Below are 56,134 nucleotides of genomic sequence, written 5' to 3'. Positions count from 1 at the left end.
ACACCGCCTTGGCCGCCGTCAGCACGCGTTCAACGATCTCATCGACGTCGATCGCTTCCGCATCGGAGACCCACGTGGTCACCGGCGCCTCCACCGACCACTCATCGCGAAGGACTCTCTCCAGCGTCGGCAGATCCCACTGCTCCTCCACACTGCCTTCGGGAACATACTGGTGCACGAGATCGGTAAAGCAACCGTCGCGCAGCGCATCGATCTGCGCACGCAAGGAAGAGGCATCCAGAATGTCGTTGCGCTGCTGATAGATGACCTTGCGCTGGTCGTTGGAGACATCGTCGTACTCCAGCAGTTGCTTGCGAATGTCGAAGTTGCGCGCCTCCACCTTGCGCTGCGCGCTTTCGATGCTGCGCGTGACGATGCCCGCCTCAATGGCCTCGCCCTCGGGCATCTTCAGGCGGTCCATGATGGCGCGCACGCGGTCACCAGCGAAGATGCGCATGAGCGCGTCATCCAGGCTCAGATAGAAGCGAGAAGAACCGGGGTCACCCTGCCGGCCGGACCGACCCCGCAACTGGTTGTCGATGCGGCGCGATTCGTGGCGCTCAGTCGCGATGATGCGCAGGCCCCCAAGTGCCTTGACCTTTTCGTGATCCTGCTGCCACTGTTGGCGGATGGCCTCGATACGGGCTGACCTGGCAGTGTCATCGAGCGACTCGTCGTTCTGCACCGCGTCGATCATCTTCTCCAGGTTGCCCCCGAGCACAATGTCGGTACCGCGACCGGCCATGTTGGTGGCTATGGTGATGGCACCCGGGCGACCTGCCTGGATGATGATGTCGGCCTCGCGCGCGTGCTGCTTGGCATTGAGCACCTCGTGCGGCAGCTTCTCGGCCTCAAGCAGGCCCGCGATGATTTCGGAGTTCTCGATCGACGAGGTGCCTACCAGCACCGGCTGGCCGCGCTCGTGGCATTCGCGAATGTCCTCGATGGCCGCAACGTACTTTTCCTTGGTGGTCTTGTACACGCGGTCGAGCTGATCGTCGCGCTTGCTGGGCCTGTTGGGCGGGATCACCACAGTCTCGAGACCATAAATTTCCTGGAACTCGTAGGCCTCGGTGTCTGCGGTCCCGGTCATGCCGGACAACTTGCCGTAAAGGCGGAAGTAGTTCTGGAAGGTGATGGAGGCCAGCGTCTGGTTTTCCGGCTGGATGGCAACGCCCTCTTTCGCTTCCACCGCCTGGTGCAGGCCATCGCTCCAGCGGCGGCCCGACATCAGGCGGCCCGTGAACTCGTCGACGATCACGATCTCGCCACCCTGATTCACGTAGTGCTGGTCGCGGTGGTAGAGGTGATGAGCCTTGAGCGACGTCACCAGGTGGTGCAGCAGGGCGATGTTGGCCGGGTCATACAGCGAAGCTCCCTCTGGAAGCAGTCCGGCTTGGCTCAACAGCCCTTCGGCCTTCTCGTGGCCCTGCTCGGTCATGTGCACCGAATGCGCCTTTTCATCCAGGGTGAAGTCGCCCGGCGTGATCACGCCCTCGCCGGTGCGCACGTCGGCTTCGCCTTCCTGGCGCGTGAGGTGCGGCACCAGCTGCTTGATGGCCAGATAGATCTGAGTCTGGTCCTCGGACTGACCGCTGATGATGAGCGGCGTGCGCGCCTCGTCGATCAGGATCGAGTCCACTTCGTCGACGATGGCGTAGTTCAGGCCACGCTGCACGCGGTCCGCGGCTTCGTACACCATGTTGTCGCGCAGGTAGTCGAAGCCGTACTCGTTGTTGGTGCCGTAGGTGATGTCAGCGAGGTAGGCTGCCTGCTTTTCCTCGCGGGGTGCCTGTGGCAGGTTGATGCCCACGGTCAAGCCCAGGAAATTGTAGAGGCGCCCCATCCACTGCGCGTCGCGGCTGGCCAGGTAGTCGTTGACCGTGACCACATGGACACCTTTTCCGGTGAGTGCATTCAGATACACCGGCAAAGTCGCCGTCAGCGTCTTGCCCTCACCCGTGCGCATCTCGGCCACCTTGCCATGGTGCAGCGCGAGACCGCCAACAAGCTGCACGTCGAAATGGCGCATCTTCATCACGCGCTTGCTCGCTTCACGCACAACGGCAAACGCCTCCGGCAACAGCGCTTCCAGCGTCTCACCTTGCGAGATGCGCTGCTTGAATGCCTCCGTCTGGGCCCTCAGGTCGTCGTCGCTGAGTTGCTCGAACTTCGCCTCCAGGCCATTGATGCGCTCCACCGTCTTGCGATACGTCTTGAGAAGGCGGTCGTTGCGGCTACCAAAGATTTTGGTGAGGAAGTTTGTGGCCATACGTGCGGGCCTGCACCGAGACCCAGAGGACGCCGGACAGGCAGGTAAGAATTGGAGGGCTCCTGTGAACCCGGGGGGTGCAAAAGACGGGACGCTACCCGTGAAGTGCAGGCGAGCGCAGGGCTTTCAAGAGCAAAGTGCGCATTTTACCCGGCGCACCGCGCCCGGTTCAGGGCCGCCGCGGCCCGGGCGCTGCCGGCTTGGCCGCCGCCAGATTTTCGCCCGCCGCCAGAAAACGGCTCGGGTCCTGTGGCACACCAGAGACCCATACCTCGAAATGCAGATGCGGTCCGGTGGAGCGGCCTGTAGAGCCAACCTCCGCGATCTTCTGACCACGTTTCACGATGTCGCCTTTCTTCACGAAGACCTTGGAGGCATGCGCGTACCGGGTGATCAATTCATTGCCATGGTCGATTTCGACCATGTTGCCATAGGCAACGTGGTACTCCTGCACCACCACCAGGCCACCAGCAGCCGAGAGAATCGGTGTGCCCGGATTCGCTGGGAAATCCAGCCCCGTGTGCAGCGCCGAGCGGCCCGTGATGGGATCGATGCGAAATCCAAAGGGGGAGCCCACATGGCCACCCACCACCGGCTTCTCCGTCGGCACCATGGTGCGCCGGATTTTCTGGTCAAACAGACGGGACTCCACCACGGTGAGCCAGTCCACACGCGAACCGCTGGTTTCGTCGATACGGTCCAGGGCCCCCATGAGCTCTTCCATGCTCAGATCCCGCCCCCCCACGAGCGCGCCACCGGATCCTTGTGGAGCCTTGAATTCGGCGGGATTCAACCCCGCCAGACCGGCCACACGCTCACCAAGAGAGTCGATCTGCACCATGCGCGCCTGCATCTCTCCGAGCTTGCGGGCCATGGCATCCAGGTTCGCCCGCAGATACGCATTCTGGGTGCCGGTGTCGTCTGGATGCACGAGACGCCCCACCGACGCGAAGCCCGGCCAGCTCTGGCGTACACCTTCCAGAAACACCCAATGGTAGGTGGCGATCGAGCCCAGCATCAACAGAACCGACGCCAGCGCGCCAACGGCCACCAGCTTGAGGCCATTGAGGTGCAGGGCACGGCTCTTGGCCAGCCAGGCATCCGTGATAATGATGTGCACTGTTTCACCTTTCCTGGCCTGGGCCGTCAGATCCGGACTGAACCGGATCATCCCCACCACATGTCAACCAACCAGCGACCTCAAACCATGCTCAGCCTGGAGCAGGCCGTCGGGTCAGCCCCCTCGCTGGCCGCGCTTCAGGAGCGCATCCGCGAATCCCGTTGGTGCCTAGATCAAGTCCGCCATCTGATTCCGGTCAGCCTGCTTCCACACGTGCTGCCGGGACCTCTGCAGGACAGGGAGTGGTGCCTGCTCGTAGCCAGTGCTGCTGCCTCGACCAAGGTGCGTCAGCTGCTGCCGTCACTGCAGCAGACATTGACCCAAAGGGGTGCGCAGGTTAACGCAATCCGCATCAAAGTCCAAACGCCTGGACGATGAGCGCCACATGACGGGGTGCAGACGGTTTCTGGTGCCGCTTGTCTGACTCGAACAGACGACCTATCGCTTACAAGGCGATTGCTCTACCAACTGAGCTAAAGCGGCAGGACCCAAGATTTTACTTGACCCGCTTCAGCTGAGGCTTGCCGCCCGGACGTCCCGGGCCAGCTGGCGGCGGCTCAGGGGGGGCGCCATCATCCGAAGTTGGGGAGTCACTTGGAACTGCACGCAACGCACCACGCGCTGGAGCGTCCGTGCTGCCCTCGCCGTGCGCATTCTCGACTGGCGCCGCGAGCCCTGTCGCTGGCGCGGCAGAGGTTGCAGCGGTCGTTGGCGCAGGGAAGGCCATTCCTTGCCCGTTTTCACGCGCGTAGATGGCAATCACATGGCTGACTGGCACCACGATTTCACGCGCGACCCCTCCGAAACGCGCCTTGAACTCAATGAAGTCATTGCCCAGTCTGAGCGCGCTGGTGGCTTCCATGCTCACGTTGAGCACGATCTCCCCATTCTTCACGAACTCCATGGGCACCCGCACCGACCCATCGACCTGCACCGCGATGTACGGGGAGAATCCATTGTCAGCACACCACTCGTGCAAGGCCCGAATCAGGTATGGCCGGGTGGACGGGGTGTCCTGTTCGAAAACGCTCATGAAGACTCGAGTGTGCGGATCACCAGGACTGGACTACTTGCGCATGACCTTTTCGGAGGGGGTGAGCGCCTCGATGTAGGCCGGGCGGGAGAAGATGCGTTCCGCGTACTTGAGCAGGGGTGCCGCATTCTTGCTCAACTCGATGCCGTAGAAGTCCAGCCGCCACAGCAGCGGCGCGATCGCTACGTCGAGCATTGAAAAGTTGTCGCCCAGCATGAACTTGTTCTTCAGGAACACCGGCGCGAGCTGGGTCAGGCGGTCACGGATATGCGAACGGGCCTTTTCCAGCGCCTTCTCGTTGCCCTTGGAACTGCGCGACTCCAGCATGGACACGTGCGTGAACAGCTCCTTTTCGAAGTTCAACAGGAACAGGCGCACACGGGCGCGGTCCACCGGATCTCCCGGCATCAGCTGCGGGTGCGGAAAGCGCTCGTCGATGTACTCGTTGATGATGTTCGACTCGTAGAGGATCAGATCGCGCTCGACCAGAATGGGCACCTGGCCATACGGGTTCATGACGCCGATGTCCTCGGGCTTGTTGTACAGGTCAACGTCCCGGATCTCGAAATCCATGCCCTTCTCGAACAGCACGAAACGGCAGCGGTGGGAGTAAGGGCAGGTGGTACCCGAATACAAGACCATCATGTGGGAGTCTCCTTAAAGCGAAAAACAGTGGCTTGCGAACATGCCGGGGCGGCACTGCAAACCACTGTGGAACGGTCGGGAAGGCTTTTCAAGCCCCCCAGCCGTGTCGGATTATTTGACGTCTTTCCAGAACGACGCATTCAGGCGCCAGGCGACCACAGTGAAGGCCGCGAGGAACAGCAGCACCCAGACGCCGATGCGCACGCGCGAGTTCTGGGCCGGCTCGGCCATCCACTGCAGATACGCCACCAGATCGCCCACGTTGTCGTCGTAGGCAGCTTCGCTCAAGGTACCGGCCTTGACGCTAATCCAGCCTTTGACGCGCTCCACCTCGTGGCCATGGCTCTGGACCTTCTCATACACAGGTTGGCGCTCACCCTGCAGCTCCCACAGCGGGTTGGGCATGCCAATGTTGGGGAAGGCCAGGTTGTTCCAACCCGAGGGCTTGGTCTCGTCCCGATAGTAGCTGCGCAACAGCGTGTAGACATAGTCGGCGCCGGTGCCTGCATGGCTGGAACGCGAACGGGCGATCAGGGTGAGGTCGGGCGGATTGGCGCCGAACCAGGCCTTGGCTTGACGCGGATCGATCGCCGCCTTCATCGTGTCGCCGATCTTGTCGGTGGCAAAGGTGAGGTTTTCGGCAATCTGCTTGTCGTTCAGACCGATGTCGCGCAGGCGGTTGTAGCGCATGAATGCAGCCGAATGGCAGTTCAGGCAGTAGTTGACGAACAGCTTGGCGCCATTTTGCAGCGCGGCCATGTCGTTGGTGCGCTGGGGTGCCTTGTCCAGCGGAATGCCACCGCCGGCAGCCAGCGCCACACCCGACAAGCCCAGGGCCAGCATGAAGCCCACGAGGATTTTTTTCATTTGCTTGACTCTCCGCATTGCTCTGTGGGTTCAGTGAGGCTGGAAGGTGACACGATCCGGCACCGGCTTGAATTCGCCGATGCGGCTCCACCACGGCATCAGAAGGAAGAAACCGAAGTAGAACAGCGTACCCACCTGCGACACGCGCTCGCCGATCGGCGAGGGCGGCTGCACCCCGAGATAGCCCAGGATCAGGAAGTTGATCACAAAGACGGTATAGAGCCAGAAGTTCCAGCGCGGACGGTAGCGGATCGATTTGACCGGGCTGTTGTCGAGCCAGGGCAGGAAGAACAGGATGATGACCGCGCCGCCCATGGCCACCACGCCCCAGAACTTGGCGTCGATCGACAGCATGAGCGCGACAAGCACCAGGGCGGCAATCACGATGCCTGCCTTGAGCGCGCCAGATACCTTGGCCTTGATGGCGCCCAGCACCGCCGCAACGACGACGATCAGGACCAGTGCATACATCATTTCGGTGGTGATGGCTCGCAGCATCGAATAGTACGGCGTGAAGTACCAGACCGGCGCGATATGCAGCGGGGTCACCAGCGGGTCGGCCGGGATGAAGTTGTTGTATTCGAGGAAGTACCCCCCGAACTCGGGAGCGAAGAAGATGATGGCCGAGAACACCATCAGGAAGACCGAGACGCCCAGCAGGTCGTGCACCGTGTAGTACGGGTGGAAAGGAATGCCATCAAGCGGCTTGCCCGAGGCGTCCTTGGTGGCCTTGATCTCTACGCCATCGGGGTTGTTGGAGCCCACTTCGTGCAACGCGATGATGTGCGCCACCACGAGGCCGAGCAGCACCAGCGGAACGGCAATGACGTGGAAACTGAAGAAGCGGTTGAGCGTGGCGTCGCCGACCACGAAGTCACCACGGATCAGCAGCGCGAGGTCCGGCCCCACGAATGGGATGGCGGAGAACAGGTTGACGATCACCTGGGCACCCCAGTAGGACATCTGGCCCCAGGGCAACAGGTAACCCATGAAAGCCTCGGCCATCAGGCACAGGAAGATCGCACAACCAAACACCCAGACCAGCTCGCGCGGCTTGCGGTAGCTTCCGTAGATCAGACCGCGGAACATGTGCAGGTAGACCACCACGAAGAACGCAGAGGCACCGGTGGAATGCATGTAGCGGATCAACCAGCCCCAGGGCACGTCGCGCATGATGTACTCGACCGACGCGAACGCCAGGTTCGCATCGGGCTTGTAATGCATCACGAGAAAGATGCCGGTGACGATCTGGATCACCAGAACCAGCAAGGCCAGCGAACCGAAGAAGTACCAGAAGTTGAAGTTCTTGGGAGCGTAGTACTCGGCGAGGTGCTCGTTGTAGAGCTTGGACAGGGGGAATCGGTTGTCGATCCAGTTCAGTGCCTTCTGACCGATCGGCGCGTCGGGGGATATTTCTTTGAATTCAGCCATGGAATGCCTCTGTAATCCGTTGCGTTGCCTGCCAGCGCCGGGGCTCAGGCTTGTTTCTCTTCACCCACCAGCAAAGTGGTGTCGGACAGGTAATAGTGCGGAGGCACTTCCAGGTTGTCGGGCGCGGGCTTGTTCTTGAATACGCGGCCTGCCACATCGAAGGTGGAACCATGGCAGGCGCAGAGGAAGCCCCCCTTCCAGTCGTCCGGCAGCGAAGGCTGTGGGCCGGGCGCGAGCTTGTCGCCCGGCGAGCAGCCCAGGTGGGTGCAGATGCCCACCACCACCAGGTACTCAGGCTTGATCGAGCGCTGCGTGTTCTTTGCGTAGTCCGGCGTCGGGTAGTTGGTGCGTTCCGAGTCCGGGTCGGCCAGTTGGCTGTCGAGGGATTCCAGGGCCGCCAGTTGTTCCGGCGTGCGGCGCAGGATCCACACCGGCTTGCCACGCCACTCGACCACGAGCTTCTCGCCGGGTTGAATGCCGGACACATCCACTTCGACAGGAGCACCCGCAGCCTTGGCCCGTTCGGACGGCTGGAAGGTACTCACGAAGGGAACGGCGACGGCGGCGGCACCCGCGCCGCCCATGGCGCAAGAGGTGATCAGCCAGGTTCTGCGGCCGCGATCAACAGTCGCACCGGCGGTAGCTTCACTCATGGGGATCTTTCAATGAAGGTCGGGACGGGACACTAGGGACAACCCGGCATTGTACTGGAGCGTCCGCGGGCTTCTGTCGCTTGCCGGGGCGCAGGACTGGGCTATTGCACCCCACCCATCTTGCGCGTCTGGTTGCGGGCCTCGTGCTCGGCCGCCTGTGTGAGAATGCCCGGCAGCCGGCCGCGTCCTGGCGTGTCCCTGCCGTCCCGCAACCCGACTTCTGGAGAACAAACATGGGCATGATGCAAGAGTTCAAGGAATTTGCCGTCAAAGGCAACGTGATCGACCTCGCGGTGGGTGTGATCATCGGCGGCGCCTTCGGCAAGATCGTCGCCTCGATGGTGGAAGACGTGATCATGCCTATCGTCGGCTCGGTTTTCGGCAAGCTGGACTTCACGAATCTCTACATTGCGCTGGGCAAGGTGCCCGAGGGTACCGCCCCCACGCTGGCTGCGCTGAAGGAAGCGGGCGTGCCGACATTGGCCTACGGCAACTTCATCACCGTGGCGATCAATTTCGCCATTCTGGCGTTCATCATCTTCATCATGATCAAGCAGATCAACCGTCTCAAGCGCGAAGCGCCGCCAGCCCCGGCGGAGCCGCCAGCCACGCCGGAAGACGTTGTCCTGCTGCGCGAGATCCGCGACAGCCTCAGGAAGCAGGGGTAGCCGCCAAGGCCGCGTCGATCGCGGCCAGCATGCTGGCGGCGCTGGCCTGACCGGAACCAGCGAGGTCGAAGGCTGTGCCGTGATCCGGACTGGTTCGCACGAATGGCAGGCCGAGTGTGGTGTTCACGCCGTGCTCCAGACCGAGCAGCTTGACCGGAATCAGACCCTGATCGTGGTACATCGCGACCACCACATCGAAGGCGCCTTGCCGCGTGCGCATGAACACCGTGTCAGGCGCGTGGGGCCCACTGGCCAGCAAGCCGTCCTGCCGCGCCTGCTCGATGGCCGGTCCGATGACCTCGATCTCCTCACGCCCGAACAGACCGCCCTCCCCCGCATGGGGGTTGAGTCCGGCAACAGCAATGCGCGGCGCGGCCAGGCCAGCCCGCCGAAAATGGGCATGCGTGATGCGGATGGTTTGCAGCACCTGCTCCTGCGTGACCGCGTGCAAGGCCTGCTGCAGGGACATGTGGATGCTCACGAGCACCGTGCTCAACCCCGGGCAGCTGAGCATCATGCGCACCGGCAGGGCGGACACCGGCACGCCCATGTGCGCCGCGGCCAGCGACTGCAGCAACTCGGTGTGCCCGGGATGGTCCACGCCCGCCGCGGCCAGCGCCTCCTTGTGGATGGGCGCGGTCACCACCGCACGGGCCTTGCCGGACAACGCAGCCTGTGCGGCCCAGCGGATGCAGTCGGCCGCCGCGCGCCCCGCGCGGGCGTCAATGCGCCCCAACGTGGCCGGCTCGGGCAGCGCGCACGCCTGTACCACCGCCATGCAACCGGGCGGCACGTCGCCAGCGGCGGACAGTTGTTCGATTTCGGCCAGCATCAGGCCCCCTGCGGCTGACCCTGCCTGGGGCGCCGTGATGCGCAAGGCCCGGTGCAGTGTGGCCACGTCACCGGCGACAACCAGCTGATGCCGCAGATCGGGCCGCTCGCGCAACGCCTTGGCCACGATCTCCGGGCCGATGCCGGCCGGATCGCCCATGCTGAGAACAAGAGGGAGAGGAGCGGCAACCGGCATGTCTTGCCTCAGGCGGGGTTGGGAACGTCGATGAAGACGTGCTCGAGTCCGAGCTGCGCCGCCACATGCGCACCCACCGCCTGAGCGCCGTAGCGTTCGGACGCATGGTGACCGCACGCGATATAGGCCACGCCGCATTCGCGCGCGTAGTGCGCTTGCGGTTCTGAAATTTCACCGGTGATGAATACATCGGCCCCGGCAGCGATGGCGGCTTCGAAATAGCCTTGCGCGCCCCCGGTGCACAGCGCGACCTGCCGCACCGGGCGGTCGGGTTCGGCCACCAGCGTAACCGCACGACCCAGCCGCTCGGCCACGTGATCGGCCAGGGCCGCCGCCGAATCGCTGCGGCGCTCACCCATGAAACCCAACGCCTGTTCACCGAAACGTCCGCGCGCGTCGGGATACACCACCACACCCAGATGCCGCGCCAGTTGCGCGTTGTTGCCCAGCTCGGGGTGCGCGTCCAGGGGCAGGTGATAGGCCAGCAGGCTGACATCGTGCGCCAGCAGCAGCGAGAGGCGCTGCTTCATCCAGCCGATCACTCGCCCGTCCTGTCCACGCCAGAACAGGCCGTGGTGCACCAGGATGGCATCGGCACGCTCGGCGATCGCTGCCTCGATCAGGGCCCGGCTGGCGGTCACGCCACTGACCAGCCGGCGAACCTCGGCACGGCCCTCGACCTGCAACCCGTTCGGCGCATAGTCCTTGAACGGTTCGGGCTTGAGCAGCAGGTTCAGGGTATCGACGAGGACGGTGCGCTGGGCAGGCATGTTGGGGGCTGGCGATGCTTGAGAAAGGGACTCTCCATTCTGACACCCGCGTGCCAGCCGAGTGGCCGCCTCGCGGGCTTGAAGCCGCCGCCAACCCGCCCATATGCGGGAGAATAAGGTCTGTGCCACGACCCACGCCGGGTCAACCGCTTTCAAACCCATACGCAACGACATGAAACGTCTCTGGCTTCTGTTCGCCCAAACGGTCACCGTGCTGGTGGCGGCCCTGTTCGTGGTGGGTACGCTGCAGCCCCAATGGCTGGGTCGCCAGGGCGCCGTGGTGCCGGTTTTCGAGGCACCAGCGCCGGGGGTTGCCGCACCCGTCGAAGGCACGGGAAGCTTCCGCGCCGCGGCGCGCGCCGCGTCGGCGGCGGTGGTGAGCATCAACACCAGCAAGGCACCAGCCAACAACCCGCAAAGCGCGGACCCCTGGTTCCGCTTCTTCTTCGGCGACCAGACGCCGTCGCAGCAGCAAAGTGGCCTCGGCTCGGGTGTGATCGTCAGCCCGGCCGGTTATGTGTTGACCAACAACCACGTGATCGAGGAAGCGGACGAGATCGAGGTCATCCTCAACGACGGACGCAAGGCCGTGGCGCAGGTCATCGGCACCGACCCCGAGACCGACCTGGCGATCCTGAAGATCGATCTGACCGACCTGCCCGTCATCACGCTGGGCAATTCGGACGCACTGGAGATCGGGGATCAGGTGCTGGCGATCGGCAATCCGTTCGGCGTGGGTCAGACCGTCACCAGCGGCATCGTGAGCGCGCTGGGCCGCACGCAACTGGGCATCAACACCTTCGAGAACTTCATCCAGACCGACGCCGCCATCAACCCGGGCAACTCGGGCGGCGCGCTGGTCGACGTGCAGGGCCAACTGATGGGCATCAACACAGCGATCTACTCACGCTCTGGCGGTTCGATGGGCATCGGGTTCGCCATACCCACCTCGACCGCGCGCAGCGTGATGGACGCCATCGTGAGGGACGGCAAGGTCACGCGCGGCTGGATCGGCGTGGAGCCACAGGACCTGAGCCCTGAACTCGCCGAGAGTTTCGGCATGCAACCAGGCACCGGCGTCATCATCAGCGGTGTGCTACAGAACGGGCCTGCGGCCCAGGCCGGCGTTCGACCTGGTGACGTGATCACCGCTGTGGCCGGCCGCCCGGTCACCAACGTCGCGCAGCTCCTGTCGGCCGTGGCCAGCCTGCAACCTGGCACGCCCACCACGCTCGACGTCGTGCGACGCGAAGGCAAAACGAAGATCGAGGTGACCCCTGGCCGGCGCAACCTGCCACGCCAGCAGTTGACCCCCCGCTGATCGCATCGGTCAGCGCGCGGCTTCTTCTTCCTCTTTCGCCTCTTCGTCGGTCCTGGCCGACGCCTTGACAAACCATCGCGCTCCCCAGATGCCCAGTTCGTACAACAGGCACATGGGCACCGCGAGGGCCAGCTGGGAGATCACGTCGGGAGGTGTGACCACTGCGGCGATGACGAATGCCACAACGATGAAATAGCCGCGGAAATCCTTGAGCTTCTGCACCGTCACCATGTTCATCCTGACCAGCAGCACCACGACAATGGGCACCTGAAAGGCCAGGCCGAAGGCCAGATACAGCGACAGAATCGCCTCGACGTAGGAAGCGATATCCGGCGTGGCCGCCACACTGGCCGGTGTGAACTGCTGGATGAAGCCGAACATCTTGTCGAGCACGAAGAACTGCACGAACGCGATGCCCACGTAGGCCAGCAGACTGCCCAGGACAATCAGCGGAACGGCGAAGCGCCGCTCGTGGCTGTAGAGCCCCGGCGCCACGAAGGCCCAGACCTGGTACATCCACCAGGGCAGTGACAGCAGCAACGCGGCCATCGCCAGCACCTTGATCGGCACGAAGAAAGGCGAAAACACACCTACGGCAATCAGCTTGGCATCGGGCGGCATGTGCGCCCGAATCGGCACCGCGATCAGGTCGATCAACCCGCTGGGACCTGGCCACACAGCCAGCAAGGCCATGCAGATCGCCAGACCAATGATGCCGTACAGGAGCCGGTCTCGCAGCTCCATCAAGTGCTGGACGAACGGCTGCTCGGTACCGGCGAGCTCGTCGGTGGAATCTTTGGGGTCGGACATCAACGGGGAGCAGAAGTTGAGCGGGGCCGGAAACGGGCCACGCGGGCCGCACCCGATTGCGTGCGTGTGCGCACACCGGTGCGGGCCTTGAACCACTGGGGCATGGCCTTCTGCTTGATGCGCCAGTTCTTTTTGGGGTGTTTGTAGATCGGCGGGGCTTCGAGCGAGCCCAGGGGGGCATTGGCATCGTACGACGAGGTCGCTCCGTCAAGGCCGGCCGTGGCATCCGACCAGGACTTCTCGAAATCGCTGGCACCGCTCTGCACCGAGTTCTCGACATCGCGCGCCGCCTCGGTCACCGTATCCTTCATCTTTTTGAGTTCTTCCAGCTCCATCGAACGGCTGACCTCGGCCTTCACGTCCGACACGTAGCGCTGCGCCTTGCCCAGCAGGGCACCGACGGTGCGGGCCACGCGCGGCAACTTTTCGGGGCCAATGACGATCAACGCCACCGCACCGATAAGGGCGAGCTTGGAGATGCCCAGATCAATCATGTATCGGCCGTTCCGCGGGCAAGGTAGATGGGGCGGTCAGCCCCGGGGGAGCGCAAGGGGACGCGAAGGTGCGCGTTCCCGTGCAACAAGGGCATCAGCTTTTCTGCTTGGCCTCGACGTCAATGGTGTTCTTGTCGGCGCGGGTGTCCTGGGTCACCTGCCCAGCCGGTGCGCCGGCATTGTCGGCCGGGGTTTGCCCGCCTTCCTTGATACCGTCCTTGAAACCCTTGACCGCACCGCCCAGATCGGACCCGATGTTCTTGAGCTTCTTGGTCCCGAACACCATCACCACGATCAGCAGCACGATCAGCCAGTGCCAGATTGAGAACGAACCCATGAGTTTCTCCAGATAGGGAAATGAAGCGACAGTCGCTATGAGTGGGATTCTAAGCCCGGGTAGGAGTTCAGCCCGTTCAACCCGCCCCAATACCAGCGCCTTGCGCAGAGGTGATCAGCCGCGCAGCCAGGGACGAGGCCCGCCCATCACGTGCACGTGGAGATGGTGCACCTCCTGCCCCCCTTCAGCGCCGTTGTTGCACACGATGCGAAATCCACCCTCGGGGTACGGATTGCAGCCCTGCTCCAGTGCCAGGCGAGGGGCCAGGGTCATGATGCGCCCCATCAGACGCTCGTGCTCGGGCGTGAGCTGCGCCATGGACGGAACATGTTCTTTGGGCACCATGAGAAAGTGCACCGGAGCCCACGGGTGTATGTCGTGAAAGACGTAGATGTCCTCGTCTTCGTACACCTTTTTTGACGGAATCTGGCCGGCGATGATCTTGCAGAAAATGCAGTTCGGGTCGTGAGGGCTCATGGGAAGGGGGTCGTTACTCGGGCATGGGCTGGCTGGCGTTCATGCGCACCACGCCCTTGACGATGCGGTAAAGGAACCAGAGGGAAATGAGGCACCAGGCGATCCAGCCCGGCGCAACGAGCAACAGCCACAGCGGCAATGTCACCAGGTAGAGCACGGCAGCCCAGATCACGGTGCGGATGCGCCAGGAAAAATGGCTCGCCTGCCACGTGCCCTCGGCGTCACCCTTTTTCACCAGGTCGATGATCAACGCCACGAGCAGCACCACCGGGCTGGCCTGGGCACCAGGCAGCACAGCCGCCACCGCCACCACAAGGTGCAGGACGTAGCTGATCCAGCCCACCGTCTTGAGTGACTGGGCCCTTTCACTGTCTGTCGCTTCGACGTCGATGATGTCGCTCATGAGCCAACTCCTTCAGACTGCGTCCGGGTCGATCTCGCGCTGGCGAACCTTGCGCATCGCCTTTTCCTCCAGGCCACTGAGGCCTTCTCGGCGCACCAGTTCTGCCACCACGTCGCCCGGCCCCAGGTTGTAATGGGCCAGCGCGATCATGCAGTGGAACCACAGGTCGGCGGTTTCGTTCACCAGCTTCTGCCGGTCACCACCATGGTCGGCGTCCTTGGCGGCCATGACCGCCTCGGTAGCTTCTTCACCGATCTTTTTCAGGAAGGCATCGGGGCCCTTGTGCAACAGTCGCGCCACGTAGCTCTGCTCGGGGTCGCCGCCATTGGTCGGTTTGCGGCTTTCGATCACGGCGGCCAGTCTCGCCAGGTCGTCGGTGGAGGACATGCTCTGATGGGTCACTTGTAAATGGATTCGGGGTCCTTGAGCACCGGCTCCACCGCGTGCCAGCTCCCGCTCTCGAAACGCTGGAAAAAGCAGCTGTGGCGGCCAGTGTGGCAGGCGATGCCGGGTTCGTGCCCCAGTTGCGTGACCTTGAGCAGCACGACGTCGTTGTCGCAGTCCATCCGGATGTCGTGCACGGTCTGCACATGGCCCGACTCCTCGCCCTTGAACCACAGCCTGTCGCGAGACCGGCTGTAGTACACGGCGCGCCCGAGTTCGGCGGTCTTCTGGAGTGCCTCACGATTCATCCAGGCAAACATCAGCACATCGCCCGTGGCGTTTTCCTGCGCGATCACGGGCACCAAGCCTTGCGCATCCCACTTCACTTCGTCGAGCCAGTTCATGGCGGGAATCTACCATGGGCACACAAGCGGTACCATGACCCGAGTCGTCTCCTGCCGACACATACTAGGAACCCCATGAAAGTCCGCACCTTGCTCCTGGTCCTCTTCATCCTGTTCATCGCGGGATTCGTCGCGCTGAACTTCGAGCAGATCCTGCAACCCACCGCGCTCAACTTTGGGTTCACCCAGGTGCAGGCGCCCATGGGGCTGGTGCTGCTGGGCATGCTGGCTCTGGTGCTGGTGGTGTTTCTCGCCGCGCTGGTGTACTACCAAACCATGCACCTGATGGAGATGCGCCGCGTCACGCGCGAGGTCAACGAACAGCGTCAGCTCGCCGACAAGGCCGAGGCCTCACGCTTCACCGAGCTGAAGCATTATCTGCAAGGGGAACTGCAGGCTGCGACCAAGCGTGAACAGGCCCTGTCAGAGCAGTTGCACCAGAGGCTGGAGCAGGTCCAGGCCACACTGACCCAGGTCATTGAGCAAACAGGCAACGGCCTGAGCGCGACTGTGGGTGAGCTGGAAGATCGGCTGGAGCGCCAGTTGCCGCCGCGCGGGGGCGACAGGCTCTAAACCGCCTCGTCAGAGCCGAACCGGGATGCCGCGTTCGGCCATGCGCGCCTTGGCCTGCGCCACGGTGAATTCGCCGTAGTGGAAGATGCTGGCGGCCAGCACCGCGTCCGCCCCCCCCTGCTGCACGCCATCGGCCAGGTGGTCCAGGTTGCCCACACCGCCCGAGGCGATCACGGGCACGCTGACCGCGTCGGCCACGGCGCGCGTAAGGGCGAGGTCGAAACCGGACTTGGTGCCGTCACGGTCCATGCTGGTGAGCAGGATCTCGCCCGCGCCGAAGTCGGTCATCTGGCTGGCCCAGGCGACCGCGTCCAGGCCCGTGTTCTTGCGCCCACCGTGGCTGTACACGTCCCAGCCCTCGCCGCGCTGGATCAGGTCATCGCCCTGGCGGCGTTTGGCGTCGATCGCGACCACGATGCACTGCGCACCGTACTTGTCTGACGCGTCGCGGATCACCTGGGGATTGGCAATGGCAGCAGAGTTGAAACTGGTCTTGTCGGCCCCGGCGTTGAGCAGACGGCGCACGTCTTCCACCGCGCGCACGCCGCCACCCACGGTGAGCGGAATGAAGACCTGGGAAGCCACGGCTTCAATGATGTGCAGGATCAGGTCGCGCCCGTCGGACGTGGCCGTGATGTCCAGGAAGGTGAGTTCGTCGGCGCCCTGTTCGTTGTAGCGCGCGGCGATCTCCACCGGGTCGCCGGCATCGCGCAGTTCGACGAAATTCACGCCCTTGACGACGCGACCGCCCGTGACGTCCAGGCAGGGAATGATCCGCTTAGCCAGCATGCTCATCCATTGAGTTCATCGGCCAGGTTCTGCGCCGCTTCGAAGTCCAGATCGCCGCTGTAGATCGAGCGGCCGCAGATCACGCCCTCGACGCCCTCGTCCTCCACCGCACACAGCGCGCGGATGTCCTCGAGGTTGGACAAGCCACCCGAAGCGATGACCGGGATCGAGAGCGCCTGCGCCAGCTTGACCGTGGCATCGATGTTGATGCCCGAGAGCATGCCGTCGCGTCCGATGTCGGTGTAGATGATGCCTTCGACGCCGTAGTCTTCGAACTTCTTGCCCAGATCCACGACTTCGTGGCCCGTGAGCTTGCTCCAGCCATCGGTGGCGACCTTGCCATCCTTGGCGTCCAGGCCGACGATGATGTGGCCACCGAATGCGGTGCAGGCGTCCTGCAGGAAGCCTGGATTCTTCACCGCCGCGGTGCCGATGATCACGTAGCGCAGACCGGCGTCGAGGTACCGTTCAATGGTGTCGAGATCGCGGATGCCACCGCCGAGCTGCACGTCCACCTCGGCACCGACCTCCTTGAGGATGGCGCGGATGGCCTGTTCGTTCTTCGGCTTGCCGGCGAAGGCACCATTGAGGTCCACCAGGTGCACGCGCCGTGCGCCCTTGTTGACCCAGCTTCGGGCGATGGCCGCCGGGTCTTCGCCGAACACCGTGGATTGGTCCATGTCGCCCTGTTTGAGGCGAACGCACTGGCCGTCTTTCAGATCAATGGCAGGAATCAGCAGCATGATGATGTGGATGCAAGGCGGATGGACTCAGGGATTCCAGGACAGGAAGTTGCGGTACAGCGCCAGCCCCTGATCGGCGCTTTTTTCGGGGTGGAACTGGGTGGCAAAAATATTATCGCGGGCGATGGCCGCCGCAAAACGGCCGCCATAGTCCGCTTCCCCCACGCTGTTTGCCGCCAGCGCCGGTCGAGCATAGAAGCTGTGCACGAAATAGAAATAGGCGCCATCCCCGATACCGGCCCACAAAGGGTGGGACGCGCCACGCCCGAGTTCGTGGAACACCCGGTTCCAGCCCATCTGTGGCACCTTGAAGCGGCTGCCGTCGGCCTGCAGCCTGCCCTCCAGCTGGAAGCGCACCACCTCACCCGGAATCAGGCCCAGGCCGTTGGTAGGACCTTCCTCGCTGCGGTCCAGCAGCATCTGCATGCCCACGCAGACACCAAACAGCGGCTTGTGCGCGGCAGCATGCAGCACGGCATCCTGCAGCCCGGAGGTGGCGAGCTCGCGCACGCAGTCGCCCATATGGCCCTGGCCGGGCAGGATCACCCGGTCGGCATCGCGCACGGCCTGCGCATCGGACGTGACCAGCACCTCCACGTCTTCGGCATGCGCCACATGCCGCACAGCCTGCGACACGGAGCGCAGGTTCCCGCTGCCGTAGTCCACCACGGCGACTGTCTTGCGTTTCATCGGACAGGAGAACTCAGAGCGAGCCTTTGGTCGAGGGAATCACGTCGCCCATGCGCGGATCGCGCTCCAGGGCCATGCGCAGGGCGCGGGCAAAGGCCTTGAAGACAGTCTCGGCCTGATGGTGGGCGTTTTCGCCGTGCAGGTTGTCGATGTGCAGGGTCACGCCGGCGTGGTTGACGAAGCCCTGGAAAAATTCAAATGCCAGCTGCGTGTCGAAACCACCGACCATGCCGCTCTTGAACGGAACACGCATGTGCAGGCCCGGGCGCCCGGAGAAATCGATCACCACGCGCGAGAGTGCCTCGTCAAGCGGTACGTAGGCATGGCCGTAGCGGCGGATGCCTTTTTTGTTGCCGACGGCCTGCGCGAAGGCCTGACCGAGCGTGATGCCCACATCTTCCACGGTGTGGTGGCCATCGATGTGCAGGTCGCCCTTGGCCTGGATGTCCAGGTCGATCAGCCCGTGGCGGGCGATCTGGTCGAGCATGTGATCGAAGAAGCCGATGCCCGTGGACAGCTTGGCCGAACCCGAGCCGTCGAGATTGACACGCACGCCGATCTGCGTCTCCGAGGTGTTGCGCTGCACGTGAGCCACGCGGTCGGACACGGTGAGGGCGGAAGGCGTCTGGGTCATAGGGAGGTCTTGAGGGCGCGGATCAGCTGGGCATTTTCCGACGGCGTGCCCACCGTCAGGCGCAGGCATTGGGCCAGCAGTGGATGCATTTTAGAAACATTCTTCACCAGAATGCCCTGGGCCTTGAGTCCATCAAAGCATCGCTGCGCGTCCGGCACCCGAACCAGCACCATGTTGGCGTCGCTCGGGAAGGGCGTGACACCGGGCACACGGTCCAGTGCATCGATGAGCACGGCGCGCTGCTCGCGGATCTGCGCCGCCTGCTGCGCGAACACGTCGGCATGCTCCAGCGCGAACAGTGCGCACTCGGCGTTGAGCACGCTCACGTTGTACGGCGGGCGCAGCTTGTCGACCTCATGCACCAGCGCCTGGGCACCGATCATGTATCCGATGCGCACGCCCGCCAGCCCGAACTTGGAGAGCGTGCGCATGAGCAGAACGTGGGCGTTTTCGGCAGGGTTCGCGCGGATTTCGTCCAGCCAGCTGTGACTGGAAAACGGCTGGTAGGCCTCGTCCATCACCACCAGGCCACCGAAACCGGCAGCCTCCGCGATCAGGCGACGGATGGCTTCCGCGTTCCAGAGGTTGGCGGTGGGGTTGTTCGGATAGGCGATGTAGGTGATGGCGGGCCTGTGCTCGCGCATTGCGGCCAGCATCGCGGGTTCGTCGAGCTCGAAGTCGGCCGTGAGCGGCACACCCACAAACTTCAGGCCCTGCAACTGCGCGCTCATGCCATACATGACGAAGCCGGGCAACGGCGCCAGGATGGTTGCCCCCGGCAGATCGCAGCCCATGGCCAGCAGGGAGATGAGTTCGTCGGAGCCATTGCCCAGCATCAGGTCGCAGCCCGCAGGCAGATCCACGTAGCGGGCCAGCGCCTGCTTCAGATCGTCGATACGGGCACCCGGATAGCGGTGGATCGCCACAGCACCCAGCCGCGCACCCAGTTCGGCCTGCAGCGCGGGCGGCAGTGCGAAGGGGTTTTCCATGGCGTCGAGCTTGATCAGGCCGACCGAGTCCTGGATGGCGTAGGCGTGCATGGACTGCACGTCCTGGCGGATCACGCCCAGCGGGTTGGCACTCATTTCGCGCCCCGCATCGGCGGCACGGTGCTGAGCCGCAGTTCGGCCGCGCGCGCATGCGCCTGCAAGCCTTCGCCGTAGGCCAACTCGGCCGCGATCACGCCCAACCCCTGGGCACCGGCCTGACTCACCTCGATCAGGCTGCTGCGCTTCTGGAAGTCGTACACACCCAGGGGCGACGAGAAGCGCGCGGTGCCGCTCGTGGGCAGCACGTGGTTGGGGCCGGCACAGTAGTCGCCCAGGCTTTCGCTGGTGTAGGCACCGAGGAAGATGGCACCGGCATGCCTGAGGAGTGGCTCCCACCGGTGCGGTTCGCTGCTGGAGACCTCCAGGTGTTCGGGCGCAATGCGATTGCTGATGGCGCAGGCCTCTTCCATGCTGCGGGTGTGGATCAGTGCACCGCGGTCATTGAGGCTTCTGGCGATGATGGCGGCGCGAGGCATGGTTGGCAGCAGGCGGTCGATCTCGTGCTGCACGGCATCGATGTAGGCGGCGTCCGGGCACAGCAGGATACTCTGCGCCAGTTCGTCGTGTTCGGCCTGGCTGAACAGGTCCATCGCCACCCATTCGGCGGGCGTGCTGCCGTCGGCCAGCACGAGGATTTCGCTCGGGCCGGCGATCATGTCGATGCCCACGGTGCCGAACACGCGCTTCTTGGCGCTGGCCACGTAGGCGTTGCCCGGGCCGGTGATCTTGTCCACCTTGGGCACGGTGGCCGTGCCGTAGGCCAGCGCGGCCACGGCCTGTGCACCGCCGATGGTGAAGGCGCGGGTGACGCCAGCCACGTACGCAGCCGCCAGCACCAGATCATTGCGTTCACCACGCGCCGCGGTGGCTGCGCCGCTGCCGCCGGTGGCCACGCTGCCGCGCACTGGCGTGGGCACGACCATGATGATGTCCTGCACGCCGGCCACGTGGGCGGGCACGGCATTCATGATCAGGCTGGACGGATAGGCCGCCTTGCCGCCGGGCACGTAGATGCCCACGCGGTCCAGTGGTGTGACCTTCTGGCCCAGCAACGTGCCGTCCTCATCGCGATAGCTCCAGCTCTCGCCCCCGGCCTTCTTCTGCGCCTCGTGGTAGCTGCGCACGCGACGCGTGGCGGCTTGCAAGGCCTCGCGCTGGGCGGCGGGCAGGCTGTCGAACGCGGCCTTGAAGTCGGCCTGTGTGAGCTCGAGATCGGCCATTCCGCTGGCGGCCAGCCCGTCGAAGCGCGCGGTGTATTCGAGCACCGCGGCATCGCCGCGTTCACGCACGTCGGCCAGGATGTCGGCTACGCGTTGTTCGATCGCCCCGTCGGTCTCGGCCGACCAGTGCAGGCGAGCCGCAAACTGCGCCTCGAAGTCTGCGGCGGAGGTGGACAGGCGGGCGGGACGGGCGGTCAGGCTCATGGGATCACGGGACTTCTTTGGCGATGGCTTGCGCGAACGCGTCGATGATGGGGCGGATGGCCGCCTGCTTGAGCTTGAGCGAGGCCTGGTTGACCACCAGGCGCGCGCTGATGTCCATGATGTGCTCGACCTCGACGAGGTGGTTGGCCTTGAGCGTGTTGCCGGTGGACACCAGGTCGACGATGGCGTCGGCCAGGCCCGTGAGGGGCGCCAGTTCCATGCTGCCGTACAGCTTGATCAGGTCCACATGCACGCCCTTGCCAGCAAAGAACTCGCGTGCGATCGAGGTGTACTTGGTGGCCACCTTGAGCCGCGAGCCCTGCCGCACCGCCGAGGCGTAGTCGAAGTCGGCACGCACCGCCACGCTGACGCGGCAGCGCGATATGTTCAGATCCAGCGGCTGGTACAGGCCCTGCCCGCCATGCTCGATCAGCGTGTCCTTGCCGGTCACGCCCAGGTCGGCGCCGCCGTGCTCCACATAGGTCGGCACGTCGCTGGCGCGCACCAGCACCACGCGCACGTCGGGGTTGCTGGTCGGCAGGATCAGCTTGCGCGACTTCTCGGGGTCCTCCAGCACTTCGATCCCTGCGGCCTTGAGCAGCGGCAGGGTCTCGTCGAAGATGCGGCCTTTGGAAAGGGCTAACGTGATCATTTGATGCGCTCGATGTCGGCGCCGATGCCGCGCAGCTTGGCTTCCATCTGGTCGTAACCCCGGTCCAGGTGGTAGATGCGGTCGACGATGGTCTCCCCCTCAGCCACCAGACCGGCGATCACCAGACTGGCCGAGGCGCGCAGATCGGTCGCCATGACGGTGGCGCCCGACAGGCGCGGGATACCCTCGATCACGGCGACCTTGCCATCGGTCTGGATACGCGCGCCCAGCCTTACCAGTTCGTTGACGTGCATGAAGCGGTTCTCGAAGATGGTCTCCGTCACCTTGCTCGCACCTTCTGCAATGCAGTTCAAAGCCATGAACTGGGCTTGCATGTCGGTGGGAAAGCCGGGGTACTCGGTCGTGCGGAAGCTCTGGGCCTTGAGGCGTCCGGAGGCACGCACGCGGATGAAGTCGCCCTGTGCGTCCTTGCCAGCCTCGATCTCGGCACCAGCCTCGTGAAGCTTGTCGATCACCGCATCCAGGTGGTCGGCACGGCCGTGGCGCAACACCACGTCTCCGCCAGCGGCGGCGACGGCACAAAGGAAGGTTCCCGTCTCGATACGGTCGGCCACCACCTGATGGGTGCAGCCGCGCAGCCGCTCCACGCCCTGAATATGGATGCGGCTGCTGCCGTGGCCTTCGATCTTCGCGCCCATGGCGATCAGCATCTCGGCCAGGTCGCTGATTTCGGGCTCCTGCGCGGCGTTCTCCAGCAGCGTCTCGCCCTCGGCCAGCGCCGCGGCCATCATGAAGTTTTCGGTGCCGGTCACGGTCACCATGTCGGTGGCGATGCGCGCGCCGTGCAGGCGCGTCTTGCCCGCCGGCAGTCCGGCAACCATGTAGCCGTGTTCGACCACGATGTCGGCGCCCATGGCCTGCAGGCCCTTGATGTGCTGGTCGACCGGCCGCGAGCCGATGGCACAGCCCCCCGGCAGGGAGACGCGGGCGTGGCCGAAGCGCGCGAGCAGCGGGCCGAGCACCAGCACCGACGCGCGCATGGTCTTGACGAGTTCGTACGGCGCCTCGGCCTTGATCGGTCCGGTCGCCTGCAAGGTGAAGCCACCGCGCTCACCATGGGTCTGCGTCTGCACACCCATGTTGTCAAGCAACTGCCGCATGGTGGCCACGTCGCGCAGGCGTGGCACGTTGTTCAGGGTCACCGCTTCTGGGGTTAGCAAGGCTGCGCACAGTTCGGGCAACGCAGCGTTCTTGGCGCCGGAGATGGTCACCTCGCCCCGCAGGGTTCGGCCACCGTTGATTCTCAGTTTGTCCATGGGCGCGTCAGGTCCGGGGTTGAGCCGCCCACTCGGCGGGGGTGTAGGTCTTCATCGACAGGGCATGCACCTCGTCGGTCTGGATGCGACCGCCCAGCGTGCCGTAGACCGCCTGGTGGCGCTTGATCGCGCGCAGGCCCTCGAACGCGGGCGAGACGATCACCGCCGCCCAGTGGCGGCCGTCGCCGGTGACTTCGAGATGCTCACAGGGCAGGCCCGTGGCGATGATGTGCTGGAGTTCTTCTGCTGTCATGTCAGTGCCTGATCTTGTAGCCGGTCTTGAGCAGGTGCAGCGCGATCGCGCTGACGATGGCCAGCGCGCCACCCACCAGGCCCAGGCTGATCCAGGGCGAGACATCGCTCACGCCGAAGAAGCCATAGCGGAAGCCGTCGATCATGTAGAAAAAGGGATTAAGGTGGCTCACGCGCTGCCAGAAGTCGGGCAGGGAATGGATGGAGTAGAACACGCCCGACAGGAAGGTCATGGGCACGATGATGAAGTTCTGGAACGCAGCCATCTGGTCGAACTTCTCGGCCCACAGGCCCGCGATCAGGCCCAGCGCGCCCAGCAGGGCCGCGCCCATCAAGCCGAACGCCAGGATCCACTGCGGCGCCACCAGTGAGGGCTGGGCGAACCACCAGGTGACCATCATCACGCCCAGACCAACGGCCAGGCCACGCACCACCGACGAGCCGACATAGGCCACGAACCAGGCGCGGTGCGACAGCGGCGTGAGCAGCAGGAACACCAGATTGCCCATGATCTTGCTCTGGATCAGCGACGACGAGCTGTTGGCGAAAGCGTTCTGCAACACGCTCATCATCACCAGGCCGGGCAGCAGAAAGGCGGTGTAACTCACCGAGTCGTAGACCTGCACACGGTCCTCCAGCACGTGGCCGAAGATCATCAGGTACAGGATGGCGGTGATCACCGGGGCGGCCACGGTCTGGAAACCGACCTTCCAGAAACGCAATACCTCCTTGTAGAACAGGGTCTGCCAGCCGGTCATGCCGACACCTCCACCGCGGTGGCCGGCGCGACAGACCTTGGCCCCGTGCCCGTGAGGTCGAGAAACACGTCCTCCAGATCGGCCTTGCGGATCTCGATGTCTTCGGGCGAGACACCCACCTCGCGCAGGCGCGCGAGGATGCGCTCGACAGCCAGCGCATCATTCGCCGGCAGCTGCACCACCCGCCCGGTGATGCGGGCCTGCACGGCGAGGTCGATCGGCAAGGGCGCATCTGTCTTGAAGCGCAGCACATTGGACGCCGCGCGCGCGAGCAACGCGGACGTGGATTCCAGCGCCACGACCCGGCCCTGCTTGAGCATGGCGATGCGCCCGCACAGGGCCTCGGCCTCCTCCAGGTAATGCGTGGTCAGAAGCACGGTGCTGCCCAGGCGTTTGTTGAGGTCGGAAATGAACTGCCACAGGGTCTGGCGCAGTTCCACGTCCACACCGGCCGTGGGTTCGTCGAGCACGATCACGGGTGGCTTGTGCACCAAAGCCTGCGCGATCAGCACCCGGCGCTTCATGCCGCCCGAGAGTTGGCGCATGTTGGCGTTGGCCTTGTCGGTGAGGCCCAGTCCTTCGAGCAGTTCGTCGATCCAGGCGTCGTTGCGCGCCATGCCGAAGTAGCCCGACTGGATGCGCAGGGCCTCGCGCACGTTGAAGAAGGGGTCGAACACCAGTTCCTGCGGCACCACGCCGAGCTGGCGGCGCGCGGCGGCATAGTCGGCCTGCACGTCGCTGCCGTGCACGAGAACGCGACCGGCCGTGGCGCGCGCCAGGCCAGCGAGCACGCTGATGAGGGTGGTCTTGCCCGCACCATTGGGCCCGAGCAGGCCGAAGAACTCGCCCTGTTCGATATCGAACGACACCGACTGCAGCGCATGCAGTTCGCCGCGCGAGGTCGAATAGCTCTTGGAAACGTTCTGGAATGAGACGGCTGGCATGCGCGGGTGAAACCCAAGATCCACCGGCCTGCGGGGCAGGACATCTGGCTGCCGCCGGTGAACCGGGTATTTTATGCGTGCCCCTCCCAGCCACGCTGGCAAAGGGTCACCCGCCTTGCCGCCGTCAGGCCGCGAGCAACTCCTGCACGCCGTAGAGCGCGGCGAGTTCCTTCAGACGAGGCGGCCAGCCATTGACTTGCAGCGCCCTGCCCTGCGCGGCCAGTTGCCGGCGCAACTCCAGCAGCACCGCGAGCGCCGAGGAGTCGAACACCTGCAACGCGCTGGCGCTGACTGTCACGGACGGGCCTGCATGTTGTGACAGCGCGCCGCCCAGCCGTGCCAAGGTATGCCCTGCCTCGGCAAGAGTCAGACGCTCGGGCAGCGCAAGGATGTCGGCGGGTTGCACCATGCTGCGGCGATCAGCTGGCTTTGGCGGTGCTGCTCTTGTTGCGCTGTACCAGCGAGGCGATCAACCCGTCGATGCCCTTGCTGCCGATTTCCTGCGCGAACTGCGTGCGATAGGTTTCCACCAGCCACACACCCAGGACGTTCAGGTCGTAAATCTTCCAGCCGGTGGGCGTTTTTTCCATACGGTAGTCGAGCTGGATCGGCTCGCCCCTGCCACGCACCTCGGAGCGCACGACCACCTCAGTGTCCTCAGGCCGCGAGCGCATCGGGCGAAAACTCAGGGACTGGTCCTTGACTTCACCGAGCGCGCCGGAGTAGGTGCGCACGAGCAGGGTCTTGAACTCGTCCTGCAGCTTTTTCTGCTGCTCGGGCGTGGCCTGGCGCCAGTAGCGCCCCACCGCCGAGGCGGTCATGCGCGTGAAGTTCACGTTGGGCATGATCTTGCTGTCCACCAGCGCAATGATGCGACTCACGTCGCCGGACTGGATGGCGGGGTCGGCCTTGATGGCGGCAAGCACCTCAGCCGAGACCCGCTTGACCAGGGCATCGGGCGCTTCGTCCTGCGCCATGGCAGGAACGGACAACGCGCTGGCAGCGGTCATCATCAGGGCGGCGAGCCAGGATCGGCGTTTCATCATGTGGTTCCTTTCGAGGCCATCGGCCCTGCTGCAGACACCGCAGCGTAGTTCATCGGACGGCCGGGATTGTGAAGGGGTTCCCCTTCAATCGTTGCGATTCGTATCCGCGCCATCGCCTTCCCAGCCGTCACCCAGGCCGATGCCGCGGTCGATCATGTCGTCGACCTGGCTCTGGCGGCGGTTCAGGTAGAGGTCGCGCGTGAAGCTGTATTTGTCGAGCGCGGCGTCCTCCAGGAGGGAGCTGGCCCTGAGGAAGCCCGCCCGGGTGTCGACCACCCGCAACGCGGTGAGTGAATTGCGGGATGGCACGTGGTCCATGCCCCCCACGGGATCGCCATAGGAATCGATCACCAGGCCCGTGCCATCGCGCACCGAGGACGGCCCGAACACCGGCAACACCAGGTAAGCCCCGGACGGTGCACCCCAGAACCCGAGGGTCTGCCCGAAATCCAGTCGCGTGCGTGGAATACCCATCTCGGACGCAAGGTCCAGCACCCCACCCAGGCCCAGCACCGTGTTCACGCTGAAGCGCATGAGGTTCTCCGTCGCTTCACGAGGGCGCAGTTGCAAACCGGCATTCACCGACGACCAGAGATCCCCCAGGTTGCCGAAGAAGTTGCCCACACCGGTTCGCATGGGGCTGGGCGTGACATCCTGGTAGACAGTGGCCACGGGCTTGAGCACCGCCGTGTCGACGGCGTCGTTGAACTGGTACACGCCTCGGTTGAACGGCTCGAGCGGGTCGCGCGGATTGGCGTCCGGCCCGGTGGCACATGCCGACAGCAGCGCCAGCAACGGCGCCAGCGCAACGGCTTTCGCCGTGGCCGCGGGAGGCTTGTGGAGGTGAGTCATGTGTGGGTTCCCCTGGGTTGTGCACCCGTATGTTTTTCCTGCGCAATCTCGGGCATTGTCTGCGGCCACCCGCCGCCTTCAGGGCGCGCTGTTGCAATGCCCCCACAAGCCCCGTCTACTTGTTCACGGGCTCTGCGGTAGCGTTGCTTCCACCCTCGGCTGCCTTGCTGAACAGGAACTGGCTGATCAGGTTTTCCAGGATGACCGCCGACTGCGTCTGGGTGATCACGTCGCCGTCGGCGATGTTGCGCTCGTCGCCTCCGGGTTCGATGCCGATGTACTGCTCGCCCAACAATCCACTGGTGAGGATCTTGAGCGAACTGTCCTTGGGAAACGCATAGCGCGACTGCAGCTCCAGACGGATATTGGCCTGGAAGGTCGTGTCGTCGAAGGTGATGGATTCGACGCGACCGACCACCACGCCCGCGCTGCGCACCGCTGCCTTGGGCTTGACACCGCCCACGTTGTCGAAACGGCCGGTCACATGGTAGGTTTTCTCGAAGTTCAGGCTCAGCAGATTGGCCGACTGCAGCGCGAGAAACAGGATGGCCGCCGCGCCGATCAGCACGAACAGCCCGACCCAGACGTCGTTCCTGGAAGTTTGCATGTCCATTTTCAGCACTCCATTCAGATGCTGAACATCATGGCGGTAAGGACGAAGTCCAGCGCCAGCACGCTCAGCGAAGCCACCACCACAGTGCGGGTGGTGGCGCGAGAAACCCCTTCAGGCGTGGGATGCGCCTCGAAGCCCTGGAACAGGGCCACGAAAGTCACGGCAAAGCCGAACACCACGCTCTTGACGATGCCGTTGCCGACGTCGGCCCAGACGTCCACCCCGCCCTGCATCTGGCTCCAGAAGGCGCCGCTGTCCAGACCGATGAGCAGCACGCCCACGACCCAGCCGCCGATGATGCCGATCGCGCTGAACACCGCCGCCAGCAGGGGCATGACAATCACGCCAGCCCAGAAGCGCGGGGCCAGCACGCGGCGCACCGGGTCGACCGCCATCATCTCCATGGCGCTGAGTTGTTCACCCGCCTTCATGAGGCCGATTTCGGCGGTGAGCGAGGTGCCGGCGCGACCGGCGAACAGCAGCGCGGTGACCACCGGACCGAGTTCGCGCATCAGCGAGAGCGCCACCAGAAGCCCCAGGGCCTCCGTGGCACCGTAGCGTTGCAGGGTGTAGTAGCCCTGCAGGCTCAGCACAAAGCCGACGAACAGGCCCGAGACGCCGATGATGGCGAGCGAGTGGTTGCCCAGAAAGTGCACCTGATCACGCACCAGCGCCGGCCGGCGCAACGCGGCGCCGAACAACCACACAAGGCGGCAGAACAGGCGCGTGCCCTGACCGATGCCAGCCAGTTGCAGGCGCACGGCTCGGCCCACGCGCGCAGGGTGCAGGCGGTTCATCGGCGGCCTCCGGAACGGGCGGGGCCGAAGTCGTCGGCGAGTTCCGGCCCGGGATGGTGGAAGCGCACCGGGCCGTCGGGCAGCGCGTTGACAAACTGATGCACCAGCGGGTCCTGGCTGTGGCGCACCTCATCGGGCGTGCCCTGGGCCGCAATCCTGCCGTTGGCCAGCACGATCACCTGATCGGCGATGTGGAAGGTCTCGTCCAGATCGTGCGAGACCACGATGCTCGTGAGACCCATGGCGTCGTTGAGCTGGCGGATCAGGCGCGCTGCTGTGCCGAGCGAGATCGGGTCCAGGCCGGCAAAAGGCTCGTCATACATCACGAGTTCAGGATCCAGGGCGATTGCACGCGCCAGCGCCACGCGCCGCGCCATGCCGCCCGATAGTTCGCTGGGCATGAGGTTCCTCGCGCCACGCAGTCCGACGGCATTGAGCTTCATCAGCACGATGTCGCGCACCAGGGCGTCGGGCAGTTGCGTGTGTTCACGCAGCGGAAAGGCCACGTTGTCGAACACGCTCATGTCGGTGAACAGGGCGCCGAACTGGAACAGCATGCCCATGCGCCGGCGCGCTTCGTACAAAGCCTTCGACCCCATGGTCGTGACATCCGCCCCGTCGAACAGGGTCTGGCCGGACTGGCCCCGGATCTGACCACCGATCAGGCGCAGCACCGTCGTCTTGCCGCCGCCGGATGCGCCCATGAGCGCCGTGACCTTGCCACGCGGCACGGTCAGCGAGATGTTGTCGAGAATGGCGCGCTCCCCGTACCCGAAGGTCAGGTTGCGCAGTTCGACCAGGATGGGGCTGGGATCGGTGGGCATCAAACAAAAACCGGGCGATTCAAAGCCCGGTTTTTTGGATGATACGGGATTCGGGGCAAGCCCCGAGTGCCGTTGTGTTTCGATAAATGTCAGCGGTGTCGGGTGAAATCTCAGCGCGGCAGGTCGGAGAAACCCATCAGGAATTCATCGACCGAACGTGCGGCCTGGCGGCCTTCGCGGATCGCCCACACCACCAGGCTCTGACCACGGCGCATGTCACCGGCGGCAAACACCTTGGGCACGTTGGTGGCGTAGCCTCCGGTGAACTCGGTGCTGGCCCTGGCATTGCCGCGCGCATCCTTCTCCACCCCGAAACCGTCCAGGATGGTGGCGACCGGGTTCACGAAGCCCATGGCCAGCAGAACCATGTCGGCCTGGTAGGTCTTCTCGGTGCCGGGAATCTCGACCAGCTTGCCGTCCTTCATCTCGACGTGCACCGTCTGTAGACCGGTGACCTTGCCCTTTTCGCCGATGAAGGCTTTGGTGGAAATGGCGAACTCGCGCACGCAACCTTCCTCATGGCTGGAACTGGTGCGCAGCTTGAGCGGCCAGTACGGCCACACCAAGGGCTTGTTCTCTTCCTCGGGGGGCTGGGGCATCACCTCGAACTGGGTCACGCTGAGCGCGCCGTGGCGGTTGCTGGTGCCCACGCAGTCGCTGCCGGTGTCGCCACCGCCGATCACGATCACGTGCTTGCCGTCGGCGCGCAGCTGGCCCTTGAGTTTGTCGCCGGCATTCACCTTGTTCTGTTGTGGCAGGAATTCCATCGCGAAGTGGATGCCGTCCAGGTCGCGACCCGGCACCGGCAGATCGCGGCTCTGCTCCGCGCCACCGGTCAGCAGCACGGCATCGAAGCCCTTCTGCAGCTGTTCGGGTGTGACGGTTTCCCGGGCCCAGTTGGTGACCTTGCTGCCCTTGGGCAACTCGCCCACCATGACGCCGGTGCGGAAGACCACACCTTCGGCCTCCATCTGCGCCACGCGGCGATCGATGTGGCTCTTCTCCATCTTGAAGTCGGGAATGCCGTAGCGCAGCAAACCGCCCACACGGTCATTCTTCTCGAACAGGGTCACGTCGTGGCCCACGCGCGCGAGCTGCTGGGCGGCGGCCATTCCGGCCGGGCCAGATCCGACCACCGCCACCTTCTTGCCGGTCTTGTGGCGCGGCGGCTGCGCCTGCACCCAGCCCTCGGCCCAGGCACGATCGATGATGGCGTGCTCGATCGACTTGATGCCCACCGGGTCGTCGTTGACGTTGAGTGTGCAGGCCGCCTCGCAGGGAGCAGGGCAAATGCGGCCGGTGAACTCGGGGAAGTTGTTGGTGCTGTGCAGCACGGTGATGGCGTTCTGCCAGTCGCCCTGGTACACGAGGTCGTTGAAGTCAGGAATGATGTTGTTGACCGGACAACCGCTGTTGCAGAACGGTGTGCCGCAATCCATGCAGCGCGCCGCCTGCACTTTGGACTCGGGCTCGCTGAGGCCGACGACGAATTCCTTGTAGTGCTTCACGCGCTCCGGCACGGGCTTGTAGCCCTCTTCCAGACGCTCGTATTCCATGAAGCCGGTGACTTTACCCATGATGCGGTTCCTTCTTTTGAGTGCGTGCGGCGGGCTTACTTGGCAGGCGCCGTGGCCTTCTTGGCGGTGACCTGTGCCTTGGTCGTGACAACGGCCGCGGCCTTGCGGGCATGGATCTCGCCGAGCGCGCGCTTGTATTCGTTCGGGAACACCTTCACGAACTTGCCGCGCGACTGGGCCCACGAGTCGAGCAGTTCGCGCGCGCGCTTGCTGCCTGTCCAGCGGTTGTGCTCCTCGAGCAGTTTCTTCAGCTGTGCCTCGTCGCTTTGCTCCCGGTGCCAGATGGCGCGGTCCATCGTGGCCTCCTGTTCGGCTGCAGGGAGCACCTTTTCCAGGCTGACCATGGCCGTGTTGCAGCGCCTGGCGAACTCGCCATCCTCGTCGTACACGTAGGCGATGCCGCCACTCATGCCGGCGGCGAAGTTGCGCCCGGTCTTGCCCAACACGGCCACGGTGCCACCGGTCATGTACTCGCAGCCGTGATCCCCCGTGCCTTCGACCACCGCGGTGGCGCCCGACAGGCGCACGGCGAAACGCTCGCCCGCCACGCCGCTGAAGTAGGCCTCGCCGGTGGTCGCGCCGTACATCACGGTGTTGCCGACGATGATGTTGCGCGCGGCGTCACCACGGAAGTCGATGCTGGGGCGTACCACCACGCGGCCGCCCGAGAGGCCCTTGCCGGTGTAGTCGTTGGCGTCGCCGATCAGGTAGAGCGTGATGCCCTTGGTCAGGAACGCACCGAACGACTGGCCACCGGTGCCCTCAAGCTGGATGCGGATGCTGTCATCGGGCAGGCCTTCGGGGTGCACCTTCGTCACCGCACCCGAGAGCATGGCACCCACCGAGCGGTTGACGTTGCGCGCCACCTCGATGAACTGCACGCGCTCGCCCTTGTCGATGGCCGGGCGAGACTTCTCGATCAGCACCATGTCCAGCGCCTTGTGCAGGCCGTGCTCCTGGTTCTCGGTGTGCAGGCGGGGCACGTCGGCGGGCACGGAGGGCAATGCCAGCAGGCGGCTGAAATCCAGCCCGCGCGCCTTCCAGTGCTCGATGCCCTGCTTCATGTCAAGCAGGTCGGCACGGCCGATCAGGTCGTCGAACTTGCGGATGCCCAGCTGCGCCATGATCTGGCGCGCTTCCTCGGCGATGAAGAAGAAGTAGTTCACCACGTGCTCGGGCTTGCCGCTGAACTTCTTGCGCAGCACCGGGTCCTGCGTGGCCACGCCCACGGGGCAGGTGTTGAGGTGGCACTTGCGCATCATTATGCAGCCCTCGACCACCAGCGGCGCGGTCGCGAAGCCGAATTCGTCCGCACCGAGCAATGCGCCAATGACGACGTCCCGTCCGGTCTTCATCTGGCCATCGGCCTGGACGCGAATGCGGCTGCGCAGGCGGTTGAGCACCAGCGTCTGCTGCGTCTCGGCCAGGCCGATCTCCCAGGGGCTGCCAGCGTGCTTGATCGACGACCACGGCGAAGCACCGGTGCCCCCGTCGTGGCCGGCGATCACCACATGGTCGGCCTTGCACTTGGCCACACCCGCGGCGATGGTGCCCACGCCGATCTCGGACACCAGCTTGACGCTGATGCTGGCGTGCGGCGCCACGTTCTTCAGGTCGTGAATGAGCTGTGCAAGATCTTCAATGGAGTAGATGTCGTGGTGCGGCGGCGGGCTGATGAGGCCCACGCCCGGCACGCTGTGGCGCAGCTTGCCGATGTAGTCGCTGACCTTGCCGCCAGGTAGCTGCCCGCCTTCGCCCGGCTTGGCGCCCTGCGCCATCTTGATCTGGATCTGGTCCGCGCTGTTGAGGTACTCGGCGGTAACGCCAAAACGCCCGGAGGCGACCTGCTTGATGCGCGAGCGCATCGAGTCCCCTTCCTGGAGCTCGTAGTCGACCTCGAACGTGTCCTTGCCCAGCAGGTCGGACATGGTCTGGCCCTGCTTGATCGGAATGCCCTTGAGCTCGTTGCGGTAGCGCATCGCGTCCTCGCCGCCTTCACCGGTGTTGCTCTTGCCGCCGATGCGGTTCATGGCCACGGCGAGCGTGGCGTGCGCCTCGGTGGAAATGGAGCCGAGCGACATGGCACCGGTGGCGAAGCGCTTGACGATTTCGGACGCGGGCTCCACTTCGTCGATCGAGATCGCGGTGCTCGGGTCGATCTTGAACTCGAACAGACCGCGCAGGGTCATGTGACGGCGGTTCTGGTCGTTGATGATCTGCGCGTATTCCTTGTAGGTGTTCCAGTTGTTGGCGCGCGTGCTGTGCTGCAGCTTGGCGATGGCATCGGGCGTCCACATGTGCTCCTCGCCGCGTACGCGCCAGGCGTATTCCCCGCCCGCGTCGAGCATGGTCGCCAGCACCGGATCGTCGCCGAACGCGGATTTGTGCATGCGGATGGCTTCTTCGGCGATCTCGAACACGCCGATGCCGCCCACGCGGCTGGCGGTGCCGGTGAAGTACTTGTCGACCGTCTCGCTGTTGAGACCGATGGCCTCGAACAGCTGCGCGCCGCAGTACGACATGTAAGTCGACACACCCATCTTGGACATGATCTTGGACAGTCCCTTGCCGATCGCCTTCACATAGTGGTAGATCGCCTTGTCCGCGCTCAGGTCCCCTGGCAGGCCCTTGTGGATCGCGGCCAGAGTTTCCATGGCCAGGTAGGGGTGCACGGCCTCCGCGCCGTAGCCGGCAAGCACGGCGAAATGGTGCACCTCGCGCGCCGTGCCGGTCTCCACCACCAGGCCAGCGGTGGTGCGCAGCCCTTCGCGCACGAGGTGCTGGTGGATCGCCGAGAGCGCCAGCAGCGCGGGAATGGCGATGCGCGTGGCGCTCACCGCACGGTCGCTGATGATGAGGATGTTCTTGCCGCCCTTGATGGCATCCACCGCCCCGGCGCACAGTGAGGCCAACTGGGCCTCCACGCCGGCGCGCCCCCAATGTGCCGGGTAGGTGATGTCCAGCGTGTGACTGCGGAACTTGCCTTGTGTCGCCGATTCGATATCGCGCAGCTTGGCCATGTCGGCGAAATCGAGCACCGGCTGGCTCACCTCCAGCCGCATGGGCGGGTTGACCTGGTTGATGTCGAGCAGATTGGGCTTGGGACCAATGAAGGACACCAGCGACATCACGATCGCCTCGCGGATCGGGTCGATCGGGGGATTGGTCACCTGCGCGAACAGCTGCTTGAAGTAGTTGTACAGCGGCTTGTTCTTGTCAGAGAGCACGGCCAGCGGGCTGTCGTTGCCCATGGAACCAATGCCCTCCTCGCCGTTGGCGGCCATGGGGCTCATCAGGAACTTGATGTCCTCCTGCGTATAACCAAAGGCCTGCTGGCGATCAAGCAGTTCGGGCGCAACCGGGTCCATGCCGGCGGTCTGCGGCTCCGTGGCGCTGATGCGCAGTTCCTGGGCCGATTCGCCCGCTTCGGGCGTGTCCACGTCGTCCAGACGAATGCGCAGGTTGTCTATCCACTGCTTGTAGGGTTTGCTGTTGGCGAGGTTGGCCTTGAGCTCCTCATCGTCAATCATGCGGCCCTGTTCCAGGTCGATCAGGAACATCTTGCCGGGCTGCAGGCGCCATTTGCGCACGATCTTGTTCTCGGGCACTGGCAGAACGCCCGACTCGGAACCCATGATCACGAAATCGTCGTCGGTGATGCAGTAACGCGAGGGGCGCAGACCGTTGCGATCCAGCGTCGCACCGATCTGCCGGCCATCAGTGAACACGATCGACGCCGGGCCGTCCCATGGCTCCATCATGGCGGCGTGGTATTCGTAGAACGCCCTGCGGCGCACGTCCATGGTGGTGTGCTGCTCCCAGGGTTCGGGGATCATCATCATCACCGCCTGCGCCAGCGGGTAGCCCGCCATGGTCAGCAGTTCCAGGCAGTTGTCGAAGGTGGCTGTGTCGGACTGGCTGGCGAAGCTGATCGGATACAGCTTCTGCAGATCGGCACCCAGCACCGGCGAGGACATCACGCCCTCGCGCGCCTTCATCCAGTTGTAGTTGCCCTTGACCGTATTGATCTCGCCGTTGTGTGCAACGTAGCGGTACGGGTGCGACAGCGGCCACTCGGGGAAGGTGTTGGTGGAGAAGCGCTGATGCACCAGCCCTAGGGCGGAGACGCAGCGTTCGTCCTCCAGATCACGGAAGTAGGTACCAACTTGATCAGCCAGTAGCAGTCCCTTGTAGACCACGGTGCGACTGCTCATGCTGACCACGTAATACTCTTTGCTGTGGGTCAGCTTGAGGCGCTGGATGGCGGCGCTCGCTGTCTTGCGGATCACGTACAGCTTGCGCTCCAGCGCATCCTGCACGATCACGTCGTTACCACGGCCGATGAACACCTGGCGGATGATCGGCTCCTTCGCGCGAACCGTGGGTGACATGGGCATGTCGGCATTGACTGGCACATCGCGCCAACCCAGAAGCACCTGCCCCTCGGCCGCAATGGCACGCTCCATCTCCTGCTCGCAAGCCAGGCGGCTGGCGTGCTCCTTGGGCATGAAGATCATGCCCACGCCATATTCGCCCGCCGGGGGCAGCGTCACACCCTGACTGGCCATTTCCTCTCGGTACAGCGCGTCAGGCAACTGAATGAGCAGACCAGCACCGTCGCCCATCAGCTTGTCGGCACCCACCGCCCCCCGGTGATCGAGGTTCTCCAGGATCTTCAGGCCTTGCTGCACGATGGCATGGCTCTTCTCACCCTTGATGTGCGCCACAAAGCCCACGCCGCACGCATCGTGTTCATTGGCCGGGTCGTACAGGCCGTGTTGCTGGAGGTATTGCTGCTCGGCTGCCGTGTTCATGGCGCTTCCTTCTCGGTTCGTGGGGGCATGAATGCAAAAACGGGACTGCGAGCATATTGCATTGCAACAACAATGCCAAGCAGATTAAACGGGGTCAGATTCCAATTTTCGTGAATCAAATTTTTGATCCAGTTAATTGGGGACATATTAAAAGGCGATGCGATCCCCCTGTAACGCGTGTAGCACGTCAGTCCGGCTCCGCGGAGCCGCTTGCGGGCCGCCCCGGCCTGCCACGGGTGATGCGGCGGGGCGTACGCTTCTGCAGTTCGGCCACAAAAGCCTCATCACCCATCGCCCAGCCATGCAAGGTCCCGTCGGTGATGGTGCCAATCTGTTCCACGGGCAGGCCCGACCGCACCATTTCGGTGTAAGCAGCCTCTCGGGCAAATGGCGTGTTGCCCAGACTCCAGTACATGGGGTGCGGCGTGATGCGGCGGTCCGGGCTCTGGCCGCTGTAGTGGTGGTAGCTGGACCAGCGGTGGTGCTTCGGGTCGTTCACCATGCCTGCCCGCACCGGGTTGAGATCCATGTAGACCATGCAGGCCAGCAGGTAGCGCTCGGTCTGAATCAGAGTGGACCGGTACCGCCCTTCCCACAAGGTCCCCGTGCGATGGTGCAGGTCGTTGAAATAGCGAACATAGCGGCGCCCGACGGCCTGCATCATCGCTGGCACGCCATCGGCCGTATCCGGGGTGAGCAGCAGGTGGAAATGGTTGTCCATCAGCACATAGGCGTTGAACGCCACCCGGTGCTTGCGCGCGTTCTCGCTCAGGAGGTCGAGCAGCATCTCGCGATCCGCATCGCTGCGGACGATGTCCTGCCGGTTATTGCCACGCTGGATGACGTGGTGGGGATAGCCGGGAACGGTGAGCCGGGCGAGACGGGCCATGAAGGAGAAGACGGCAATGCGGAGGAAGGAGGGGCTTCAGGACTGGCAGGGCTGGCAGAACTGGAATCCGACCCCGATTATGCGACCCCGATTAGGCAGAAGACCGATCGCGCGCTTGCCAGGCCATCTGGAGTCGCCCGGCGAGCATCAGTCCCAGCAGGGACGACGCCCCCGTGACCAGCCATGTCCATTGCCACCCCCCTGCCACAGTGGCCACCCAGGCCACGATGGGAGGCCCCAGGAACTGGCCGAGTGCGGAGAACTGCTGCATCCAGCCGACGGTGGTGGACACGGTCTCGTTGCTGGGCGCAAGCTTGACCGCAAGCCCGAACAGGGTGCCGGGAATCAGCCCACCAACGCCCGAGAACACCAGAACAGCGATGTACTGCCAGACAGGATGACCCACCGCGCCAAACGCTACCCCGGCACCCACGCCCATCGCCACATAGGCCAGTGACAGCACGGCACCGGGTCGAGCATCGCGCGCAAGCAACCAGCCTGCACCGATGTTGCCGAGCATGTTGATGCCTGCCGCCAGGGCACTCAGCGAAGCAACCATGGCGTCGGGGTACCCCGCCTGATGGTAGATCGTGGGCAGGAAGCCGATTACCGCAAGCCATTGTCCCGAGTAGAGAAAAAACGCCAGGGCCATCAACCAGGGGCTGGATGCGCTCAAAGTCCGCTTCAGTCGCGGCCCCAGCACTGACACGCCCGACAACGCACCGGGTGCTACCCCCATCGGCGTGTCCGGCGGCACCTGCCTGGCCACGCCTGCGGCTGCGAGCAGCGACAGCAGCGCGAGCAAGGCCCAGGCCCAGCGCCATCCCACGGCGGACAGCAGGGGCACTCCGAGCAGCAAGGCCAGCGCTGTGCCCAGGGGCATGTAGGCGCCCCACCAGCCCAACGAGCGCGAGAGCGTCGGCCCATGGTGCACGCGCTGGCGCAGCAGGCCCGGAGCGGGAAGTACCGCCAACAGAAAACCCATGCCCTCCAGAATCCGCGTGGCCAACAGCATTTCCACATCGCGGGCCAAAGCCCCCAAAGCGCTGCCGCTGGCCAGCAAGCCCAGGCCGGCCAGCATGACGCGGCGGGCTCCGAGCCGATCGGCCATCAGGCCCACCAGCAGTCCGAGCGTCATGCCCGCAAGCTGCACCAATGAGAGCAGGAAACCAGCTTGCACGAGGGTCAGCCCCAGACTCTCGCGCAACACCGGGATGGCGACAGGCAGTTTGCCCACGTGCAGAGCGCAGGTGACGCCCACGGTCACCACGAGGGCCGCCAGTCTGCGCGGGTTGGAAGGGACGAGGGTCGTCACGGAAACAACACCGCCCCGAACAGCCTTTCGTGTTCTCGAATCGCGAAGCGATCGGTCATGCCGGCGATGTAGTCGGCCACGGCTCTGGGCAGGTGTTGCCGGCGCCCGTGCGCTTCGGGCAGTTCCTCAGGGGCACTCAGGTAACGATCGAACAGGTCGGCGACGACTCGACGCGCCCGGTTGGTGGTCTCCATGACTTGCGGATGCCGGTAAAGATTGCGGAACAGAAACGTCTTCAGCGTCCGGGAGCGTTCGCGCATGTCCTCAGAGAACGCCACCAGTGGCGGGCTGGCACGCACAGCATCCGGCCCGTCGACACCCGCGTCCGCAATGCGCGCGCGCGTGGTGGCTATCACGTCATAGACCTGATCGCTGAGCATGAGGCGAATCGACTCGAAAAGCAGCCGACGTCCCGCGAGCATCGGGTGCGCCGTCAAGGCTTCGCGACGGTAGTGGTCGAACAATTCAACCTCTTCCAGTTGCTCCATCGTGAGCAGGCCCGATCGCACGCCATCGTCGACATCGTGGGCGTTGTACGCGATTTCATCGGCAAGGTTGCACAGTTGGGCTTCGAGCGACGGCGAACTTCCACGCAAAAACCGGGAGGCCACGCCGTCGGGTTCCTGCGACTCGAGCCGCTGCGCATTGGTTCTGGAGCAGTGCTTGAGGATGCCCTCCCGCGTCTCAAAACACAGGTTGAGCCCGTCGAACGCGGGATAACGCTCTTCCAGTTCGTCGACCACGCGCAGACTCTGGAGGTTGTGCTCGAAACCCCACCCGTCCGCATCGGCAGGCCTTGAGTCCGAGTGGCAATTCCTGATGCTGGCATCAAGTGCGTCCTGTCCCGCGTGACCAAACGGCGTGTGCCCCAGATCGTGCGCCAGCGCGATCGCCTCCACCAGGTCTTCGTTGAGCTGCAGTGAACGCGCGATGCTGCGCCCCAATTGAGCGACTTCGAGTGAATGGGTCAGCCGCGTGCGGAACAGGTCTCCTTCGTGATTCAGAAACACCTGTGTCTTGTAGACCAGGCGCCGGAATGCGGTCGAATGGATCACACGATCGCGGTCACGCTGAAAAGCCGAGCGGGTGGGCGCTTCAGGCTCCGGGTGCCGGCGTCCGCGGCTGCCCGCCGGATCACACGCAAAGCAGGCCAATGCCCGGCTCTGTGTCACGGCAGAAACTGGCGTCATCGCACGTGACAACTGACGCTGATCACTTCAGCCACCATTTCGTCAGGGGCGCTGCGCACCGCGGCATGGCCGACGGGATCGATCACGACAAACTTGATGGCCCCGGCTTCGGCTTTCTTGTCCACCCGCATGAGCGCCATGTAACGGCCCACATTGTCCCGCGCATCCAGCACCGGGGCGACCACAGGCAGACCCGCACGTTCGACCAGATGCCGCAGCCGGTCGACAAACGCCTGATCAATCAACCCCAGCGCCGCAGAGAGCCGCGCCGCCATGACCATTCCGCAGCCCACCGCTTCACCATGCAGCCAGGCGCCGTAGCCCATGCCCGCCTCGATAGCGTGGCCAAAGGTATGCCCGAAGTTCAGAATGGCACGCACACCAGACTCGCGCTCGTCCTGACTCACCACTTGTGCCTTGATCTCGCAACTGCGGCGCACCGCGAACGCCAGAGCGCTCGAATCGCGCGCCATGAGCGCGTCCACGTTCGCTTCCATCCAGGCCATGAAAGCCATGTCCGCGATCGGACCGTATTTGATGACTTCAGCCAGCCCCGCGCTGAGTTCGCGGTCCGGCAGCGACTTGATAGCATCCAGGTCACACAACACACGCTGCGGCTGGTAGAAGGCGCCGATCATGTTCTTGCCCAGCGCATGATTGATTGCCGTCTTGCCGCCCACCGACGAATCCACCTGTGCCAGAAGCGTGGTGGGCACCTGCACAAACGGGACACCCCGCATGTAGCTGGCAGCGGCAAAACCCGTCATGTCCCCCACCACCCCGCCACCCAACGCAAACAACACCGTGCTCCGGTCACAGCCGTTGGACAGCAGGGCATCGAAGATCAGGTTGAGCGACTCCCAGGTTTTGTGCGACTCGCCATCCGGCAGCACCACGGTATGCACTAACGGGTAGTGGCCTTTCAGTGCGTTGACCAGATCTTCACCATACAGTGACCCGACCGTCGGGTTGGTCACGATCATGGCATGCGCCGCGCGGGGCAGTCCTGCATAGCTGGTCTCTGCGCCCAGCAATCCCGCACCGATTGCGATCTCGTAGCTGCGCTCCCCCAGCGCGATGTGGATCCGCTGGACTGATGAAACCGGATGTTGTGACGTCATGGCCACCGAGTTTATTCGGTGCGACCCCTGTCACCGCCTTCAGTGGCACCTCTAAGGCCCTGCCCACCTGGTCGGCGTGTGGCCTCAGCGACTGAAGCACCTCCCAGTTCAAGCTGCATGACAATCATGTTGACCAGCGTGGCCACGGACGGTCGGCCGGTTTCGATGACGAAGTGCGCAACCGCGCGGTAGAGCGGATCGCGGGCATCGAACAGATCGCGCAGGCGCTGCAGCGGGTCGGCCACCTGCAACAAGGGACGATTGCGATCGTGCCTCAACCGGCGAAAGACCTCTTCCGGAGCGGATCTGAGATAAAACACCGTGCCTCGCTCATGCAGACAGGTCCGATTCTCGGATCGCAGCACCGCCCCTCCCCCAGTGGACACCACCGCAGCGGGGCCTTGCGTGAGCTCATCAACTACAGAGGCCTCGAGGTCGCGAAACCGATCCTCACCCTCGCGTTCGAAGAACTCCCGGATCGAGCAGCCCAGGCGCTGCTCGATCACGTGATCGGTATCAAAGAAGGGAAGCGAAAGGCGCCGGGCGAGTTGCCGCCCCACGGTCGACTTGCCGGAGCCCGGCAGGCCAACCAGAAAACTCGATGACAGGCTCAATTGATCGCCGAGCGCCCCAGCACACGTGGCGTGATGAAGATCAGCAACTCGGACTTGTTGGAGATCCGGTCCCGTGACTTGAACAGATTGCCCACCCCGGGCAAATCACCCAGCAACGGAACCTTGTTCACCTGGTCCCGCTCGGTCTGCTCGAAGATGCCACCGATCACCACCGTACCACCGTTCTCCACCAGAACCTGGGTCTGAACATGCTTGGTGTTGATGGCAATGCCATCCGCCGTGGACTCTCCGCGACTGTCCTTGTTGATGTCCAGATCCAGGATGATGTTGCCCTCGGGCGTGATCTGCGGAGTCACCTCGAGTTTGAGGTTGGCCTTGCGGAAGGCAATGGCAGTAGCGCCGCTGGAGGTGGCGGTCTGGTACGGAAACTCCGTGCCCTGCTCTATCAACGCCTTGACCTGATCGGCCGTCACCACGCGCGGGCTGGAGACAATGCGACCCTTGCCATCGGACTCAAGAGCCGAGATTTCCAGGCTCAGGAATCTCGACGCGTTCGGGCTGAACAGGGACAGCGCGTACGACGCAGCCGCAGCCGTGCCCGGATTAGCTGGCAGACTCACGAAAGGTGCCGACGTCAACGTCGGGCCAGTGGTCACCGCAGCATAGTTCGAACCGAAGTTCCCCTGAACCTGGCTGCCGTTGACGGAACCCACGCCAAAGCCACGCACGCCACCTCCCAGGCGTACGCCCAGAGATTTTCCAAAGGTGTCATCGGCCTCCACGATTCGGGCTTCGATCATCACCTGGCGGATCGGAATGTCGAGCTTTGAAATGAGATCCTGCACTTGCTCCAGGCGAGACGGAATATCGGTCACAAACAACTGGTTGGTGCGCGGCTCGGAGATCACACTGCCACGGCTTGAAAGGATGCGCGCATTGGCAGCACCTGCGCTACTGCCCCCGCTGCCCGTCGAGGTCAATTGGGCAGCGATGTCGGCTGCCTTGGCGTAGTTCATCTGGAAGCCTTGCGTGCGCAGGGTTTCCAGACTCTCGATGGATGCCTTGGACTCCAGCTCCTGCTTTTCCCGAGCCGCGATCTCGTCCTTGGGCGCGATCCACAGCACGTTGCCTGACTTGCGCATGCCCAGGCCCTTGGCCTGAAGGATGATGTCCAGCGCCTGGTCCCAGGGAACGTCCTTGAGCCTGAGCGTCACGGATCCCGTCACTGAATCGGAAGTCACGATGTTGAAGTTGGTGAAGTCGGCAATCACCTGCAACAGGGACCGCACTTCGATGTTCTGGAAGTTCAGCGACAGCTTTTCGCCGTTGTAACCCGGGCCTTGCGTGAGCTTGGATGCGTCGATCTTCTGTTCACGCACCTCCAGAACGAACTGGTTGTCGCTCTGGTAAGCCGAATGCTCCCAGTTGCCTGTCGGAGTGACCACCATGCGAACACGGTCACCGGTCTGTGTGGTGGTCACGCTCTGCACTGGGGTACCGAAATCGCTGACATCGAGACGGCGGCGCAGCCCCTCCGGCAGGGATGTCTTGAGGAACTCAACCACCAGGTTCTGACCTTGCTGGCGGATGTCCACGCCAACCTGATTGTTGGCCAGTTCGACCACCACGCGGCCCGCATTGCCAACGCCACGACGGAAGTCGATGTCACGCAAGGCGGCCACGTCTCGGTTGCGGTTCTCCGCAAAGGCGGAAGGCGGCGCGGTGGGTGCCGACACAGGCTGCGCGCGCTCAAGCACCACCAGCAGCGTCTTGCCGTCGATCTTGGCCTCGTAGGCCGCCGCCTGTTTCAGGTTGATGACCACGCGCGTGCGATCACCCGCCTGCACGACGTTGGCCGACCGGAGATTGCCCTCGTTGATCTCGACCGCATTGCGTCCGATGGCGTTGGCCACGCCCGGAAAATCCAGCGCAATACGCGCCGGAGCCTGAATCGTGAAGCCGGTTGGAATTGCCGTGAGGGGTTCTGTCGTGTTGATGCGGATGACTTCCACGCCACCCTGAATGCCCCCGGTGAGCGACTGGATCGCGTTCTGCGCCTGCGCCCAAACGGAGGTCAATGCCATGCACGCGAATATGGCCCCCTTGAGCACCCCCCGCTCCACGGCTGCGAATCCCGTCGCCTTGTTTGGCTTGTTCATTTAGAAGCATCCTCTTGTAGCTGCAGCGCTGCGGCGCGCTCGGTCCATTCCCCAGCGGAATCCTGCACGATTTCGCGCATCACCACCTCGGTTTCAGTGATGCGAGTCACACGCCCATAGTTCTGGCCCAGATAGTTGCCAGGTCGCACCTGATACAACAGTTGATCCACCTTCACCAAAGCAACCAGTTGGCCGTCGCGGTTCAGACTGCCCACCATCGACATGGTGTCAAGAGGGAATGCCTCCAGCGGCTGCTTGCGCCGGTTGAGCTCGGGCTCGATCAATGCCGAGTTCGCCACCGGAGTCGATTGCGATCCTCGCAGGACACTGGCCAGCTTTTCCGTACTGAAGGGCTGGGTCAGGCGCTCGGCCTCGTAGGCCTGGGGCACGAACTTGGTGGGCTCCGGGATCGGCTTGACCGACGGTTTGATGGAGTTTCGCTCGCTCAGCATCCAGGCCTGCAACTCATCCTCTCCGGACGATGTGCAGGCCGACACGACAAGTGCCAGCGTCAGTCCGACGCCCAGGGACATTCCTCGAATGTGCTTCACTTCTTGGCTCCCTTGGCGCCCTTGACAGCCTTCTGCTGCGCAGCCACCTCTTCCTGGTCCAGATACCTGAATGTCTTGGCCGTGCAGTCCATGGTCAGAACCCCTTCGCGATCGCGGACGGGTGTCAGACTCAGGTTGTTGAGCGTGACGATGCGCGACAGGTTGGCGATGTCGGCCGCAAACAGTCCGATGTCATGGTAGGTGCCCGTCACACGCACAGTAATCGGAAGCTCCGCGTAGTACTCCTTGACACTCACCTGCCCCGGACGAAACAGCTCGAACTGCAGACTGCGCCCCAGGCCAGCCTGGTTGATGTCCGACAACAGCGCGTCCATCTCGGCCTTGCTGGGAAGCTGCTTTTCGAGTTGCGTCACGTATTGCTGCACTTGCTCGAGCTGCTTGCGCAGCGCATCCAGGTTGACCGCCTGAACAAGCTTTTTACGGTAGTCTTCCCGCAACTGCTCCTCGCGCGCCTTTTCTGCGATCAGCTCTTCATCCGAAGTCTTCAGCCAGGCAAACCACAAGCCTGCAATCACTGCCACGCACACGGCGATGAACAGCAGGTTGCGTGGCAACCCCGGCCACTGGGATGGGTCGTTCGGATCAAGACCTGTGAACTGGTTCTTGAGCGTGTCCTGGATTCCCTTGAAATCCACGTTGATACTGGGTGTTTTGGCCATGGTGCGCGGGTCCTCGATCAGCCTTTGCCAGGCGCAGCGGCAGGTGCTGCGGACGGGCGCTTGAGCGTCGCGCGAATCGTGAAGTTCGAAACCCGACGCTGATCGCGTCCGGTAGCCGAAGACCTGGCGGCGACGATTTCCACGAGGTCAGGCCTGACAAGCCACGGGCTGTTGTTCGCCAGGTTGCGCAACAGATCCGACACCCGTTCCTGCGACTGTGCCACTCCAACCAACAACACACTCTGGTCCTGCTGCTTCATGCTGCTGAGGTAAACGCCCTCAGGCAACTGGGCGGCGAGTTCATCCAGCAGGTGCACAGGGAGATTGCGATCTCCCTGCAGATTTTCCACCGCCGTCTGGCGGGCACGCAGCGAGGCGATTTCCCGTTGCAAATTGGCGATGTCCTTGATCTCTTCGTCCAGCTTGGCGATCTCGGACTGCAAAAAGCGGTTGCGATCCTGCTGCGCGGAAATCTGCCCCTGATACCAGGTGAACACCGCTCCGCAGATGACACCACCCAGCAGCGCGGACAAGCCGAGTTGCGTGAAGAACTGATCCTTGCGCCTCTTTCTGGCCGCCTCGCGGTGAGGCAACAGGTTGATCAGAATCATTGGAAGAACCTCCGCAAGGCCAGTCCGGTGGAGGTCAGGTAGGACGGCGCTTCGCGCGATATCTTGCGCGCCTGAATCGATGCAGCCATCTCCATGGCATCAAACGGATTGATCACCATGCACGCGAACGACGTCTGGTGGGTCACCGCTTCAGTAAGGCCTGGCAGCGCCGCACTACCACCCGCGAGCAGGATGTGGTCCAGCTTGTTGTAAGGGGTGCTGGTAAAGAAGAACTGGAGCGCCCGGCCAATCTCCTGAGCCATGCTCTCGATGAAAGGATCGAGCACTGCCGATCGGTAGTCGTCCGGCAGATCGCCCGAGCGCTTCTTGGCTTCGGCTTCGTCGGACGAAAATCCATACTGGCGCACGATGAGCTGCGTCAACTGAGCGCCGCCAAAGGCCTGATCACGCTCATACAACACATCGTCATTGCGGATCACCTGCATGCTGGTGGTCAGAGCCCCCACCTCGAACAGCGCCACCAGCGAGTCCACGCCCTGGTTGGGCAGCGTTTCGATCACTCGGCCTGCGGCCATGCGAGATGCATACGACTCGACATCCATGACCACAGGCTTGAGCCCGGCGGCCTCCGCCAGGCCTTGCCGATCCGACACCTTTTCCTTGCGCGACGCAGCGATCAGCACCTCCACGTCACCGACCGAGTTCGCGCTCGGACCAATCACGCAAAAGTCCAAGCTCACTTCGTCCAGGGAAAAGGGAATGTACTGGTTGGCCTCCGACTCGACCTGCGCTTCAAGCTCCTTGTCAGACAGACCACCGGGCAGAATGATCTTCTTGGTGATCACAGCCGAGGCCGGCAGCGCGAGCGCCACGTTCCGGGTCTTGCTACCACTCTTGCGGACCACGCGGCGCACCGCCTCGGCCACCTCATCGAACTTCTCAATGTTGCCGTCGGTGATCCAGCCTCGCTCCAGCGGTTCCATGGCGCAACGCTCAAGCACCAGATCGCCCGAACGGTTGCGACCGAGCTCAACCAGTTTGACACTGGAAGAACTGACATCGATGCCCAGCAAGGGCGCCGGTTCCCGGCTGAATAACGACCCCAATGAGATCAAGGTGGCCCCCAAAAATGATCGCGACAGACGTCGCCAGACTTAAGAATTCACTTGAATGCTAGCAGCAAGCCCTTTGTCCAGCAAAGATTTTTTGCCTTTGCGACAAAGTGAAACGTTGTCAAAAGCATACGCATCCAGACCCACCGTGAACTGCTTCATCGACCGCTCGGCCGGGAAATGCACAACAACTCACAATACGTTGAACGCGCCCATTCCCCGTTTCCGGATTTTTATAATCAAGGGCTCCGGCTCTGAACGACTGCATGCCCAAGAAAGACACTTCTTCGACCAACTCCTCTGACGCGCCAGTATTGACCGGGCGCCCTGCCCTGGTCTGGGCGGGTCGCTTGGTGGTGGGTCTGGCCGGACTGGCGGCGGCGGGTGTTGCGTGTGTGCTGATGGCCGTCGCCATCGCTCTGGCCGTGGCTTACCCCAACCTGCCGGAGGTGGCTGGTCTGGCCGACTACCGGCCCAAGCTGCCACTGCGCGTGATCTCTGCCGAAGGCGATCTGCTGGGAGAGTTCGGGGAAGAGCGGCGCAACCTGCTCACGATCGACGAAATACCAGCCGTGATGAAGAACGCGGTGCTTGCCATCGAGGACGCCCGGTTCTTTGAACACAGCGGCGTCGACTATCGCGGCATGATCCGCGCCGCGCTGGCCAATCTGCGACAGGCCAAGAGCCAGGGTGCCTCGACCATCACCATGCAGGTGGCGCGCAACGTGTACCTCTCTGCCGAGAAGAGCTACACACGCAAGATCTATGAGGTACTGCTGACATTCAAGCTTGAGCACATGCTCACCAAGGAGCAGATCCTCGAGATCTATATGAACCAGATCTACCTGGGCCAAAGGGCCTATGGATTCGCCACGGCGGCGCAGATCTACTTTGGCAAGTCGCTCAAGGATGTCACCGTGGCCGAGGCAGCGATGCTCGCGGGCTTGCCACAGGCGCCATCGGCCTACAACCCGGTCCGCAACCCCCGACGCGCGCGCAGCCGCCAGCTGCACATCATCGACCGCATGGTGGAGAACGGCTACATCTCGACAGCAGAGGCGGAGGTGGCGAAATCCGAGGAGATCAAGCTGCGGACGATCAGCAATTCCGATCGTCCGCACGCCGAGTTTGTCGCGGAAATGGTTCGTCAGTCCATTGTCTCCCAGTACGGCGAGGAGGCCTATACACGGGGCCTGGTGGTCACTACGACGATCAAATCTGAGGACCAACTGGCAGCCTACAAGGCCGTCCGGCAAGGTGTCCTCGACTTCGAGCGGCGTCAGTTCTATCGCGGACCGGAGCTGTTCATAGAGCTGCCGAAAGACAAGGCCGCTCGCGATGACGCCATTGATGACGCTTTGACGGAACGCCCCGACAACGACGACCTCTTGTCAGCAGTGGTGCTTGAGGCAAGCGCCCGGCGCGTCGTTGCCGTGCGCCAGGACGGCGAGCCTTTCGAGATCACGGGTGAAGGGCTCAGGCCTGTCCAGTCAGGTCTCTCGGACAAGGCTGGGCCCAACATCAAGATTCGGCCAGGCGCGGTTATCCGGGTTGTGCAGACCGGCCCCAAAGGGTGGCGCATTACCCAGTTGCCCGAAGTGGAATCGGCGTTCGTCGCACTCGACCCTCGCACGGGCAAGGTCAGTGCGCTGATCGGCGGGTTTGACTTCCAGAAGAGCAAGTTCAATCACGTGACGCAGGCATGGCGCCAGCCGGGATCGAGCTTCAAGCCGTTCATCTACTCGGCCGCTCTGGAGAAGGGCCTGACACCCATGACCGTGGTCAACGACGCTCCGCTGTTCTACTCTGCCGAGGAGACCGGCGGAAAGCCGTGGGAGCCCAAGAACTACGACGGCCAGTTCGAAGGCCCGATGTCGGTGCGGCGCGCGCTGGCCAAGTCCAAGAACATGGTCTCGATTCGTGTGCTTCAGCTGGTAGGCACCCAGAGCGCTCAGGAATGGGTGACACGTTTCGGATTCGACGCCGACAAACACCCTCCCTACCTCACCATGGCGCTTGGAGCGGGTTCGGTAACGCCACTGCAGATGGCCACCGGGTACGCCGTTTTTGCAAATGGGGGTTATCGGGTACCACCGGTCCTGATCACCCGTATCTCGGACCACAAGGGCAAGGTTCTCTACGAAACTCCCGAAACTTCGTTGAGCGATGCGCAGCGCGTCATCGAACCGCGCAACGCGTTCGTCATGAACAGCCTTCTGCAGGAAGTTACCCAATCGGGCACCGCTGCGCGCGCACGCGCTGCGCTGAAGCGGTCCGATCTGTTCGGTAAGACGGGGACCACCAACGACGCGGTGGACGCCTGGTTCGTCGGATACCAACCCACACTCGTCGCTGCGGCCTGGGTGGGCTACGACTCGCCTCGCAACCTCGGCAGCCGCGAAACCGGCGGTGGCCTGAGCCTGCCCATCTGGATTTCGTTCATGTCGGAAGCGCTCAAGGGCGTCCCCGAGACGCACTATCCACCACCGCCAGGCGTCATCAACGTCGGCGGAGAGTGGTACTACGAAGAGTTCGGGCCCGGCCGTGGTGTGCACGGCCTCGGCCTGCAGGATCCCTGGCCTGGCGCCTTGACACCCCCCGGCGAGTTCGACGCCAATGGTATGCCCTTGACCAGGCCGCCACCGCCTGTCGAAGAACGCCGCAGCATCCTTGACCTGTTCAGGAACTGAAAACCAGCGGCAATTCGGCCTGCTCTGACGCGCAACGTGACAGGTGGGCGAAGAACTCGCCCTGGCCCTTGGTGTCGATCCACACCCTGCCGTCGTGCTTGTAGTGGAAGCCTCCGGCTCGCGCGGCCATCCACACCTCGTGCAGGGGTTTTTGCAGGTTGACGATGATCTGGCTGCCATTCGCAAAGGTCATCGTGACCATACCGCCCACGCGCTGGTTGTCGATGTCGGCATCTGTGCTGTCGTTGATGCGGTCGCAGGCCAATTCGATCGCTTGCAGCAAGGCTTCCGCGCGGTCCAGATACTCGATGTCGGTCATTACAATGCGTCGATGTTAGGTTCAAAACGCATTCTAGGTCGGGCTGCCAGCCCCTTGCGTGGCATGGCCATCGCGGTGATTTCCATGACCCTCATTGTGCTCACTGCCTGCGGTCAGCGGGGCTCGCTGTATTTGCCGCCTCCATCTGCCTCCACCGTCGAAAAGGCCGCCGATGCCCCGGTGCGGACCGCACCGGCGGCCCCCGAACAGCGCTGAAGCGCTCTCTTCTTCCCATTTGCCGCATGACCACTTCATCGGGCCAGCCCGCCTCTTCGCTGCCGCCGCACTTTGCCTATCAGAATCAGCGATTGATGGCAGAAAACCTGCCCCTGGACCGTCTGGCCCGTGAGCACGGCACACCCTTGTTCGTCTACAGCCGCGCGGCCATTCTGGAGGCCCTCGCGGCCTACCAGCGTGGGCTGGCGGGGCGTGCGCATCTGATTTGCTATGCGATGAAGGCCAACTCATCGCTGGCCATCCTGCAGACCCTGGTGCGTGCGGGTTGCGGGCTCGACATCGTCTCCGGCGGGGAGCTTGACCGAGCACTCGCGGCCGGCGCCGAGCCGTCGAAGGTCATCTTCTCGGGCGTGGGCAAGACCCGCGCCGAGATGCGGCAGGCGCTGACCGCGGGCATCGGCTGCTTCAACGTGGAAAGCCGCGCTGAGCTCGATGTGCTGGACGAAGTGGCGCGCGACATGGGTCTGCGTGCACCGGTAAGCGTGCGCGTGAACCCTAACGTGGACGCGCGTACCCATCCCTACATTTCCACCGGACTCAAAGGCAACAAGTTCGGCATCGCGCACGAGGAGGTGATCTCCACCTACCGCCATGCCGCCACATGCCAGGGGTTGCGCGTGGTAGGCATCGACTGCCACATCGGCTCGCAGATCACCCAGACCGCCCCGTATCTGGACGCCATGGACCGCGTGCTGGATCTGGTGCAGGCCATCGAGGGCGAAGGCGTGACCATCGAGCACATCGACTTCGGTGGCGGCCTGGGCATCGACTATCAGGATGACGCCCCGCCGGAGGCCGACACCCTCTGGGCTCAATTGCTGCAACGCATGGACGCGCGCGGCTTCGGTGACCGCAAGATATTCATCGAGCCTGGCCGATCGCTAGTGGGCAATGCCGGCGTGTGCCTGACCGAGGTGCTTTACCTGAAACCGGGTGAGCACAAGAACTTCCTCATCGTCGACGCCGCCATGAACGACCTGCCGCGCCCGGCCATGTACCAGGCGTTTCACCGCATCGTGCCGCTGACCCCACGCGAAGGCGAGCCCACCACATGGGACGTGGTGGGCCCGGTGTGCGAGAGCGGTGACTGGATCGGGCGCGACCGTGCGCTGGCCGTGCAACAAGGGGATCTGCTAGCTGTCCTGTCGGCGGGTGCCTATTGCATGAGCATGGCCAGCAACTACAACACCCGAGGCCGAGCGGCCGAAGTGCTGGTGGATGGCGAAGACGCCATCCTCATCCGCGCCCGCGAAACCGCGGCGGACCAACTCCGCACAGAGCGCGCGCTGCCCGCAGTCTGAGCTGCGCAAAAATTCTCAAGCCAACGCCGGTTTGCGCAAGATGCGGCGCCACAAGCGCCAGCCCAGCAAGGCCACCAGGATCGCGGCGTACACCGCGACTTCGGCGAAGTCGTTTTTACCGCTGCGCATCCAGAAGAAATGCAGCACCGCCAGGCCCGCGATCAAGTACACCGCGCGGTGCAGCATCTGCCAGCGCGCCGCGCCCATCCCACGGATGGCGCGATTGAACGAGGTCGCCGCCAGCGCCAGCAACAGCGCCCAGCCCAGAAAGCCCACCAGGATGAACGGGCGCTTGACCACGTCGGCAGCGATGCCCGGCAGATCGAACTCCATGTCGAACCAGGCGTAGGCCAGCAGGTGCATGCAGGCATAGAAGAACACGAACAAGCCCACCATGCGGCGCAGACGCGCCAGCGCAGACCACCCGGCCATCACGCGCAGCGGGGTGATCGCCAGCACCAGCACCAGGAAGCGCAAGCTCCAGTCGCCCAGGGATCGGATCAGTGCTTCGGCCGGGTTGGCACCGAGCTGATCACTGAATGCTGCCCACACGAGCCAGACGAACGGCAGACAAGCCAGCAGAAACACGACGGGCTTGGCGACACGGTGCCCGAGCCAGCGGTTGATGCGCGAACCCACGCGAACAACCCCGGACGCGGATGCGTTTCTGGTGGCGGCGGTGGAACTCAAGGCAATACCAGGGCTCGCCGACAGTTCAGAACAACTTGCGCAGATCCATGCCGGCATAGAGCTGGCCGACCTGGGGTTCATAACCGTTGAACATCTGCGTCTGGCGGCGCTTGGCAAACAGTCCGCTGCCTTCGCCAATGCGGCGCTCGGTGGCCTGGCTCCAGCGCGGATGCGAGACCTCCGGATTCACATTGGAATAGAAGCCGTACTCCTGCGGGGCGGCCACGTTCCAGGCGGTCCGTGGCTCCTTGTCGGTGAAGCGGATCTTCACCAGTGACTTGCCGCTCTTGAAACCGTACTTCCAGGGAACCACCAGGCGCAGCGGCGCGCCGTTCTGGTTCGGCAACACCTCACCGTACATGCCGAATGCCAGCAGCGTGAGCGGGTGCATGGCCTCGTCCAGGCGCAAACCTTCCACGTACGGCCAGTCCAGCACGTTCGAGCGCAGTCCGGGCATCTGCTTCGGGTCGGCCAGCGTCACGAACTCAACGTACTTTGCGCTGCCCTGCGGCTGGACCGCCTTGACCAGTTCGCTCAGTGAATAGCCGACCCAAGGGATCACCATCGACCAGCCTTCGACACAGCGCAGGCGGTAGATGCGCTCCTCCATCGGGCTGAGCTTGAGCAACGCGTCGAGGTCAAAGGTACCCGGCTTGTTCACCAGCCCTTCCACACTCACCGTCCAGGGGCGCGGCTTGAGCGTCCCGGCGGCAGATGCCGGATCGGACTTGTCGGTGCCGAATTCGTAATAGTTGTTGTAGGAAGTCGCATCGCCGTAAGAGGTCAGGGCCTCCATGGTCGCCGCGCCCGGAACGACCGAACGCCGGCCCGGCAAGGCGGCGAGCTTTCCGGGCCTGGGCACCGCTGCAGCCTGCGCCCAGGCACTGCGCCCGGCCCATGAGGCAATACCACCACCCCCGAGTGCCGCTGCGGCAAGCAGCCATTGCCTGCGGCTTCGATAAACCGCCTGCGGTGTGATTTCGCTGGGCAGGGGATGATTGAAGCCGTTGTCGCGGGTGCGGATGATCATGGCGCTGTCCTTGGGCATCGTGCCCCGCCCCGGAGGATGCCGGTCGGGCTTCTTCGTCCGTCGTGGGACAGGGGCGATTCTTACAAAGTTCCGGTCCGCAGGACCGCAGTCCCTTGCTCGCGGGTCAGAGCTCGCCGTAGCTGTGCAGACCCGAGAGGAACATGTTCACACCCAGGAACGCGAAGGTAGTGACCGCCAGGCCCACCAGCGCCCACCATGCCGCAACGGTGCCACGCAGCCCCTTCATGAGGCGCATGTGCAGCCATGCAGCGTAGTTCAGCCAGACGATCAGCGCCCATGTTTCCTTCGGGTCCCAGCTCCAGTAACCGCCCCAGGCCTCGGCCGCCCAGAGCGCGCCGAGCACTGTGGCGATGGTGAAAAAAGCGAATCCGACCGCGATGGCCTTGTACATCACGTCGTCCAGCACCTCGAAGCTGGGCAGGCGCTCGGCGATGCGGCGGCGGCCGAACAGGATGCTGCCGACGATCAGCGCCGAAATACCGAAGTAGACGAACCAGTAGCCACCACCGCTCTCGGCCGCCGACTGGCGGAAAACGATGGGTTCGAAGCACAGCACCACGCCCAGCAGCCACAGCGGTGCGAGCTTGTACCAGCGGCTCTCGCTGGCGCTTTGCTTGATCAGATAGGCGAATGCCAGCATCGCCGCGATGGCGAAGGTCCCGTAGCCGATGAAGTTGGCCGGCACATGCAGCTTCATCCACCAACTCTGCAGTGCCGGCACCAGTGGCTGGATGGCGTGCGCCTCGCGCACCACCGTATACCAGAGCAGAAAGCCAACTGCTGCGCTCACCACCAGCATCACGAAGGCGCCCATGCCGCGCGTCCGGTACTGGTCCTCGTAGTACAGGTAAAAGGCCGCCGTCATCCAGCAGAACAGCACGAACACCTCGTACAGGTTGCTCACCGGAATGTGGCCGATGTCCGGGCCGATCTGGTGGCTTTCGTACCAGCGCACCATGCTGCCCACCAGCGCCAGTGTCACCGCCACCCAGGCAAGGCGTGAGCCCAGCAGCTCGAAGGTGTCGCCCGCACGCCTGAACATGCCCATCCAGTAGAACGCGGTGCTCATGAAGAACAGCACGCTCATCCACAGGATGGCGGACTGGCTGGAAATGAAGTACTTGAGCAGGAACACCTGCTCGGCGCGAGCCAGGTCGGCGGTACCCGCGGGCGTCTGGTACAGCCAGATCGCGAGCAGCGACACCGCAGCCACCACCGCAGCCAGCGCGCGCAACGGCCGCCAGAACCAGCCCAGCCAGACCATCGCCGGCACCGCGCCCACGAGAATGGCCTTCTCGTAGCCGTCCATGGCGGCGTTGTAGCGCACGAAGGCCCAGGCGGCTCCCGCAATGACGAGCACGGCAAAGAACCAGTCCCACACGTTGCGGCGGGCCAGATACCCCGGCCCCAGCCCGTGCCCGCCCTGATCCTTCTTCAGCTCGATGGTCTGGGTCGCAGTAGCGGTATTCATGGATGCACCTTCAGCAATTGGGTCTTCAAGCGGTCGAATTCGCGGTCGGCTTCCATCGTCTTGCGGTTCGACGACAAAGCCATGCTGGCCTGCGCGCTCGGTCCGCCACGGGGCGAGAGCCACACCCACAGCCGGCGTTCGCGGATGTAGAGCATGGCAAAAACGCCCAGGATCAGCAACAGGCACCCGAGATAGACAATGTTCTGCCCGGGAGCGCGCGCCACCTGGAACACGCTGGCCTGCACATGCGTGAAGTCCTTGAGCTGGAAGGTCATGGGCGCGGGATAGAAAAAGCTGTCGCTCAAGCTGATGACGGCCTGCGCCATGAACTGCTGTGTGGCCTCGTTGCGCTCCATCGGCGTCAGGCCGGCACGTTCACGGCTGAGTTGCAACAGCTCGAACAAGGTGCCATTGAGGATGCGCACCAGCACATCGCTGGCGCGCTCGCGTTCGGCCTCGGGCACGTTGCTTTCCAGAAACGCCGAGACCGCCTGCAGGCCGCCGCGCACCGTGGCGGGCCGCAAGGGTGTGCCATTGGCCACCGGCTGCAGCGCGGGTGCGTTCACGGACTCGGCGCCCGCGAACAGCCCCAGCGCGCGCGTGGCCGACGCCGCCAATGCCTCGGCCAGTTCGGGGCGGCCGTCCTCCACCGCGGCGGCGGCATAGCGACGCACGGCCTGCTCCCGCATCCGGGGATCGTCCAGCGCGGCCCGCAGGCGCACGAAACCGTCCATGCCGTCCTGTTCGTCCACCGGAATGCGCAGGTAACGGAAGGGTTCGGATGGCGTTTCACGCAAACCCAGCAAGACCACGCGCGCACCATCGATCTCGACCGGTAGCATGTAGTTGTGGTACTCCACGGCCTGCCCTGCCGCGTCGCGCAGCTTGTAGGTGATGCTCGGGCCGACGTTGCGCAAGGTCTTCTCGGTCGTGGTCTTGTGGCCCGCGCCGAGGCGACTCTCGATCGAACTTCGCAGATCGACCTTGCGCACATCCACGCCCTCGCCCGTGTCGTTGGCCGCGAAATTTTCCACGTTGATCACGCGCAGACCGGTGTACTCGAGCGTGAGCTGGTTGTCGCCATTGCTGAGCGCGGTGGATCCCCCGATCGTGCCCTCCACCTCGAACGGCGCCGTGGCCTGGTTCAGCGGGACCGCCTGCAACTTCACGCGCGAACCCCCATCGTCGAAGCTGGACTGGTAGATGTTGATGCCGCGGTGGCTGGCCGGGTGGTTCACCTCGACACGCGCCTCCTTGGTCTCGCCGGTCTCGTTGTCGTGGATCACGATCTCGCTGGCGAACAGCTTGGGCATGCCGGTGTCGTAGTACTCGATGATGAACTTCTTGAGCTCGACGCCAAACGGCAGATCCTGCAGCAACACGCCATTCGGTTGCGCGAGGATGGCCGTGCCCGCTGTAGTGCCCTCGGTCACCAGCAGGTTGCCCCGGAAGGTCGGATTGCTGGCCGAGAGACGGTGCTGCACGGGCACGTCAGCGATCAGACCGCCACCGGTGAAGGGCGTCTTGCCGTTGAACCAGGTTTGTGCGCGCACCATCAGGTCACCATCGAGCAAACCCCCGATGCACACCAACACGATGGCGCTGTGCGCCGCGAGGTAGCCGATCTTGTTGGCCGTGCCGGTCTTGGCCGCCACCATCCAGCCCGTGCCCGCGGGCGTGTCGCGCGACTGAAGCTTCACCTTCCAGCCCGACCCCAGCAGCGTCTGGCCGATGCGATGCGCCGCGGCCTCGGGTGCCTCGTCCAGCGCGCCCTCGGCCCGATGGGGAAATGCCTTGAGGCTCTGCTCGCGCACATTCTCTTTGTACGCCTTGAAGTCGGCCAGGATCTTGGGCGTGTTGCGGGCAATGCACAGGCTGGTGCTGGTCACAAGAAACGCCAGGATCAGCAGGAACCACCACGCGCTGTAGACCGAGAACAGGTTGGCGCTGGCAAACACGTCGGCCCAGAACGGCCCGAACTGGTTGACGTAGTTGACGGTCGGCTCGTGCTGCTTGACGACGGTCCCGATCACCGAGGCAATGCAGATGACGGTCAGCAGCGAAATCGCGAACCGCATGGACGACACCAACTCCACCGACGCGCTGAGGATGCGCGAGCCGGTGCGGAGTTGCAGGCCTTGGGTGGAAACGGTCATGAAAAGGGCGACAAGGAAGGGCGGTTCAGAAAAAAAGGGCGGCTCCGGTGGCCCCGGAACGCGCCCTGATGTGATGTGATTTCCGGCTGGCGGTTCAACACCTGGCGAGGTGTTTGCATTGTGCCGGCAAATATGAACGCCTGCTTATATTCCGGCGGGCCGCACGGGGCTCGCGGACAAGCCCGTCGGTGGATCAGCGCAAGCCGGCGATGTAGTCGGCCACCGCCTGGATCTCGCGGTCGTTCATCTTGGCAGCCACATCGGTCATCTGGGCGTTGTTCTTGCGGGTGCCGTCGCGGAATTGCCTGAGCTGCGTGGCGGTGTACTCCGCCTGCTGACCAGACAGGCGCGGGTACTGTGCCGGGATGCCCGCGCCGTTGGGGCTGTGGCAACCCGCGCAGGCAGCGATCTGGCGGTCAGCGATGCCCCCGCGGTAGATGCGCTCACCCAGCTGTACGAGGTCCTTGTCGGTGGCAGCACCACCTTTGGCCTTCTGACTGGCCAGCCAGTAGGAGATATTGCGCATGTCGTCGTCGGACAGTGCCGCGGCGAAGCCCTTCATGATGGCGTTGTCGCGCTTGCCGGACTTGAACTCCTGCAGTTGCTTGAGCAGATACTCCGGGTGCTGTTG

At 63.9% G+C, this 56,134-nt stretch carries 58 protein-coding genes and 1 tRNA gene (2 of these 59 running past the window's edge); 7 read left to right on the top strand and 52 right to left on the bottom strand.

Annotation, left to right across the window (positions count from 1 at the left end; translation table 11 throughout):
- Positions 1-2,272 carry the 5' portion of a preprotein translocase subunit SecA gene (secA, locus tag K5880_RS15430; protein WP_297654084.1) on the bottom strand. 491 nt of this gene lie to the left of the window's left edge, so 2,272 of the gene's 2,763 nt are visible here — the first part of the coding sequence; its start codon is at positions 2,270-2,272; its stop codon lies beyond the left edge, outside the window.
- 169 nt (positions 2,273-2,441) lie between these two features.
- Positions 2,442-3,443 (bottom strand): M23 family metallopeptidase, encoded by a 1,002-nt coding sequence (locus tag K5880_RS15425; RefSeq protein ID WP_297654081.1) that lies wholly within the window; start codon positions 3,441-3,443, stop codon positions 2,442-2,444.
- 9 nt (positions 3,444-3,452) lie between these two features.
- On the opposite strand from K5880_RS15425, the gene K5880_RS15420 reads away from it, so the two are divergent.
- Positions 3,453-3,770, top strand: coding sequence for a hypothetical protein (locus K5880_RS15420; protein WP_297654078.1), 318 nt, complete (start codon positions 3,453-3,455; stop codon positions 3,768-3,770).
- 29 nt (positions 3,771-3,799) lie between these two features.
- On the opposite strand, the gene K5880_RS15415 is transcribed toward K5880_RS15420, so the two are convergent.
- The 6 genes from K5880_RS15415 to petA form a co-directional block, all read right to left on the bottom strand.
- A tRNA-Thr gene (locus K5880_RS15415) sits at positions 3,800-3,875 on the bottom strand.
- A 13-nt stretch (positions 3,876-3,888) separates the two neighbouring features.
- Entirely contained in the window at positions 3,889-4,425 is a 537-nt protein-coding gene (locus K5880_RS15410; protein ID WP_297654075.1) for a ClpXP protease specificity-enhancing factor, read from the bottom strand.
- Between the two features lie 33 nt (positions 4,426-4,458).
- Positions 4,459-5,070: a glutathione S-transferase N-terminal domain-containing protein gene (locus K5880_RS15405; RefSeq protein ID WP_297654072.1), complete on the bottom strand. Its 612-nt coding sequence runs from the start codon at positions 5,068-5,070 to the stop codon at positions 4,459-4,461.
- A 111-nt stretch (positions 5,071-5,181) separates the two neighbouring features.
- Positions 5,182-5,937 carry a cytochrome c1 gene (locus K5880_RS15400; protein ID WP_297654070.1) on the bottom strand — a complete coding sequence of 252 codons (756 nt, stop codon included), beginning with the start codon at positions 5,935-5,937 and terminating at the stop codon, positions 5,182-5,184.
- Between the two features lie 30 nt (positions 5,938-5,967).
- On the bottom strand, positions 5,968-7,368 hold the full coding sequence (locus K5880_RS15395; protein WP_297654067.1) for a cytochrome bc complex cytochrome b subunit: 1,401 nt from the start codon (positions 7,366-7,368) through the stop codon (positions 5,968-5,970).
- Positions 7,369-7,412: 44 nt separating this feature from the next.
- Positions 7,413-8,021, bottom strand: a complete 609-nt coding sequence (gene petA / locus K5880_RS15390) for a ubiquinol-cytochrome c reductase iron-sulfur subunit (RefSeq protein ID WP_297654064.1) — start codon at positions 8,019-8,021, stop codon at positions 7,413-7,415.
- Positions 8,022-8,254: 233 nt separating this feature from the next.
- Between petA and mscL the strand changes: the two genes are divergently transcribed.
- Complete coding sequence (gene mscL / locus K5880_RS15385; RefSeq protein WP_297654204.1) at positions 8,255-8,689, top strand: large conductance mechanosensitive channel protein MscL; 435 nt, start codon at positions 8,255-8,257, stop codon at positions 8,687-8,689.
- Here mscL and pdxA read toward each other — a convergent pair.
- Together pdxA and K5880_RS15375 are read right to left on the bottom strand one after the other, a co-directional pair.
- Positions 8,673-9,680 carry a 4-hydroxythreonine-4-phosphate dehydrogenase PdxA gene (gene pdxA / locus K5880_RS15380; protein WP_366883070.1) on the bottom strand — a complete coding sequence of 336 codons (1,008 nt, stop codon included), beginning with the start codon at positions 9,678-9,680 and terminating at the stop codon, positions 8,673-8,675. The genes mscL and pdxA overlap by 17 nt on opposite strands.
- A 44-nt stretch (positions 9,681-9,724) precedes the next feature.
- The gene (locus tag K5880_RS15375) at positions 9,725-10,486 is read right to left on the bottom strand and encodes a Nif3-like dinuclear metal center hexameric protein (RefSeq protein WP_297654058.1); all 762 of its coding nucleotides are present in this window, start codon (positions 10,484-10,486) and stop codon (positions 9,725-9,727) included.
- A 172-nt stretch (positions 10,487-10,658) separates the two neighbouring features.
- On the opposite strand from K5880_RS15375, the gene K5880_RS15370 reads away from it, so the two are divergent.
- Positions 10,659-11,807: a trypsin-like peptidase domain-containing protein gene (locus tag K5880_RS15370; protein ID WP_297654055.1), complete on the top strand. Its 1,149-nt coding sequence runs from the start codon at positions 10,659-10,661 to the stop codon at positions 11,805-11,807.
- A 9-nt stretch (positions 11,808-11,816) separates the two neighbouring features.
- Here the strand turns inward: K5880_RS15370 and tatC are convergent, their stop codons facing one another.
- The 7 genes from tatC to hisI form a co-directional block, all read right to left on the bottom strand.
- A complete protein-coding gene (gene tatC, locus K5880_RS15365) occupies positions 11,817-12,617 on the bottom strand; it encodes a twin-arginine translocase subunit TatC (RefSeq protein WP_297654052.1) in 801 nt (266 codons plus the stop codon).
- Positions 12,617-13,111 carry a Sec-independent protein translocase protein TatB gene (tatB, locus tag K5880_RS15360; RefSeq protein WP_297654049.1) on the bottom strand — a complete coding sequence of 165 codons (495 nt, stop codon included), beginning with the start codon at positions 13,109-13,111 and terminating at the stop codon, positions 12,617-12,619. The genes tatC and tatB overlap by 1 nt, the downstream gene beginning before the upstream one ends.
- A gap of 94 nt (positions 13,112-13,205) precedes the next feature.
- Positions 13,206-13,448, bottom strand: coding sequence for a Sec-independent protein translocase subunit TatA (gene tatA, locus K5880_RS15355; protein WP_297654046.1), 243 nt, complete (start codon positions 13,446-13,448; stop codon positions 13,206-13,208).
- Between the two features lie 114 nt (positions 13,449-13,562).
- Entirely contained in the window at positions 13,563-13,925 is a 363-nt protein-coding gene (locus K5880_RS15350) for a histidine triad nucleotide-binding protein (RefSeq protein WP_297654043.1), read from the bottom strand.
- A gap of 13 nt (positions 13,926-13,938) precedes the next feature.
- On the bottom strand, positions 13,939-14,328 hold the full coding sequence (locus K5880_RS15345) for a hypothetical protein (protein WP_297654040.1): 390 nt from the start codon (positions 14,326-14,328) through the stop codon (positions 13,939-13,941).
- A 12-nt stretch (positions 14,329-14,340) separates the two neighbouring features.
- Complete coding sequence (locus K5880_RS15340) at positions 14,341-14,715, bottom strand: phosphoribosyl-ATP diphosphatase (RefSeq protein WP_297654037.1); 375 nt, start codon at positions 14,713-14,715, stop codon at positions 14,341-14,343.
- Between the two features lie 11 nt (positions 14,716-14,726).
- The gene (gene hisI, locus K5880_RS15335; protein WP_297654200.1) at positions 14,727-15,125 is read right to left on the bottom strand and encodes a phosphoribosyl-AMP cyclohydrolase; all 399 of its coding nucleotides are present in this window, start codon (positions 15,123-15,125) and stop codon (positions 14,727-14,729) included.
- A 66-nt stretch (positions 15,126-15,191) separates the two neighbouring features.
- Here hisI and K5880_RS15330 point away from each other — a divergent pair, with 66 nt between their 5' ends.
- Positions 15,192-15,689, top strand: coding sequence for a lipopolysaccharide assembly protein LapA domain-containing protein (locus K5880_RS15330; protein WP_297654001.1), 498 nt, complete (start codon positions 15,192-15,194; stop codon positions 15,687-15,689).
- Positions 15,690-15,698: 9 nt separating this feature from the next.
- On the opposite strand, the gene hisF is transcribed toward K5880_RS15330, so the two are convergent.
- The 29 genes from hisF to K5880_RS15185 all read right to left on the bottom strand — a co-directional run bounded on the left by hisF (position 15,699) and on the right by K5880_RS15185 (position 45,591).
- A complete protein-coding gene (gene hisF, locus K5880_RS15325) occupies positions 15,699-16,478 on the bottom strand; it encodes an imidazole glycerol phosphate synthase subunit HisF (RefSeq protein ID WP_297654197.1) in 780 nt (259 codons plus the stop codon).
- A gap of 2 nt (positions 16,479-16,480) precedes the next feature.
- The gene (gene hisA / locus K5880_RS15320) at positions 16,481-17,221 is read right to left on the bottom strand and encodes a 1-(5-phosphoribosyl)-5-[(5-phosphoribosylamino)methylideneamino]imidazole-4-carboxamide isomerase (RefSeq protein WP_297653998.1); all 741 of its coding nucleotides are present in this window, start codon (positions 17,219-17,221) and stop codon (positions 16,481-16,483) included.
- Positions 17,222-17,248: 27 nt separating this feature from the next.
- On the bottom strand, positions 17,249-17,911 hold the full coding sequence (gene hisH, locus K5880_RS15315) for an imidazole glycerol phosphate synthase subunit HisH (protein ID WP_297653996.1): 663 nt from the start codon (positions 17,909-17,911) through the stop codon (positions 17,249-17,251).
- Between the two features lie 13 nt (positions 17,912-17,924).
- On the bottom strand, positions 17,925-18,545 hold the full coding sequence (hisB, locus tag K5880_RS15310) for an imidazoleglycerol-phosphate dehydratase HisB (RefSeq protein ID WP_297653994.1): 621 nt from the start codon (positions 18,543-18,545) through the stop codon (positions 17,925-17,927).
- On the bottom strand, positions 18,542-19,630 hold the full coding sequence (gene hisC, locus K5880_RS15305) for a histidinol-phosphate transaminase (RefSeq protein WP_297653991.1): 1,089 nt from the start codon (positions 19,628-19,630) through the stop codon (positions 18,542-18,544). The genes hisB and hisC overlap by 4 nt, the downstream gene beginning before the upstream one ends.
- Positions 19,627-21,018 (bottom strand): histidinol dehydrogenase, encoded by a 1,392-nt coding sequence (hisD, locus tag K5880_RS15300; RefSeq protein ID WP_297653989.1) that lies wholly within the window; start codon positions 21,016-21,018, stop codon positions 19,627-19,629. Before hisD ends, hisC begins: the two co-directional genes overlap by 4 nt.
- Before the next feature lie 4 nt (positions 21,019-21,022).
- Positions 21,023-21,670: an ATP phosphoribosyltransferase gene (gene hisG / locus K5880_RS15295; protein ID WP_297653987.1), complete on the bottom strand. Its 648-nt coding sequence runs from the start codon at positions 21,668-21,670 to the stop codon at positions 21,023-21,025.
- Positions 21,667-22,947 carry a UDP-N-acetylglucosamine 1-carboxyvinyltransferase gene (gene murA, locus K5880_RS15290; protein WP_297653985.1) on the bottom strand — a complete coding sequence of 427 codons (1,281 nt, stop codon included), beginning with the start codon at positions 22,945-22,947 and terminating at the stop codon, positions 21,667-21,669. The genes hisG and murA overlap by 4 nt, the downstream gene beginning before the upstream one ends.
- Before the next feature lie 7 nt (positions 22,948-22,954).
- Positions 22,955-23,200, bottom strand: coding sequence for a BolA family protein (locus tag K5880_RS15285; RefSeq protein ID WP_297653983.1), 246 nt, complete (start codon positions 23,198-23,200; stop codon positions 22,955-22,957).
- A gap of 1 nt (position 23,201) precedes the next feature.
- Positions 23,202-23,957: an ABC transporter permease gene (locus K5880_RS15280; RefSeq protein WP_297653981.1), complete on the bottom strand. Its 756-nt coding sequence runs from the start codon at positions 23,955-23,957 to the stop codon at positions 23,202-23,204.
- On the bottom strand, positions 23,954-24,901 hold the full coding sequence (locus K5880_RS15275) for an ABC transporter ATP-binding protein (protein ID WP_297653979.1): 948 nt from the start codon (positions 24,899-24,901) through the stop codon (positions 23,954-23,956). Before K5880_RS15275 ends, K5880_RS15280 begins: the two co-directional genes overlap by 4 nt.
- A gap of 124 nt (positions 24,902-25,025) precedes the next feature.
- Positions 25,026-25,310, bottom strand: a complete 285-nt coding sequence (locus K5880_RS15270) for an STAS domain-containing protein (protein WP_366883064.1) — start codon at positions 25,308-25,310, stop codon at positions 25,026-25,028.
- A gap of 10 nt (positions 25,311-25,320) precedes the next feature.
- Positions 25,321-25,944 carry a phospholipid-binding protein MlaC gene (locus K5880_RS15265; RefSeq protein ID WP_297654191.1) on the bottom strand — a complete coding sequence of 208 codons (624 nt, stop codon included), beginning with the start codon at positions 25,942-25,944 and terminating at the stop codon, positions 25,321-25,323.
- An 87-nt stretch (positions 25,945-26,031) separates the two neighbouring features.
- Positions 26,032-26,799, bottom strand: a complete 768-nt coding sequence (locus K5880_RS15260) for a VacJ family lipoprotein (RefSeq protein ID WP_297653976.1) — start codon at positions 26,797-26,799, stop codon at positions 26,032-26,034.
- A gap of 115 nt (positions 26,800-26,914) precedes the next feature.
- The gene (gene mlaD / locus K5880_RS15255; RefSeq protein WP_297654188.1) at positions 26,915-27,406 is read right to left on the bottom strand and encodes an outer membrane lipid asymmetry maintenance protein MlaD; all 492 of its coding nucleotides are present in this window, start codon (positions 27,404-27,406) and stop codon (positions 26,915-26,917) included.
- A 20-nt stretch (positions 27,407-27,426) separates the two neighbouring features.
- On the bottom strand, positions 27,427-28,209 hold the full coding sequence (gene mlaE, locus K5880_RS15250) for a lipid asymmetry maintenance ABC transporter permease subunit MlaE (RefSeq protein ID WP_297653974.1): 783 nt from the start codon (positions 28,207-28,209) through the stop codon (positions 27,427-27,429).
- Positions 28,206-29,033 carry an ABC transporter ATP-binding protein gene (locus K5880_RS15245; RefSeq protein WP_297653972.1) on the bottom strand — a complete coding sequence of 276 codons (828 nt, stop codon included), beginning with the start codon at positions 29,031-29,033 and terminating at the stop codon, positions 28,206-28,208. Before K5880_RS15245 ends, mlaE begins: the two co-directional genes overlap by 4 nt.
- Before the next feature lie 110 nt (positions 29,034-29,143).
- The gene (locus K5880_RS15240; protein WP_297653970.1) at positions 29,144-30,610 is read right to left on the bottom strand and encodes a glutamate synthase subunit beta; all 1,467 of its coding nucleotides are present in this window, start codon (positions 30,608-30,610) and stop codon (positions 29,144-29,146) included.
- 35 nt (positions 30,611-30,645) lie between these two features.
- Positions 30,646-35,424, bottom strand: coding sequence for a glutamate synthase-related protein (locus K5880_RS15235; protein WP_297653968.1), 4,779 nt, complete (start codon positions 35,422-35,424; stop codon positions 30,646-30,648).
- Positions 35,425-35,611: 187 nt separating this feature from the next.
- Positions 35,612-36,313, bottom strand: a complete 702-nt coding sequence (locus K5880_RS15230; RefSeq protein ID WP_297653966.1) for a transposase — start codon at positions 36,311-36,313, stop codon at positions 35,612-35,614.
- A gap of 91 nt (positions 36,314-36,404) precedes the next feature.
- Positions 36,405-37,628 (bottom strand): MFS transporter, encoded by a 1,224-nt coding sequence (locus K5880_RS15225; RefSeq protein ID WP_297653964.1) that lies wholly within the window; start codon positions 37,626-37,628, stop codon positions 36,405-36,407.
- Entirely contained in the window at positions 37,625-38,800 is a 1,176-nt protein-coding gene (locus K5880_RS15220) for a deoxyguanosinetriphosphate triphosphohydrolase (RefSeq protein ID WP_297653960.1), read from the bottom strand. Before K5880_RS15220 ends, K5880_RS15225 begins: the two co-directional genes overlap by 4 nt.
- A 14-nt stretch (positions 38,801-38,814) precedes the next feature.
- Positions 38,815-39,939 (bottom strand): 3-dehydroquinate synthase, encoded by a 1,125-nt coding sequence (aroB, locus tag K5880_RS15215; RefSeq protein ID WP_297653957.1) that lies wholly within the window; start codon positions 39,937-39,939, stop codon positions 38,815-38,817.
- Between the two features lie 11 nt (positions 39,940-39,950).
- Positions 39,951-40,553 (bottom strand): shikimate kinase, encoded by a 603-nt coding sequence (locus K5880_RS15210; protein ID WP_297653954.1) that lies wholly within the window; start codon positions 40,551-40,553, stop codon positions 39,951-39,953.
- Positions 40,550-42,598, bottom strand: coding sequence for a type IV pilus secretin family protein (gene pilQ / locus K5880_RS15205; RefSeq protein ID WP_297653952.1), 2,049 nt, complete (start codon positions 42,596-42,598; stop codon positions 40,550-40,552). The genes K5880_RS15210 and pilQ overlap by 4 nt, the downstream gene beginning before the upstream one ends.
- A 71-nt stretch (positions 42,599-42,669) precedes the next feature.
- Positions 42,670-43,206, bottom strand: coding sequence for a pilus assembly protein PilP (locus K5880_RS15200; RefSeq protein WP_297653950.1), 537 nt, complete (start codon positions 43,204-43,206; stop codon positions 42,670-42,672).
- A gap of 14 nt (positions 43,207-43,220) precedes the next feature.
- Entirely contained in the window at positions 43,221-43,904 is a 684-nt protein-coding gene (locus K5880_RS15195) for a type 4a pilus biogenesis protein PilO (RefSeq protein WP_297653948.1), read from the bottom strand.
- A gap of 17 nt (positions 43,905-43,921) precedes the next feature.
- On the bottom strand, positions 43,922-44,515 hold the full coding sequence (locus tag K5880_RS15190) for a PilN domain-containing protein (RefSeq protein ID WP_297653946.1): 594 nt from the start codon (positions 44,513-44,515) through the stop codon (positions 43,922-43,924).
- On the bottom strand, positions 44,512-45,591 hold the full coding sequence (locus K5880_RS15185) for a pilus assembly protein PilM (protein ID WP_297653943.1): 1,080 nt from the start codon (positions 45,589-45,591) through the stop codon (positions 44,512-44,514). The genes K5880_RS15190 and K5880_RS15185 overlap by 4 nt, the downstream gene beginning before the upstream one ends.
- 263 nt (positions 45,592-45,854) lie before the next feature.
- Between K5880_RS15185 and K5880_RS15180 the strand changes: the two genes are divergently transcribed.
- Positions 45,855-48,278, top strand: coding sequence for a penicillin-binding protein 1A (locus tag K5880_RS15180; RefSeq protein ID WP_297653940.1), 2,424 nt, complete (start codon positions 45,855-45,857; stop codon positions 48,276-48,278).
- On the opposite strand, the gene cyaY is transcribed toward K5880_RS15180, so the two are convergent.
- Entirely contained in the window at positions 48,268-48,597 is a 330-nt protein-coding gene (gene cyaY / locus K5880_RS15175; RefSeq protein WP_297653937.1) for an iron donor protein CyaY, read from the bottom strand. The two genes, K5880_RS15180 and cyaY, sit on opposite strands and share 11 nt — an antisense overlap.
- Before the next feature lie 63 nt (positions 48,598-48,660).
- Between cyaY and K5880_RS15170 the strand changes: the two genes are divergently transcribed.
- Both K5880_RS15170 and lysA read left to right on the top strand, forming a co-directional pair.
- Positions 48,661-48,813, top strand: a complete 153-nt coding sequence (locus K5880_RS15170; RefSeq protein WP_297653934.1) for a lipoprotein — start codon at positions 48,661-48,663, stop codon at positions 48,811-48,813.
- Between the two features lie 26 nt (positions 48,814-48,839).
- A complete protein-coding gene (lysA, locus tag K5880_RS15165) occupies positions 48,840-50,135 on the top strand; it encodes a diaminopimelate decarboxylase (protein WP_297653931.1) in 1,296 nt (431 codons plus the stop codon).
- Positions 50,136-50,150: 15 nt separating this feature from the next.
- Here the strand turns inward: lysA and K5880_RS15160 are convergent, their stop codons facing one another.
- The 5 genes from K5880_RS15160 to K5880_RS15140 all read right to left on the bottom strand — a co-directional run.
- Entirely contained in the window at positions 50,151-50,831 is a 681-nt protein-coding gene (locus K5880_RS15160) for a protein-methionine-sulfoxide reductase heme-binding subunit MsrQ (protein WP_297654185.1), read from the bottom strand.
- A gap of 19 nt (positions 50,832-50,850) precedes the next feature.
- A complete protein-coding gene (gene msrP, locus K5880_RS15155) occupies positions 50,851-51,855 on the bottom strand; it encodes a protein-methionine-sulfoxide reductase catalytic subunit MsrP (protein WP_297653927.1) in 1,005 nt (334 codons plus the stop codon).
- A 124-nt stretch (positions 51,856-51,979) separates the two neighbouring features.
- A complete protein-coding gene (ccsB, locus tag K5880_RS15150; protein ID WP_297653925.1) occupies positions 51,980-53,347 on the bottom strand; it encodes a c-type cytochrome biogenesis protein CcsB in 1,368 nt (455 codons plus the stop codon).
- The gene (locus K5880_RS15145; RefSeq protein WP_297653923.1) at positions 53,344-55,503 is read right to left on the bottom strand and encodes a cytochrome c biogenesis protein ResB; all 2,160 of its coding nucleotides are present in this window, start codon (positions 55,501-55,503) and stop codon (positions 53,344-53,346) included. Before K5880_RS15145 ends, ccsB begins: the two co-directional genes overlap by 4 nt.
- Before the next feature lie 193 nt (positions 55,504-55,696).
- Positions 55,697-56,134, bottom strand: the 3' portion of a protein-coding gene (locus tag K5880_RS15140) for a c-type cytochrome (RefSeq protein ID WP_297653921.1). It continues 177 nt past the right edge of the window; only the last 438 of its 615 coding nucleotides appear in the window; the start codon falls outside the window, past its right edge; the stop codon is at positions 55,697-55,699.

The sequence above is a fragment of the Hydrogenophaga sp. genome (assembly GCF_025699295.1).
In the GTDB taxonomy this organism is placed as follows: domain Bacteria; phylum Pseudomonadota; class Gammaproteobacteria; order Burkholderiales; family Burkholderiaceae_C; genus Hydrogenophaga.
This window is presented reverse-complemented; position numbering and strand designations above follow the sequence as displayed.

Coding starts and splice junctions, on each gene's coding strand:
- K5880_RS15425 (WP_297654081.1), bottom strand. CDS start 3,443: ATGATCCGGTTCAGTCCGGATCTGACGGCCCAGGCCAGGAAAGGTGAA.
- K5880_RS15420 (WP_297654078.1), top strand. CDS start 3,453: ATGTCAACCAACCAGCGACCTCAAACCATGCTCAGCCTGGAGCAGGCC.
- K5880_RS15410 (WP_297654075.1), bottom strand. CDS start 4,425: ATGAGCGTTTTCGAACAGGACACCCCGTCCACCCGGCCATACCTGATT.
- K5880_RS15405 (WP_297654072.1), bottom strand. CDS start 5,070: ATGATGGTCTTGTATTCGGGTACCACCTGCCCTTACTCCCACCGCTGC.
- K5880_RS15400 (WP_297654070.1), bottom strand. CDS start 5,937: ATGAAAAAAATCCTCGTGGGCTTCATGCTGGCCCTGGGCTTGTCGGGT.
- K5880_RS15395 (WP_297654067.1), bottom strand. CDS start 7,368: ATGGCTGAATTCAAAGAAATATCCCCCGACGCGCCGATCGGTCAGAAG.
- petA (WP_297654064.1), bottom strand. CDS start 8,021: ATGAGTGAAGCTACCGCCGGTGCGACTGTTGATCGCGGCCGCAGAACC.
- mscL (WP_297654204.1), top strand. CDS start 8,255: ATGGGCATGATGCAAGAGTTCAAGGAATTTGCCGTCAAAGGCAACGTG.
- pdxA (WP_366883070.1), bottom strand. CDS start 9,680: ATGGGCGATCCGGCCGGCATCGGCCCGGAGATCGTGGCCAAGGCGTTG.
- K5880_RS15375 (WP_297654058.1), bottom strand. CDS start 10,486: ATGCCTGCCCAGCGCACCGTCCTCGTCGATACCCTGAACCTGCTGCTC.
- K5880_RS15370 (WP_297654055.1), top strand. CDS start 10,659: ATGAAACGTCTCTGGCTTCTGTTCGCCCAAACGGTCACCGTGCTGGTG.
- tatC (WP_297654052.1), bottom strand. CDS start 12,617: ATGTCCGACCCCAAAGATTCCACCGACGAGCTCGCCGGTACCGAGCAG.
- tatB (WP_297654049.1), bottom strand. CDS start 13,111: ATGATTGATCTGGGCATCTCCAAGCTCGCCCTTATCGGTGCGGTGGCG.
- tatA (WP_297654046.1), bottom strand. CDS start 13,448: ATGGGTTCGTTCTCAATCTGGCACTGGCTGATCGTGCTGCTGATCGTG.
- K5880_RS15350 (WP_297654043.1), bottom strand. CDS start 13,925: ATGAGCCCTCACGACCCGAACTGCATTTTCTGCAAGATCATCGCCGGC.
- K5880_RS15345 (WP_297654040.1), bottom strand. CDS start 14,328: ATGAGCGACATCATCGACGTCGAAGCGACAGACAGTGAAAGGGCCCAG.
- K5880_RS15340 (WP_297654037.1), bottom strand. CDS start 14,715: ATGTCCTCCACCGACGACCTGGCGAGACTGGCCGCCGTGATCGAAAGC.
- K5880_RS15330 (WP_297654001.1), top strand. CDS start 15,192: ATGAAAGTCCGCACCTTGCTCCTGGTCCTCTTCATCCTGTTCATCGCG.
- hisF (WP_297654197.1), bottom strand. CDS start 16,478: ATGCTGGCTAAGCGGATCATTCCCTGCCTGGACGTCACGGGCGGTCGC.
- hisA (WP_297653998.1), bottom strand. CDS start 17,221: ATGCTGCTGATTCCTGCCATTGATCTGAAAGACGGCCAGTGCGTTCGC.
- hisH (WP_297653996.1), bottom strand. CDS start 17,911: ATGAAACGCAAGACAGTCGCCGTGGTGGACTACGGCAGCGGGAACCTG.
- hisB (WP_297653994.1), bottom strand. CDS start 18,545: ATGACCCAGACGCCTTCCGCCCTCACCGTGTCCGACCGCGTGGCTCAC.
- hisC (WP_297653991.1), bottom strand. CDS start 19,630: ATGAGTGCCAACCCGCTGGGCGTGATCCGCCAGGACGTGCAGTCCATG.
- hisD (WP_297653989.1), bottom strand. CDS start 21,018: ATGAGCCTGACCGCCCGTCCCGCCCGCCTGTCCACCTCCGCCGCAGAC.
- hisG (WP_297653987.1), bottom strand. CDS start 21,670: ATGATCACGTTAGCCCTTTCCAAAGGCCGCATCTTCGACGAGACCCTG.
- murA (WP_297653985.1), bottom strand. CDS start 22,947: ATGGACAAACTGAGAATCAACGGTGGCCGAACCCTGCGGGGCGAGGTG.
- K5880_RS15285 (WP_297653983.1), bottom strand. CDS start 23,200: ATGACAGCAGAAGAACTCCAGCACATCATCGCCACGGGCCTGCCCTGT.
- K5880_RS15280 (WP_297653981.1), bottom strand. CDS start 23,957: ATGACCGGCTGGCAGACCCTGTTCTACAAGGAGGTATTGCGTTTCTGG.
- K5880_RS15275 (WP_297653979.1), bottom strand. CDS start 24,901: ATGCCAGCCGTCTCATTCCAGAACGTTTCCAAGAGCTATTCGACCTCG.
- K5880_RS15270 (WP_366883064.1), bottom strand. CDS start 25,310: ATGGTGCAACCCGCCGACATCCTTGCGCTGCCCGAGCGTCTGACTCTT.
- K5880_RS15265 (WP_297654191.1), bottom strand. CDS start 25,944: ATGAAACGCCGATCCTGGCTCGCCGCCCTGATGATGACCGCTGCCAGC.
- K5880_RS15260 (WP_297653976.1), bottom strand. CDS start 26,799: ATGACTCACCTCCACAAGCCTCCCGCGGCCACGGCGAAAGCCGTTGCG.
- mlaD (WP_297654188.1), bottom strand. CDS start 27,406: ATGCAAACTTCCAGGAACGACGTCTGGGTCGGGCTGTTCGTGCTGATC.
- mlaE (WP_297653974.1), bottom strand. CDS start 28,209: ATGAACCGCCTGCACCCTGCGCGCGTGGGCCGAGCCGTGCGCCTGCAA.
- K5880_RS15245 (WP_297653972.1), bottom strand. CDS start 29,033: ATGCCCACCGATCCCAGCCCCATCCTGGTCGAACTGCGCAACCTGACC.
- K5880_RS15240 (WP_297653970.1), bottom strand. CDS start 30,610: ATGGGTAAAGTCACCGGCTTCATGGAATACGAGCGTCTGGAAGAGGGC.
- K5880_RS15235 (WP_297653968.1), bottom strand. CDS start 35,424: ATGAACACGGCAGCCGAGCAGCAATACCTCCAGCAACACGGCCTGTAC.
- K5880_RS15230 (WP_297653966.1), bottom strand. CDS start 36,313: ATGGCCCGTCTCGCCCGGCTCACCGTTCCCGGCTATCCCCACCACGTC.
- aroB (WP_297653957.1), bottom strand. CDS start 39,939: ATGACGTCACAACATCCGGTTTCATCAGTCCAGCGGATCCACATCGCG.
- pilQ (WP_297653952.1), bottom strand. CDS start 42,598: ATGGCATTGACCTCCGTTTGGGCGCAGGCGCAGAACGCGATCCAGTCG.
- K5880_RS15200 (WP_297653950.1), bottom strand. CDS start 43,206: ATGTCCCTGGGCGTCGGACTGACGCTGGCACTTGTCGTGTCGGCCTGC.
- K5880_RS15195 (WP_297653948.1), bottom strand. CDS start 43,904: ATGGCCAAAACACCCAGTATCAACGTGGATTTCAAGGGAATCCAGGAC.
- K5880_RS15190 (WP_297653946.1), bottom strand. CDS start 44,515: ATGATTCTGATCAACCTGTTGCCTCACCGCGAGGCGGCCAGAAAGAGG.
- K5880_RS15180 (WP_297653940.1), top strand. CDS start 45,855: ATGCCCAAGAAAGACACTTCTTCGACCAACTCCTCTGACGCGCCAGTA.
- cyaY (WP_297653937.1), bottom strand. CDS start 48,597: ATGACCGACATCGAGTATCTGGACCGCGCGGAAGCCTTGCTGCAAGCG.
- K5880_RS15170 (WP_297653934.1), top strand. CDS start 48,661: ATGGCCATCGCGGTGATTTCCATGACCCTCATTGTGCTCACTGCCTGC.
- lysA (WP_297653931.1), top strand. CDS start 48,840: ATGACCACTTCATCGGGCCAGCCCGCCTCTTCGCTGCCGCCGCACTTT.
- msrP (WP_297653927.1), bottom strand. CDS start 51,855: ATGATCATCCGCACCCGCGACAACGGCTTCAATCATCCCCTGCCCAGC.
- ccsB (WP_297653925.1), bottom strand. CDS start 53,347: ATGAATACCGCTACTGCGACCCAGACCATCGAGCTGAAGAAGGATCAG.
- K5880_RS15145 (WP_297653923.1), bottom strand. CDS start 55,503: ATGACCGTTTCCACCCAAGGCCTGCAACTCCGCACCGGCTCGCGCATC.